The following is a 57671-nucleotide window of genomic DNA, read 5'->3' on the forward strand; positions in this document are numbered from 1 at the left end:
GATCGTCTCGCGATCGAAATGACGCGGCATATTCACACATCTTTCGTAAGATACAGCCAGACCCCGAGATACAAATCGATTTTATACATATTATCAAGTCGACATATTCCGCCGCTTTTCCGCGTCAATCAGGAAGCTGTCGATCTATTGTTCCCCTACGGGCTGTGCGATTCCGCGGCGCGAGCCCTGATATTCCTGCTCGAATCCCAGGGGATCGATGCGGACCAAATCAACATCGTAGACGACACGACGGGCCACTCCGGCGTGGTCGCAGAGATTGATGGCGGCAGGCACATTTTCTTGGATCCGTTCTTCGGAGTCGTCCCCCTGCAGGATGGGCGGATTGCAGGACCCGAACCCGCCCTGACGCGCTCCGGGAGGCCGATGCAATGGCATGCTGTTGCCGCTTCCGGTCGCGCGGATTTTTACTTGGAAATGCACTCGCCGAGATTTGCCCGCCAGGGCGACACACTCAACATCGAAGTCGAAGTACCGATTGGCGCCGACGAGCAACTGCACATCGGCACCGTTGATGGATCATCAAAAGATGTTCGACGCGATTCTTCCCATCTCAAGATGACGACATTTTGGGACTATTTGGGAAGTCGCTACGATAGATCCTGGGTAAGAACAATGCGCTTCAAGAACGATGCAGAAATTACAATATTTACCGTCAACAAAACGAACAAATCTTTCGCTAAAACAAATGTTGATCCGATTAATTGCGGAGAAAAGTATATCAATTATAGAATTCGCGGCGGTGATTCGCTGATTTTTTATGACGGACTTGCGGAGATTGATTGGATTTCATTTTCTGGATATCAAGAGATTGATGCCATCCTGATCACAGGTTTGCCCAGCGGCGACGGAAAGTGACTCGCGGTTGGGAGCGTCGCTCGCAGTCGTCGTTGAGGAACGCCCAGGCAGGTTCATGGCGACGAGCAGCCCGAACACCAACCAGAAGGATCGCTGGGCGAAGACGTCGTGAACCAGCCCGAAGATCGCGAACACGGCCAGCGCCATTGCGGCCGCGCGGGCCTGGATGCCGGTGTGGCCGTCGCGCTGCCGCCACAGCCAGAGCAGAACCCAGCCGGCACCGGCCAGCGCCAGGATCAGGCCGACCGCTCCCGCTTCGGCGAGCAGCCAGACCGGCACGCTGTGGACGACCTGGAAGCTCTCGCCGCGCAGCAACCGCTCATGAACATAGCCGCCGAGGCCTGCCCCGAACAGCGGATGCCGGCGCCACAGCGCCAGACCGTCATTGATGGTCTGCCACCTCTCGGCATCGGAGCTTTGGCGGTTCTCCGCCAATTTCGCGGCCGCTTCGGCGACCGGATTGCTTGCGGTCCAATCGCCCGCGACTTGCCGGCCGATTGCCATGGCGAAGCCGTTGAGCGGCTCCAGGGTCGGCGCCGCCGTCCCCAGCAAGGTCGCAGTGGCGAGAGCGGCGGCGAACACCGACAGGCGCTGCCACCGCAGCCCAGACGCGAAGGCGACGCCCAGCACGATCAGCACGCCCAGCGTGACAAAGGCCGCGCGCGACAGGGTGAGGTAGGTGGCGAGGAGCAGGCAGGAGGCCGAGAACCAGTGCCGCTGCCAATGTCCCCGAGCGGCATCGCGCAGAACGAACAGCCACGCCACCACGAGGCCGATGGCGAGTTGAAACCCGAAGGCGTTGCGGTTGAGCGCGAAGCCTTCGATCCAGCTGCTGTTGAACCAGTCTTCCTCGAACACCTGCAGGTGCGCGGCCGCATAGAGGCCGATCTGAATGAGCGAGACCGTGAGCAGCGCGACCAGGAACACGGCCAGGACGCGAAGTCGCCCGCGGTCGCCCGCCACCAGAACCACGCCGGCGCCGACCGAAACATAGCCCAGGCAGACGATCCAGCCGAGCCCGCGATTGAGCCAGGCCCAGTCGATCGTGCCGAAGCGGACATAGCCGATGCAGAGGGCATAACCGACCACGAGGCTCAGAACGCCGAGGCATCCCAGCACTGCGGGCGGCAGGACCGTGAGCCCGCGCTGCTCACGCCACAGCAGGTAGCCGACAAGACCGAGCGCGGTGAGCGCCGCGGCATCGCCGGGGCTGACCGTCGCGACATGGTTCTCGAACGGTACGCGAATCTGGAACAGGACCAGGATGGCGGTCGCGAACGCCAGGATCAGGACGAGCGCCGCGGCGCCCGGGACCGCGACCCGCTCGGCGGTGCCGGCCTCGGGCGGCCGGCTGTCGGGCAGCACGCGCGCCAGGATTGCGGATACCGCGGCCCCGATCAGCGGAATGACGAGCGAGATCGTCCCGATCGTCAGCGCCGCGGCGACGGCTGCCGTCGGCACCACGCCGAGGAGCCCCAGCGCCTTGGCGGCGCTGAGTTCGCGGATTCCCCAGCCGGAGAAGCTGATCGGCAGGCTGGAGGTGAACATCACGATCACCAGGGCGGCGGCGATCTGGCCGGAATCGATGCCGGCGATGTGGGGAGAGAGCAGCACCCAATAGGCGGCCCCCATCGCGATCTGGGCGATCACGGTCAAGAGCACCGTCGGCCACAGCAGCGATCCCGTCGGCACGATGCTGGTGCAGACGCGCCATTCCTGCCGGCCCCGCAGCACCAGCAGCCACGCGAAGAACGCGGCAATGCTCAGCGACACGGTGACGGCGAGCAGATAGTCGAAGCCGCCCTCGAGCGTCAGGCCGATCGTTCCGAACAGCAGGATGGCGGCGAGGACGGCGGACAGGCCCAGCACCGCCGTGGCGACCAGCCGCTCGACATAGGTTCCGACGACGCTGGCATCGACCCCGATGCCGTGGCGGGCGAGCATCGCGGCCCGTCCCAGGCTCTGTCCGACGATGTTGAAAAGGAAGATGCTGGAAATCTGGCCGACATTGTAGGCGGCGAACGCCGGCCTCCAGCCGAGCCGCTCGCCCGACAAATGCCTGATGACAAAAAGAAACCTGGCAAAGGCGATGACGTAGTTGAGGCCGAGGAATGCCAGGGCCGACAGGATCGCCCCCGGCGAGTAACCAAGCATGGCGTCAACGATGCCGCTGGCCCCATAAAGCCAGAAGGTCAGCATAATTGCTGAAATTGCAACTATAATTGTAGCAAATGTGACTAAGTTGCGCTTCATTCCCGCAAATATTCCTACGTCTTCTCGAATTCGCGCCCGCAAAATTTGCTTGTCGATTCGGGCGCTAATCTACACGTCTCCGCCACCGGCGTCCGCATGATCGACGCGGTGGCGTTGGCCCACGAACCCGGCTAGACACGGTTGCCGGTATTCAACGAGTCGACGCCATTGCCTATACCGTCTTTGCTCACGCCCTTCCGCAACGTTCGGCAACTCGTCGTGGTCATCCACGACGCGGTGATGACGTGCCTCGCCGTCCTGGCGAGCTTCTATGTCCGGTTCGATGCCGCGGGGCTCGAGGCCCGCTGGCCGGCGCTGGCGGTGTTCCTGCCGCTGTTCGCGTTCTATGCCAGCCTCGTCTATTCGTTCTTCTCGCTCTATCGCGCCAAGTGGCGGTTCGCCTCGCTGCCGGACCTCTCCAGCATCTTCCGCGCGGTGACGGTGCTGGCGCTCAGCCTGCTGGTGCTCGACTACATTCTCGCATCTTCGACATTCTATAACGAGTTCTTCTTCGGCAAGGTCACCATCGCCCTCTACTGGGTATTTCAGATCTTCCTACTGGGCGGGCCGCGCATCGCCTATCGCTATTACCGTTATGCCCGCACCCGCCACGGCGCCAATGTCGAGAATGCGACGCCGGCCCTGGTGCTCGGCCGCGCCCATGATGCCGAGGTGGTGGTCCGCGCCTTCGAATCGGGCGCGATCAAGAAGCTGATGCCGATCGCCATCCTATCACCGAACGCCTCGGACCACGACCAGTCGTTGCGGGCGGTGCCGGTGCTGGGCGGCTTCGACCTGCTGGAGGCGACGGTCGCCGAATACGAGGCGCGGGGCCTGCGCATCGGCCGGCTGATCGTCACCCCCTCGGCGCTGGCGCCGGAGGCCGCGCCCGACACCCTGCTCGCCCGCGCCCGCAAGCTCGGCCTGCCGATCTCGCGCATGCAGCCGCTGGAGGAGGGCGGAACGATCCGCCTCGCGCCGATCGAGGTCGAGGATCTGCTGCTGCGGCCGACGGTGGCGATCGACTTCAGCCGGCTGGAGGCGGCGGTCGGCGGACGGCGGGTGCTGGTCACCGGCGGCGGCGGCTCGATCGGCGCCGAGATCTGCGAGCGCGTGGTGGCCCACCGCGCCTCGCATCTGATGGTGGTCGAGAATGCCGAGCCGGCGCTGCATGCGGTGCTGGAGACGCTCGCCGCGCTCGATCCCGCGACCCAGGTCGAGGGCCGCATCGGCGACGTGCGCGAGCGGGCGCGGATGGACCGGCTGATGGCCGAGTTCAAGCCCGATCTGGTGTTCCACGCCGCCGCTCTGAAGCACGTGCCCTATCTCGAGGCCGACTGGATCGAGGGGGTGAAGACCAACATCCTGGGCTCGGTGAACGTTGCCGAAGCCGCCGTCGCCGCCGGGGCCCGGGCGATGGTGATGATCTCGACCGATAAGGCGATCGAGCCGGTCTCGGTGCTCGGCGCCACCAAGCGCTTCGCCGAGATGTACTGCCAGGCGCTCGATGCCGAGCTGGCGTCGGGTCCGACCCGGCTGATCGCCGTGCGCTTCGGCAATGTGCTGGGCTCCAACGGCTCGGTGGTGCCGAAGTTCAAGGCGCAGATCGCCGCCGGCGGCCCGGTGACGGTCACCCACCCGGACATGGTGCGCTATTTCATGACCATCCGGGAGGCGTGCAATCTGGTGGTGACAGCGGCGAGCCACGCGCTCGCCCCCCACGCCTCGCCCGACCAGGACCGCATCTCGGTCTATGTGCTGAACATGGGCCAGCCGGTGAAGATCCTCGATCTGGCCGAGCGCATGATCAGGCTGTCCGGGCTCGAGCCGGGGCGCGACATCGAGGTCGCCTTCACCGGCGTGCGGCCCGGCGAGCGGCTGAACGAGATCCTGTTCGCCCGCGAGGAGCCGACCGCCGATATCGGCATCCCCGGCGTGGTGGCGGCCCAGCCGGTGTTCCCGCCGCTGGCCGAAATGCGGCGGCTGGTGGCCGAGATCGAGGCGGCGGTGGAGACCGAGGACCGCGCCCGGCTGTTCGCGGCGGTCCGCCGGGCGGTGACGGATTTCGCGCAAGGTCCGGCCGCGAAGCCCGCGGCACCGGCGCCGGCCGGCGCCGAAACCGCATGATAAAGGCTCGAATGATTTCTTCGTGATCTTCGGCGCACGCGCACCGAACGCTGCCGCTGCAAACCGGATCTTCAGCGACCGGTGCGATGCTCCGTGCGATCGGCCGGATTTCGCCTGGGCGAAACCGGGCAGCGGATTGCGGAGAGACCAGCGATGATCGAGGAGCGCCGTCGCACCAAGCGCCGCCGGACGTTCTACCGGGGAACCATCCTGCACACCGGCCGCAGCGTCAGCCTGGACTGCACCGTGCGCGACGTGTCGGTCGGCGGGGCGCGGCTCGAGGTGCAGACCGACGTCGCCCTGCCGGAGACCTTCGAGCTGGCGGTGCCGCAGCTCGATTTCGCCTGCCGGCCGGTGCGGATCGTCTGGACCCGCAACCGCGACATCGGCGTGCATTTCGAGGCGGCCGAGCCGGAGGGGCCGGCCGCCGCCAGTCTCGCCGAGCGGGTCGCCCGGCTGGAGCACGATCTTGCGCGGCTGACCCGGCTGTTCGGCGAGCTGCGCATGGACATCAAGCGCTATCGCAACGAGGAATAGGCGGAGCGAGAGCTAAACAGAAAGTGTCCGGGCCAACCCCACCCCAACGGCTCCCGGCGGCGAGGCGTTTTCCTCGTCGGCGGGTCGGTTCTTTCGGTGGCAAGCCGGAACGGCTTCCGGCCAATTTCGGGTTTCGGGCTTCGCGCCCGCCTCGAAGAGCCCCCCACCCCCGACCCCTCCCCACCGCTCGCGAAGCTCGCGGGGGGAGGGGAGAAAAGGGGCGCCTCTTTTCCCCTCCCCCCATGAACGCAGTGAATGGCGGGGAGGGGTCGGGGGTGGGGGGTGCAATACGCCCCCGGCGCGTTGAAGGATCGGCCGGAACCGTATTGCGCACGCGCTTGCGCACCGGCGCGAACGTCCCGATATGGGCGCTGGGCGGATCTGGGCCGCCGCTGCATGGGGCGAATGAAAGCCGCCCGCGGAGACCGACGTGACCGCCATCGACGCTGTGCTCGGCCGGCTGAGCGCCCTGCACCCCAAAGCCATCGACCTGTCGCTGGAGCGCATCGGCCGCCTGCTGGCGCGGCTTGGCGATCCGCACCGCAGCCTGCCGCCGGTCATCCATGTCGCCGGCACCAACGGCAAGGGCTCGACCATCGCCTTCCTGCGGGCGATCCTCGAGGCGGCCGGCCGGCGGGTGCACGTCTACACCTCGCCCCACCTCGTGCGGTTCAACGAGCGCTTCCGGCTTGGACAGCGGGGCGGCGGCCGCCTCGTCTGCGACGACGAGCTGGTGTCCGTGCTGGGCGAGCTCGAGCGCGCCAATGCCGGCCAGCCGATCACCATTTTCGAGATCATCACCGCGGCGGGCTTCGTGCTGTTCGCCCGCCACCCGGCCGACGTGGTGCTGCTCGAGGTCGGCATGGGCGGCCGCTACGACGCCACCAATGTCATCGAGCAGCCGGCGGTCAGCGTCATCACCCCCGTCTCGCTCGACCATACCGACTATCTCGGCACCGCGATCGAGGAGATCGCCCGCGAGAAGGCCGGCATCCTCAAGCGCCGGGTGCCGGCGGTGGTCGCCCGCCAGCCGCTCGATGCGCTGGAGGTGATCGAGCGGCTGGCGGCACGCCTCGCCGCGCCGCTGTTCGTCTCGGGCGAGCAATGGCACGCCCATGAGGAGGGCGGCCGGCTGGTGTTCCAGGACGAGGACGGGCTGCTCGACCTGCCGCGGCCGCGGCTGATCGGCCGCCACCAGATCGAGAATGCCGGCACGGCCATCGCCGCGCTGCGGGCGGGGCGGTTCGCGCTGCCGATGTCGGCGTTCGAGGCCGGCATCGCCGCGGCGGACTGGCCGGCGCGGCTGCAGCGGCTGGGTTCCGGCCGGCTGATCCGGCTCCTGCCGGCGGGCGCCGAGCTGTGGCTCGACGGCGGCCACAATGCCGGCGGCGGCGAGGTGGTCGCAGCCACCCTGGCCGACCTGGAGGAGCGCGCACCCAAGCCGCTGGCGCTGGTGTGCGGCATGCTCGACACCAAGGAGCCCGAGCCGTTCCTGCGGCACTTCGCGGGCCTCGCCCGGCGCCTGATCGCGGTGCCGGTGCCGGGCCACGAGCGCGGACGCCCGCCCGGGATGCTGGCCGAGGTGGCCGGCGAGCTCGGCTTCGAGGCGGAGGTGGCCGAGAATGTCGAGGCAGCGCTGGCAAGCCTCGCCGGAACCTTCGACGCAGCGCCGCGGGTGCTGGTCACCGGCTCGCTCTATCTCGCCGGCGACGTGCTGGCGCGAGACGGCACCCTGCCCACTTGAGGTGGAACTTGGCAGATCGGGCCGCCCGTCGCCTCAATGGAAATACTGGGCGCTGCCGTCGAGGCGCCAGACGAGGCCGGAGCGGTTGAACTCCATGGTCACCGTGCCGTCCACCGCCGCGCCCGCGATGCGGGTGAGCACCATCGAGCCGAAGCCGCGCTCGATCGGCGGCGTCTCGATCGGCGGGCCGCCCTCCTCCACCCATTCCAGCCGGAACCGGCCGCCGGAGCCCGCGCCCCAATGGACGCGGATGCGACCGGCGCCGTCCGACAGCGCGCCGTACTGGACCGCATTGCGGGCGAGTTCGTGGAAGGCGAGGCCGAGATTGTGGGCCGGCTCGGGCGCCACCTCCACCTCCGGGCCGTCGAGGTCGATGCGGTCGCCGAGTGGCGCCGGAAACGCCGTCATCTGAGCGATCAGCAGATCCTTCAGCGGCACGCTCGCCCATTGCCGCTCGACCAGCAGCGTCTGAGTCAGCGCGAGGCCCTGCAGGCGCTCGGAGAAGCGGTCGAGGAAGTCGTCGATGCCGCTGGCGACGCGGCCGGTCTGGCGGGCCATGCCCTCGACCACGGCAAGCTGGTTCTTGGCGCGATGCAGCGTCTCGCGCATCAGCATCTCGACCCGCGCCTGCGAATCCTTGCGCGCGGTGACGTCGTAGAAGGCCACCACCGCGGCGACCACCTCGCCGAACCGGTCGCGCACCGGCGCGGAATTGGCGGCGATGATGCCGCGGCTGCCGTCGCCGCGCACGATGCGGATTTCCTGCTCGGGCGCGCTCTCGCCGCTGCCCAGCACGCGCGCCAGCGGCCATTCCTCGGGCGCGAGCCGCCGCCCGTCCGGATGGTAGCCGACGAGCTTGGCATAGGCCTCGATGCCGCTTGCCGGATCGGCCGGGGCGCGCAGGATGCGGCCGACCTGATCATTGGCCAGCACCAGCCGCCCCGAGGGCGCCTCGGCGACGATGACGCCGATCGGCATGGCCCGCACCACGCCTTCGAGGCGGGCGCGGCCGAGATCGAGCTCGGATCTGGCGTCCTGCAGCGCCCGCCGGCCGGCCCACATCAAGGTGATGCTGGTCATGACCGCGAGCGCCGCCAGCGCCGCCATCCGCTGCAGCCAGGGACCGTGGACGGCGCTGGCCGGCACCGAATAGGCCACAGCGAGCGGCGCCCCGTCGAGCTTGCGGACGGCGGCGATGCCGCTGGCGGCATCGGGCGCGGCGCCGCTTTCGATGCTTTCGACGGTTGCGGAGAGCCCCCCCGCCGCGCGCGCGGCGAACAGCGGACCGCCCGCTGCGTGGTACGGGATCCGGCCATCGTGCCGGGACTGGTGCACCAGCACCGTGCCGTCGCTGCGCACCAGCGCCACCGTCGCGTCGCGGCCGCCGCCCGCCGAGCGGAACAGCGCTTCGAACGGCAGGGCCGCCACCGCCACCCCGACCGTGCCGGTGAACCGGCTGCCGGGCCGGAGCGGACGGCTCAGCGTGAAGGCCGCCGCCCCACCCTCGGGCAGGGCCGCGCCGTCCCCGACGCGGAGCGCGGCGCCCGTTTCGGCAACACTTGGTTCGGCGACGCTCGGTTCAGAATGGGCCTCCTCGCCCGGCAGCACCGGGAAGACGCCGCCGCCGGCAACCCGGCGGGCATCCGGCCCCGCCACATAGATCGACTCGATCTCGGGGATCGCGGCCTGCACCGCGTCGAGATCGGCGCGAAGCTCCGCCGAGTTGCGGACCGCCTCCCACGGCTGCGTGGCGACGCGATCCTCCACCCGCGCCATGGCCAAGCGGATGCCGCGCAGCACCGCCTCGGCATGGTTGGCGAGGGCCTCGGTCCTGGCCTCGACATCGGTGCGGACCTGCTCGACCGTCTGCCGATAGTCCAGCACCCCTTCGGCCACGAAAATGGTGATCGGCAGCAGGACCGCCGCGGCTGTCAGGAACCTTGCAGGCTGGCGCCGCATGCGCCGCCGTGCATCTTCGCTCGTCTTCTGAACAGACGCCGGCATGTCCGTGAAGCGCTTGAATCCCCGACAGGGGTAGAACGCCAGCGGCGGATGCTGGTTCCGAGCGCGGCGCCGAATGCCGATCTGCGCCAAGTAGACTAAGAATAATTCCTGATGCGCGTCAGGATCATTCGCGGCGGAGAATCTTGTCCACGAAGAAGCTGGCCAGCCTGTCCTCGTGAAATGCCCGCCGGATTTCTACCGGATCGTAGTCGTTCGCCACCCAGTCGCGAAACTCGATCGGCGCCTTGGCATTGCGCTCGAGATACGTCTCGAAGAAGGCGTCGAGCACGCCGGTCCGCGACTGACGGAAATGGCCGTAGCGCGTCGACAACTGGCCGGCGGCCTCGGCCACCGGGCGCCCCTCGTGCAGAACGAGGAAGAGGGCGGCGGCGAAGCCGGCGCGATCGGCGCCCGATTTGCAGTGGATGACCGCCGGATACTCGATGGTGGCGAACAGCCGCTCGGCCGCGAAGATGTCCTCGCGCGGCGGCAGCTCGCGCGAGCGCACCGGCAGGTCGACCAGCTTGAGGCCGTGGCGGGCGCAGGCCTCGACCTCCAGCGGATAGCTGCCGAACTCGCGCCCGCCGCGCAGATTGACCACGGTGCGGATGCCCATGCGGGCGAAGGCGGCGATGTCGTGCGGCGCCGGCTGGTTCGACCGCGAGAGCTTGTCGGTCACCCGGTGGCGGTTCTTCCAGAACAGGCGGAACACGCCGTGGTCGGCCAGCAGCATGTTGGCCCAGGCCTGGGCGCGCGCCACCGGCCCGTCGATCGGGCGGGACCAACGGTCGATCCGGGCCATGCGGCGGGCATAGCGTTGATCGGGGGTGGGGAAGAAGACGCGGCGCACTGGGGGTCTATACTGGGCGGCCGGGCGGACGACAACCGGCGCGGCGGCATTATCCGGTCTCCGGATGATCCCTTCGGGACCCCGGAACCGATCCCGGCGAAAAGCCCCTGATCTGAAAAGGATTGTGCGGCGACCGGCCTGCGAGGCTTCGGCCGGATCGGCCGGATTGCACGTGACGGGCCCGGCCGCCTTAGAGCGCGATCCGATCTGACTGCATCAGATCGGACGCTCTAAGTTTCTGGTTTGTCGCATTTTCTTTCGCACAACCGGTATCCACTTGTGCGGAAAATGCTCTAGAATGGCTCCATTCTGCTCAACGGTGTCGCGCCACACTCTCTGATGCTAGAGCGTACCGCGACCCGGTGGACCCGGGCCGCAATCTTCAAGCCCTTGATGCGGCGTCCGGCTGATCCGGCCGGATAACCGTATCCCGGTCGCCGGAACGCCCGCTCGCCACGGCGGGTTTCCGGCGAGACCGTTCCCGGCACCCCGAAGGGGTCGGCCGGAAACCGTGTGAGGTGCCGCGCTTTCGGCCGCAGGGACGCACCCCCTTGCGGAAGACGCCTGAATGCGGCGAAGCCGCGAGCCCCCCTCCAATGCGGCCGAGCCGCCAGCCCCCTTGCGCATCCCCGACGCGCGCCATTGCCTCGCCCATGATCAGCCCCCGGCAGACCTCACGCCCGACCGCGTCCCGCTTCACACGCCCCCAGCTTGCCGCCCTGTTCCTGGCGCTGGCGACGCTGGCGGCAATCCCGATCCTGACCCATCCGGTGCCGCCGCTGTCGGACTATCCGAACCATCTGGCGCGCATGCATGTCATCGCCGTGCTCGACCGCGACCCGGACCTCGCGCGCTTCTACGAGCTCGACTGGCACATCATCCCCAATCTGATGATGGATCTGGTGGTGCCGTGGATCGACCGGGTGGTCGACATCTACACGGCCGGCCAGGCCTTCACGATCCTGACCTTCCTAATGATCATGTCCGGCACGACGGTGCTGAACCGCGTGCTGTTCGGCGGCTGGTCGGCGTGGCCGTTCATCGCCTTTCCGCTGCTCTACAGCGGCGCCTTCCTGCTCGGGCTGATGAACTATCTGTTCGGCATCGGCCTCGCGCTTTGGGGCCTCGCCGCCTGGGTGCACTGGCGCGAGGCATGGCTGCCGCTGCGGCTGGTGCTGGCGACGGCGGTGGTGGGCCTGCTCTACATCTGCCACCTGTTCGCGGTCGGGCTCTACGCCATCGGCCTTCTCGGCTTCGAGATCTGGCGGCTGACCACATCGGAGGCGCCGCGGCCGTGGCGCATCCTCGATTTCGTCCTGGGCGGGCTGCCGTTCCTGATCGTGCCGGTGCTGCTGGTGCGCAGCCCGACCTGGGGGCTGGCGACGCAGAACGAATGGGAGCCGACCGGCAAGATCGACGGCCTCGTCACCGTCATCCAGGTCTATTCCGACGTGGTGGCGTTCGGCCTCACCGCGGCGGTGGCGATCACCGCCGGCTGGGCGGCGCGCCACGGCCTGCTGAAGCTGCACCCCTCGGCCTGGATCGTGTTCGCGGTCGGCGCCATCGTCTATCTGGCGCTGCCGCGCGTGCTGTTCGGCTCCTATTTCGCTGACCAGCGGCTGCCGATCGCGCTGGCCTTCATGGCGGTGGCGTTCGCCGATCTCGATCTGCACCGGCGCTGGACGATGCGGGCGTTCTGCATCGTGCTGGTGGCGCTGCTGGCGGTGCGGGTGCTCGAAGTGCAGGTGACGTGGCGGCACCTGACCCGCTGGACCGACTCGTTCCGGCAGTCGGTGCAGATGATCGACCGCGGCGCCAAGGTGCTGGTGGCGTATGCCGACAACGCCCAGGCCGACGACGTGCGCGACCTCGGCCTGTCCCACGCCGCGTGCCTGGCGATGATCGAGAAGTCGGCGCTGGTCACCACCGCCTTCACGGTGCGCGGCAAGCAGATCCTGCAGATCAAGCCGGCGTGGCGCGACCATGCCGACATCGAGGACGGCACGCCGCCCTCGGAGAGCCAGCTCGTCGCCTCCTCGCTGCGCAGCGTCGATGCGGTGCAGAACTACTGGGACGATTGGCCGAGCCGGTTCGACTACGTCTATCTGCTCTATACCGAGCGCGGCGACGAGAACCCGGCGCCGGCCTGGATGACGATGGTCTATGAGGGCGCCCGCTTCCAGCTCTACCGCGTGGTGCCGACCCCGCCGGGCTGACACCAACGGCCGCGAACGCGCACCGCTGGGTCCGGTCGCGGAGACGCAGGCCGATCGGGCGCCCTGACCCACTGTCCTGGCCCACTATCCTGGCCGGCTATTTCGCCGTCTGGCCGGACGTCGGCAGGGCGATTCCCTCGACGACCAGACGGGCCAGCAGCCTGCCGATGCAGGCATGCACATCGGCGGCCATGTCGATCTTCCGGGTCTCGACCGACAGGTCGAAGGTGCCGCGCTCGTTCCAGTCCTTCATCACCGCAAGACGGTCGAACAGGTTGGCCGACCGCTGCAGGGCGACGAAGCGCATCTGGTCGGCATAGGGGCCGAGCGAGATCATCGTCTCGGTGCGCGGACTGAACTGCATATTCATCAGCACCACATCGACACCCTGCGCCTGCAGGGTCTCGACGCCGCGCTCGAGCGCGTCGCGGAACTCCTCCGGATCGATGGCGCGGATGGCATCGACCGTGCCGGTCTGCCAGACGACCAGACTTGGCTTCCGGCCGGCGAGCAGGCGGCCAATCGTCGTCTCCTGCTCGGACGCGCTCTGCTTCGATTTCGCGTGGGTGGTCACCCGGACAGCGACGCCCGGCAGCGCCGCCGCAAGGGCCGCCTCGAGCTGCGCCGGATAGGCCCTGCCGGTCCCGGCCTTGCCGGCCAGCACCGAGGACGCGCTGCCGATCACGGCGACCTCCAACCGCTTCGCGGCGACCGCCTCCGCGGCGTATGGCATCGGAAACGCGGCCTGCACCAGACCGTCCGTCACCTCGCAGGCATCCTGCTCGGCCGCGGCCGGGGCCGCGAGAAGCGACACCGCCATCAAGGCATTTGCCGCAAGCCGGCGGGCGCGCTTCATGATGACCTCCTTGCCGCATCGGCGCCGGGCGAGCCAACGGCCCGGTTGCGCCCCTCGATCTGCTTGAACCAGCTCATGAGGGCGGCGACCAGAACCATCAGCGCAATGCCCGCAGCACTCACGGCCACCTGCATCGCCACGCCGTCATTGATCTCGACGATGACGAAATGCGCGGCGAAGGCGAGGAACACGCCGAGACAGAAGATCTCCAGGGAATGCCGGCCGCACAGCATGACGGGTTGCAGCCAGGGCGCGCGCAAGGGGGGCCAGTCACGCGGCACGACCCGCACCGTGAGCACCGCAAGCGCGAAGAAATGCAGGAGCCGCAGCGCGTCGAGATTGGTCTTGTCGATCGGGTACATCCATTCGGCCAGCCCCTTCGGCACGAACGCGGTCCATGCCGGGACGTACCAGGTCAGCACGACCGCAAACGAGACCACGAGGTACGCCACCGCCGCAACGGCCACGGCGCGCGAGCGGACGAGCCTGCCGATCCGGGCAAAGCCGCCGAGCGCGCACCAGGCGCCAAGGCTGAACAGGAGCTGCCACGCGAACGGATTGAAGACCCAGTGACCGCTCGGATAGGCCGGGACGTTGAGGCCGAACACCTTGCTGGCGGCATAGACCGCGATGCTGCCGGCGAGCGCCAGCGCCGGCCGGCGCAGCATCAACCAGACGAACGGCGGAAAGAACGCCAACAGAGCAATGTACAGCGGCAGAACATCCATGTTTGCCGGCTTGAACTTCAGCAGCAGCGCCTGGACGAGCGTGACGTCGGGTTCCCTCAGGAACTCGAACACCCCCATCTCCTCCGCATAGAGGGGGTTCTCGAAGCTTCGCGCCACATAGGCGATCTGCGCCATATAGATGCAGAACAGGAAAATATGGGCAACGTAGACCTGCCACGTCCGGCGCAGGATGCGGGCGCTCGCCACCACGAAGCCCTGCTCCCGCATCGACGCGCCATACACATAGGCGGCCGTGTAGCCCGAGATGAACACGAAGATCTCGGTCGCGTCGCTGAACCCGAAGTTTCGGATGGTGATCCAGCTGACCACGTTCGAGGGAATATGGTCGAGGAAGATCAGCCACAGCGCGAGCCCCCGGAATAGATCCAGGCGCAAATCCCGTTTGCCGTTCACGCACCCTCCCCGCACCACGCATCATATCAGCGGCCGCCAATGCGGACCGTTTTCTCTGGTCGCAGACTTTTGCGAAATCATTGATTTCGCATGAGAAAACCAGCGAGACCCAACGACCCTGCGCATGAGCGTCCGGGGCCGTTGGTACCATATGGTTTCCGGTTGGTCTCTTCGGGATGCCGGAAACGGTCTCGCCGAAAAAACTCGATCGGATGAGGATTTCTCGGCGATCGGACGACGGCTCGAAGGCCTGCACGGCCGGAAGCCGCATCACGGCGCCGCATCCGGCCGCACCCACGCCCGAGCGCGCGCACGAAAACGCCGCCGCCGGCAAGACCGGCAAGGCGACCAAACCCCGGAGCGGCGCCAAGCGGTCTCAGAGATTCTCCTTTGGAATCAAATCATTAACGAGAGCAGGCAAACCGAACCAGCGGCCAGGCATCGCCGCCACCGGGATCAGGCGACGGGCGCGGTCGAGGCAGGGAGGAGACACCTCACCGGAATCCGGCACTGCCGATGGCAGGCCATTGCGCCATTTAAAATTGTTGCCGAGGCACAACACATCCAGGAAATGCAGCGCAGACCTCGCGCTCCATCTTTCAACCTTCGGTACGCCGATGTTACCCATATGCCACGTCAGATTGTTCTGCACGGAGGCTATGATGCGTCGTCTCGTTATTGCACTGCTCGCCTCGACTGCGCTGGCCGGGACCGCGTCGGCCGCGGATCTGGCGCGCAAGTCGGTGCCCTACACCCCGGTTCCGGCGGCGCCGACCTGGACCGGCTTCTATGTCGGCGGCTTCATCGGCTACGGATGGGGCAGCGACGACTGGACCAATTCCGATGAGTCCTGGTCCAACTTCAGCCCGGACTTCGACGGGTTCCTCGGCGGTCTGCAGATCGGCTACGATTACCAGTTCCCCACCAACTTCATCGTCGGCGTCCAGGCCGACATCGCCTGGGCCAGCCTCGAAGGCAGCAGCTCGTATGCCGGCACCTACGATGGCGGCGCCCGCCGCTTCAGCGGAACCGTGAAGTCGGAATCGCAGTGGATCTCCACCTTGACCGGCCGGATCGGCTTCTCCGCCGACCGCGCGCTGTTCTACATCAAGGGCGGCGCGGCGTGGGCCGACTTCTCCCATTCCAACCAGCTGACCGAAAGACGCGACTTCGGCGAAGGCATCGCGACGGACGACTATTACGGCAAGCACAGCGACACCCGATCCGGCTGGACCCTCGGCTTTGGCGTCGAATACGCTTTCGCCCCCAACTGGACGGCGTTCCTCGAGTATGACTACTACGACTTCGGCGGCAAGACCTACATTCTTGACTACGGCCCGTGGGCGCAGACCTTCAAGCTCGATACCGATATCAGTGCGGTCAAGATCGGCGTGAACTATCGCTTCAATGGCCCGACGGCCGTGTCGGCTCGCTACTGATTGCCGGACACGATCTGATTACGTCATCCCATCTCCTGAACCCCGGCTCCGGCCGGGGTTCTTTTTTGCGTCCACCGCGCTCAACCCCAAAGGACCGCCTGCCGCGCCCCGAGGCCGGCCCCGCCAACCCGACTTCCAACCGGTGAGCGAACTGCGAGCCGTGCCTGCGGACAGGACGCGCTCGCAAGCGTTTGCAGCCGGCGCGCTTGCAACCGGCGGCGGCTCCCACCGGGCGCGAAAGCCGGCGGCTGGCACCCGTCGCGGATTTTCGCGAGGCCTTTGATTCCGGGCGAGAAAATTCGCGAGAGTCAACTTCCCCAAAGTCAACATCCCCAGGCGTCAGCGGTCGGGGGCTGTTCCTGTGATGGATCTTGCGATTGATGGATCTTGCGAGCCGCCTGCGACAATCAGCCGGCCAGCATGTGCGATCTTCAGCAGACCTTCGAAATGACTGGCGCACCCGACACGATTCGAACGTGTGACCTTTGCCTTCGGAGGGCAACGCTCTATCCAGCTGAGCTACGGGTGCCGACGCGGACGCACCATACCGGATGGATCTCGCGGCATCAACGCCGGTGGCGGCCTTTCCGCTCCTGGCGTGGACAGCGCCGCCGCGGCGCGGCCTGAACGCGTCGGTCGGGTACCGCTCATGTCCCGGTCTTGGGATTGGGCTTGGTCTTCGTGGCCCGCGCGGGCGTACCGGCGGACCGCGCGGGCTTCGGCGTCTGCGCGCGCATATAGGCGCGCAGCACCGCGTTGATGCGCTTCTGATAGCCGGGTCCGGCCGCCTTGAAGAAGTCGAGCACGTCGGGGTCGAGCCGGATCGAGATCGGCACCTTGTTGGCGGGAACCACCACCTCGGCCTTCGACCAGTCGATGTCGCGGAAGTCCTGCCAATCGGGATCGTCCGCCACCAGCGCCTCGGTCTCGGCGTCGGTCATTTTGGAGACGCGATCCCAGTCGGTCTCCGACTTGCGCTTCTCCAGCCGGCCATCGGGCAGCTCGACAACGTATTCGCCATCGGGCAGCAGCGAGACCAGCCGGACGATCTGTTCACGGTGGTCCATATACTTTGTGTTCCTCGTTACGGGCAGCCCGCGCCGAAATGATTCGGGTCCGGTCGTTGCGCTGCGCATGGATCACGGCGACGAGCCGCCCATCCACCAATCCAACAGTTACCCAACGCACACTGTCGCTTCCGGAGTATGTCCTCACGGAAATTGCACGATCATCCTCAAAGACACGGATCGCATCAGTAAAATCGATACCATGCTTTTGGACATTTACGCTCCGCTTCAACTCGTCCCATTCAAATCCATGGAGCGAGAGACTGTCGCCAGTAATATTCACGAGCATTTCCGGAACCCTTCTCGGAATAGCAGATGGATCTAAGTTTCATTTTTCAGCTCCAAGCTCGTTTGTGCGTTTGCGGTTTGTGCGTTTGTGCGTTTGTGCGTTTGTGCGTTTGTGCGTTTGTGCGTTTGTGCGTTTGTGCGTTTGTGCGTTTGTGCGTTTGTGCGTTTGTGCGTTTGTGCGTTTGTGCGTTTGTGCGTTGTCAGCTTATTTTCTTGGAAGTAACTTCATCGACTTGAGTTTGTTCGGGTATCAACGCTCTCTCTTCCCTGAATAGGAGCACGAACGCGGCAACCCATCGGGGTGTATATACAAACGTAGGTATTTATGCAAGACCATTTGGCAGAGCCCCTGTGGTCAGCGGGGATAACCCCATCCGGTCCGCGCCCTATTTTGGCGCCACAGGGGTGCCATACGCGACAATGCCGGGTTGACGTGAGAGCCCCCGCAGCGCCCCCGTTCCACAAACCATGCGCTTCTCGCCCCAGATCCTCGATGAAATCCGTGCCCGCCTGCGGGTGTCCGACGTCGTCGGCCGCAAGGTGAAGCTCGTGCGCGCGGGGCGCGAGTTCAAGGGCCTGTCGCCGTTCAACGCCGAGAAGAGCCCGTCGTTTTTCGTCAACGATCAGAAGGGCTTCTATCACGACTTCTCCTCCGGCAAGCATGGCGACATCTTCACCTTCCTGATGGAGGTCGAGGGCCTCTCCTTCCCCGAGGCGGTGGAGCGGCTTGCCGCGGAAGCAGGCGTCAGCCTGCCCAAGCCCAGCGCCGACGACGCCGCCAAGGAGGTCCGCCGCCGCACCCTGCACGAGGTGATGGAACTCGCCTGCCGGTTCTTCGAGGGCGCGCTGCAGAGCCGGGCCGGCGCGCGGGCGCGCGGCTACCTTGCCGATCGCGGCCTGTCGCCATCCACCCAGCAGCGGTTCCGCCTCGGCTTCGCGCCCGACGACCGCTCAGCCCTCAAGCAGCATCTGGCCGAGGCCGGCGTGCCCATCCCCGACATGGTCGAGGCCGGGCTCCTGATTGCCGGCGACGACATCCCGGTGCCGTTCGACCGCTTCCGCGACCGGGTGATGTTCCCGATCCTCGACCTCAAGGGCCGGGTGATCGCCTTCGGCGGCCGGGCGCTGGCCAAGGATGCCCCGGCCAAGTACCTGAACTCGCCGGAGACGCCGCTCTTCCACAAGGGCGCGACACTCTATAATGGCGGCCCGGCGCGCGCGGCCGCCCATGACGGCGCGAGGGTGATCGCGGTCGAGGGCTATATCGACGTCATCGCCATGGTCACTGCCGGGTTCGAGGCCACCGTCGCCCCGCTCGGCACGGCGCTGACCGAGGACCAGCTCTCCGCGCTGTGGCGGATGAGTGCCGAGCCGATCCTGTGCTTCGACGGCGACAAGGCCGGCCTGCGCGCCGCCTTCCGTGCCGTCGATCTCGCGCTGCCGCGGCTCGAGCCCGGCCGGAGCCTCGCCTTCGCCACGCTTCCCGAAGGGCAGGATCCCGACGATCTGGTGCGTGCGGGCGGCCGGGCGGCGGTGGAGGCGATTCTCGCCCAGGCCCGCCCGCTCGCCGATATGCTGTGGGAGCGCGAAAGCCAGGACGCGCAGATCGACACCCCCGAGCGGCGGGCGGCGCTGGAGGCGCGGCTGGCCACGGTGCTCGGCACCATCGCCGACGAGCGGGTGCGCCGGCATTACCGCGACGATCTCGCCGCCCGCACCGCGCAATTGTTTCAGCGATCAAGCCCGGCTGCCGGGGGGGGGCCGGGGGCATGGCGGGGGCGCGGCGGCCTGCCGGGGCCGCGCCAGTTCCGCCGGCCGAACGGCAGCGTGGTCAGGCTGATGCCGACGGCGACCGAGCTCGCCCCGCGCGGCTCCAGCCTCAAGCTCAGCGCCCTGGTGCGGGGGGCGGCGGCCGCCATTCCGGCCCGCGAGGCGCTGGTGCTGTCGATCTTCCTCGCCCACCCCTGGCTGCTGCAGCACCACGCCGAGGAGCTGGCGGAGCTGGAGTTCGCCCACCGCGACTGCGACCGGCTGCGCCGCGCCCTGCTGGACGCCGCAGCCGAGGAGGTGCCGCCCGATGCCGACGCGCTGGCCGCGGCGCTGGCGCGGTTCGGCGCCGACGACGCGCTCGAGCGGGTGCGCCGCGCGGTGACCCACGCCGCCGACTGGCCGGCCCGGCCGGAGGCGGCGCCCGCCGACGTGGAGGCCTGCTGGACCCACGTGGTCGGCTTGCATCACAAGAAACGTACGCTATCTAGGGAGCTTCGGGAGGCGGAGGAGGCCCACGCCAAGGCCCAGGACGAGGGGTCGCTGGCGTGGCTGCGTGACGTTCAGGCACGACTTGCGGCCATCGAGGGAACCGAAGCTTTGATCGAGGGGTTCGGCGCAGCATCGGGCCGCACATCGCGCGGCTTCTGATACGGCTTCCGGCCTTGCCAACCGGAAACCGCACGATCGGCCGGTGCCCGAACGCCTCGGGTTTGCATTGTTAGCGTGGTTCGCGGGCAGGGTTAAGGCGGATTTAATCGTGTCCACCGACAAGTGGATTCGAAGCGACCGAACCGCCTCGCGAGGGCCGGAGCCCGCGCGGGGCTTCGGCTGTCGCAGGGCGCACGGAAGGCGGCCGGGCACGCCGGCAGGATTTGGACGGCAGGGACTCGGGCGGCCGGAAATCGGGCAGCCGAAAATCGGGCAATCCGGACCAAGCCGCTCGAACGCGGATGGCCCGAGATCGGACTTCAGGGCCGAACCCTGCCGCCGTACGGGACTTGATACGGCTTCCGGCGGATCGCCGCGTGATCCGGGGAGGCCGGCTCGCCAATGCCCCGCGCCCGATGGCGGGGCGGGTGGCGATCGGAAGACGGCTCGACGGCTTCATCCGCCGGCAGCCGAGTCAAGCGTTCGCAGGATGTCCGTAACCGCCGGCGGGGCGGGCGGCGGGACTCCTGCCTGGGAGACGAGACGAGATGGCGATCAAGAGCAAGGCGAAGGCTGTTCTGGCGGCAGCGCCCAAGGCGGCGAAGCCGAAGGAAGAGGGGCAGGCTCCGGAGAAGGAGACCGATACCCCGGACGGCCCGCTGCTCGACCTTTCGGATGCCGCCGTCCGCAAGATGATCAAGCTCGCCAAGAAGCGTGGCTATGTCACCTATGACGAGCTGAACGAGGTGATGCCCTCCGAGGAGGTGACCTCCGAGCAGATCGAGGACACCCTCGCAATGCTCAACGAGATGGGCATCAACGTCATCGAGGCCGAGGAGGCCGAGGTCGAGGAGCAGGCCGAGGCCGAGCAGGCGGCCGAGGAGGAGGAGCCCGAGGGCGGCGACCTCGTCGAGGCCACCTCCGCCCGCACCCCGGCGCGCGCCGAGACCAAGTCCGAGCCGTCCGAGCGCACCGACGACCCCGTGCGCATGTATCTGCGTGAGATGGGCTCGGTCGAGCTGCTGTCGCGCGAGGGCGAGATCGCCATCGCCAAGCGCATCGAGGCCGGCCGCGAGGCGATGATCGCGGGCCTGTGCGAAAGCCCGCTGACCTTCCAGGCCATCATCATCTGGCGCGAAGAGCTGATGGAGGGCAAGGTCCTCCTGCGCGACATCATCGACCTCGAAGCGACCTATGCCGGGCCGGAGGGCAAGAACCCGCCGGCGGCCGAGGGCAGCCCGCTGTCGGACGTGCCGAAGATGGCGGCCGACGTCGCCCCGCCGATCGCCGAGACCGAGCCGCCGGTGCCCGAGCCGACCGAGTTCGACGACGAGGACGATCTGGAGAATTCGCTGTCGCTGGCGGCGATGGAGGCCGAGCTCAAGCCGGCGGTGCTGAAGACCTTCGACACCATCGCCGACAACTACACCAAGCTGCGCCGGCTGCAGGATGAGAACGTCAAGAACAAGCTGAAGAACCTGACGCTCTCCCCGGCCCAGGAGCGCAAGTACAAGAAGCTGAAGGACGACATCGTCGTCGAGGTCAAGAGCCTCTCCCTCAACCAGGCCCGCATCGACGCCCTGGTCGAGCAGCTCTACGACATCAACAAGCGCCTCATCTCGCTCGAAGGCCGCCTGATGCGTCTGGCCGAGAGCTATGGCGTCGACCGCGCCGACTTTTTGCGCAACTACCAGGGCTCGGAGCTCGACCCCAAGTGGCTGCTCCGCGTCTCCAAGCTCGGCGCCCGCGGCTGGAAGAACTTCATCACCCACGAGAAGGACGGCATCAAGAACATCCGCGGCGACATCCACAATCTCGCCACCGATACGGGACTTGAGATCCAAGAGTTCCGCAAGATCGTCCAGATGGTGCAGAAGGGCGAGCGCGAAGCCCGGCAGGCCAAGAAGGAGATGGTGGAGGCCAACCTTCGCCTCGTCATCTCGATCGCCAAGAAATACACCAATCGCGGCCTGCAGTTCCTCGACCTGATCCAGGAAGGCAATATCGGCCTGATGAAGGCGGTCGACAAGTTCGAGTACCGCCGCGGCTACAAGTTCTCGACCTACGCCACGTGGTGGATCCGGCAGGCGATCACCCGCTCGATCGCCGATCAGGCCCGCACCATCCGCATTCCGGTGCACATGATCGAGACGATCAACAAGATCGTGCGCACCTCGCGCCAGATGCTGCACGAGATCGGCCGCGAGCCGACGCCCGAGGAGCTGGCCGAGAAGCTCGGCATGCCGCTGGAGAAGGTGCGCAAGGTTCTCAAGATCGCCAAGGAGCCGATCTCGCTCGAGACCCCGATCGGCGACGAGGAGGATTCGCACCTCGGCGACTTCATCGAGGACAAGAACGCGATCCTGCCGATCGACGCGGCGATCCAGTCGAACCTGCGCGAGACCACCACGCGGGTGCTGGCGTCGCTGACGCCGCGCGAGGAGCGCGTGCTGCGCATGCGCTTCGGCATCGGCATGAACACCGACCACACGCTGGAAGAGGTCGGCCAGCAGTTCAGCGTGACGCGCGAGCGCATCCGCCAGATCGAAGCCAAGGCGCTGCGGAAGCTGAAGCATCCGTCAAGGAGCCGGAAGCTCAGGAGCTTCTTGGATAATTGAGCCACGTCCTCGCCCCCGGCTTGTCCTGGGGCGAGGCGCCACTGCGAGCGAAGAATCTTTTTGAAATTAAACTCAGAACACTTGCCGCGTTCTTTATTTGTTCTATCATGTGAAATATGTATGATGCGCGCGCCATAGCCAACTTTTTTCTCGACCGCGCGGCCGAGCAGGGCATGACGTTAACAATAATGACCCTACTGAAAGTATTGTACTTTTCTCACGCATGGTACTTAGCAAAACACAATGCACCTCTTGTTGCGCAGCCGTTTGAAGCTTGGCGCCACGGCCCCGTAAATCGAGTTGTTTACGATCAATTTAAGGAATATGGGGAAAGGGAAATCGACAGACGGGCACATTCCTTTGATCCAAAACTGCTGAAATTTGTACCAACCCCTTATGACTTCGATGAATATACATCAGACTTTCTTGAAAATATTTATGACTATTACTCTAAATTTCACCCCTTCAAGCTCTCTCATCTGACACACGAGAAGGGCGGGCCTTGGGATATTGTTTGGAGTCAAGCTGAGAAGCAGGCCGTACCGGGCATGATTATCCCCAACGAACTGATCTCCACTTGGTTCAAAGGTAAGGATGCGCTATACTGGACAGATCGTGAACGGAGAATGGCAACATGAGTCATCGACTTCCGACGCCTCCTGTCCCTGATTTAGCAAGGGCGCGAGGTGAAACGGTGTCGGAATTAACCGATTGGTTCACCGATTATTTTAACAGAGAAGGTGCCCCCTTTAATTACCGACGAGCAACGAAAGCTATTCGAGCCGCGTATAAAGGATTTCACAGACTCCATCTTCTTACCGCATCCTGCTCTCTTGAAAAGACTGCAATAGGCCGGTCATCAAACGCCGACGTCGTTAATGTCGCAGCACCGTTTGCCTTTGGCCGATCCACCCAGGTATTTGACCTTTCGCCAAGGAAGTTTGCGTTTGGACGAGAGCGCCGGGCCGCATATCGAATACCCTTTCTCTTTGTCGAGAACGGGATAATTCACATATATTACTTGCAGCCCCGAAAGTCCGCTGGGCCAGATTTTGATGAAATGTGCATGATCGCAACGATCATGAAGACATTTTTGCTAGATACCGAATTCTATGGACAGCCATGCGATGTAGAGTTTGTTGATGTCGGCGCACCATTAGGCTCCAGGGATCGATTGGCAAGAAGATATTCTTTGAGAGATTTAACTCTATGGACAGAACGGCGACTCACTGATCGCCTTTCTATTATTAGCGAGGCGCTTGATGCCGTATCTTCGAGCGATCGCGTTCTGCGCCACCCACGAGCTTGGAGTCGTCCAGAGCCAGAAATGCCATTGTTTGACTAAGATTAATGTCAAGCAATGTAACCATTGATGGACGGAATACACTCCGCTATTCTGTCCTACACCACTGTGGCAGCAAGGTCGGGAGCATGCCCAAGCCCGTGATCTTCACGATATCTGCCGTGTGGGATGCGGAGGCTCTCGTGTGGAGCGGCCATTGCGACGACATCCCGGCCGCCGCCGACGCGCCGACGCTCGACGAGATGATGGACAAGATTTCGGCGATGGCGCTCGACCTCTTGCCCGACAACCATCCCGGCATCGATCCGGCCTCGGTGTTCGTGCAGCCGCGGGCGGAATAGCGTCAGCGTATTCCGCTCCCTATGCTTCTGACGGGTTCGGCGCAATACGCTGTCGCTATTGCGCGCTACACGCGAACGCTGCCGCCGGATGCGAGAGCCGCCACCATGCCCCCCAACAACCTCTTTGCCGCCCTTCCCGCCGCCGGGCCGGACGAGGTGATCGAGACGCTGCTGGCGCGCGGCGGCGTGCGGATCGAGCGCATCGTCTCGACCGGGCAGGCGAGCCCGCCGGGCTTCTGGTACGACCAGGACGAAGACGAGTTCGTCGTGCTGCTGGCCGGCGCGGCGACGCTCCGCTTCGAGGACGGCCGCGAGCTGGCGCTGCGGCCGGGCGACTTCGTCGACATCCCGGCGCATTGCCGCCATCGCGTCGAGGTCACCCAGGCCGAGCCGGCGACGATCTGGCTCGCGGTCTTTTTTCGTTGACGGGCGCGACGCGCGCGGCCGGGCACCGCCGCTCCCCCGGCTCGCGGCGCGCACTCGTGCGTTGAGCCGCCCCGAGGGTGTGGTAGCCTTGCACGCATGAACACGCACCTGCGCACGCCCGATCTCCCCCTCACCACCCAGGCCGCCGAGGGCCTGATGCGGCGGCGCTGGAGCGTGGCCGAGATCGAGGCGATGGTCGAGGCCGGAGTCCTCGCCGAGGACGAGCGGTTCGAGCTGATCGGCGGGGAGATCGTCCCGATGTCGCCCAAGGGCATCCTGCATGAGACGCTGAAGATCAGCCTCGCGCGCTTCTGGAACCGCCGGCTGCCGGACGACATCGTGCTGGCCCAGGAAACCACCTTCCGCCTGAACCAGGACACCTTCGTCGAGCCGGATTTCGTGTTCTTCCGCCGGGCCGATGGGCTGGCGGCGCTGTCGCCCGCCACCGCGCTGCTGGCCGTCGAGATTGCCGACAGCAGCCTGGCCTACGACCTCGATCGCAAGACCCGCATCTATGCCGCCGCCGGCGTGCGCGAGGTCTGGGTGATCGAGGCGAAAAGCCTGACGACCCATATCCGCCGCGGCGCCGGCATCGACGGCTATCGCGAGCAGTTCACGGTCGGGCCGGACGAGACGCTGGCGATGTCGTTCGCCCCGGCGCTCGATCTGCGGCTGGCGGCGCTGGAACTGGTGTAACCAACACAGATCGTCCAGCCTGCCGCGGACGGTCGAGGACGGACACAGGCATGCTTGCTCGCGCGCTCGCCCTTCTCTTCGGCCTCCTCGCCGTCACCCCCGCCTTTGCCGCCCAATGCGGCGGCGACTTCAACGCCTTCCTCGCCGCCATGGGGCGGGAGGCCCAGGGCCAGGGCGTGTCGCGCGGGGTGGTCGATGCCGCCTTTGCCGGCGTTACCCAGGATGGCGCGGTGCTGGCGTTCGACCGCCGCCAGCGCAGCACGTTCCAGAAGAGCTTCGAGCAGTATGCGGCGACCCGCGTCACCAAGGGCCGCATCAGCCGCGGCAAGCAGCTTCTCGTCCGCCACGCCGCCCTGCTCGGCCGCATCGAGCAGCGCTTCGGCGTGCCGCGCGAGCTCCTGGTCGCCATCTGGGGGCTGGAGAGCGATTTCGGCACCGGCGACATGGGCAACCGGCCGGTGGTGCGCACGCTGGCGACGCTGGCCCACGACTGCCGGCGCACCGACCTGTTCCAGCGCGAGCTGCTGGCGGCGCTGCAGATCGTCCAGCGCGGCGACCTGCCGCTGCGCGACATGGTCGGCGCCTATGCCGGCGAGCTGGGGCAGACCCAGTTCCTGCCGTCCTCCTACATCCGCTACGGCGTCGATTATGACGGCAATGGCCATGTCGATTTGCGCCACAGCGTGCCGGACGTGCTGGCCTCCACCGCCAATCTGCTGCGCGTCAATGGCTGGCAGGCCGGCGCGCCGTTCGGCGAGGGCACCGCGAACTTCGAGGTGATGCGCGAGTGGAACCGCGCGGTGGTCTACCGCAAGACCATGGTGCTGTTCGCCGAGCGGCTTCGGGGATCCTGATCCACCATCTCCGCAATGGCGGGAGCCTGCCTTGCGGAAACCGCATGGCCCGGCGGACACTTCGCGCGCGCCAGTGATTTCGCCCCTGCGCAACATCGCCTACGCTTGACCTTGACCTTTCGTCCGTTCCTTTCGCCGGCTGCGGCTCCTGCGACGGCGGCGGAGCGTCATTGCCGGCCGGCCCCGCGCATGGCAGGCTACATTAGATCTATTCTAAAGAGGTTGCCGATGATTCCCGTCCTGGCCAGCCGCCGCCGGTTTTCCGATCTCACCGAGGCCGAGGTGCTGGCGCTGGCGATCTCGTCCGAGGAGGACGACGCCCGCATCTACGCCTCCTATGCCGAGCGGCTGCGCGCCGACTATCCCGCCTCCGCCGAGATGTTCGACGCCATGGCGGCGGAGGAGAACCTGCACCGCCGCATGCTGATCGACGCCTATGAGGCGCGCTTCGGCAAGGTGATCCCGCTCATCCGGCGCGAGCATGTTGCCGGCTACTATTATCGCCGGCCGGTGTGGCTGGTGGAGAATCTCGGGCTCGACCGCATCCGCGAGGAGGCGGCGCGGATGGAGGACGAGGCGGCCGACTTCTACACCCGCGCCGCCGCGGCCTCCACCGACCCCGGCACCCGCAAGCTCTTGGGCGACCTCGCGGCCGCCGAGCGCAAGCACGAGGCCAAGGCGGGCGCGCTGCAGGCCACGCGGCTGACGCCGGACGCAAAGAGCGAGGAAGACGCCAAGGCCCACCGCCAGTTCATCCTGACCTACGTGCAGCCCGGTCTCGCCGGGCTGATGGACGGCTCGGTCTCGACCCTGGCGCCGATCTTCGCCACCGCCTTCGCCACCCAGGACACCTGGACCACCTTCCTGGTCGGGCTTGCCGCTTCGATCGGCGCCGGCATCTCGATGGGCTTCACCGAGGCCGCGCACGATGACGGGGTGATCTCGGGCCGCGGCTCGCCGGTCAAGCGCGGGCTCGCCTCGGGCATCATGACCGCGGTCGGCGGGCTCGGCCACGCGCTTCCCTATCTCATCCCGCATTTCTGGACGGCCACCGGCATCGCCGTGGCGGTGGTGTTCTGCGAATTGTGGGCGATCGCCTGGATCCAGAACCGCTACATGGAGACGCCGTTCCTGCGCGCCACCTTCCAGGTGGTGCTGGGCGGCGCGCTGGTGCTGGGCGCCGGCATCCTGATCGGCGGAAGCTGAGCCGCCACCGGAACGGCGGACTTGCGGCCGAAGGTTGCGCCATTGCCGCGCCCGACATCAGAGGTTACAGAATGAGCGGCGGCCAGCGCCGGCCGTGGTCAAGCCCGGTCTCTCAAGCCCGGTCTCAAGTGTGCTAGAACGCGTCGCGCCCGACGGCGGCAGATCGCCGGGGCACGAAGGAGCGAACCCATGGCGAGCTGCATGGCGCTGAGTCATCGTCAGTCGGATGTCGCCAGCGTGGAGGCGCCGGACCGGCCGGACGCCCGCCCCCGGTCCGGTGGCGCGCCCCGCCTCCCGCGCGCGCCGCTGCGCCTCGGCCTCGTCCGCCATTTCGAGGTGACGCACGGCCCGCCGGCCGGCTGGGTCTCGGTCGCCGATATCGCCCGCTGGATCGAGGACTATGACGCCGCCGACGTGCGCCACAAGCCGGTCGATCTCGGGCCGCTGCCGTGGCCGCGCTGCATCTCGTCGACCGCGCCGCGGGCGCTCACCACCGCGCGCGCGCTCTATCAGGGCGACATCGAGACCCTGCCGCAGCTGTGCGAGCCGAAGCTCAACCCGTTTCGCACCGGGGAGCTGCGCCTGCCCTTTGCCGGCTGGCGCATGCTGCTGCGGCTGGCCTGGATGACCTCCCATTCCTCGCAGCGCGACGTCAAACGCACCTTTCTCGCCGAGATCGAGCGCGTCGCCGACCGGCTGACGGAGGCGCCCGACGACACGCTGGTGGTGAGCCACGCCGGCTCGATGATGTTCCTGCGGCGGGCGCTGATCCGGCGCGGCTTCACCGGCCCGCGATTCGGCATCGCCGAATGCGGCCGCCTCTACGTGTTCACGCGCGGGGCGTAGTACCAACGGCCGCGAACGCGGACCGTCGGCCCTGGTCGCGGATTTTCGCGAAATCTCTGCTTTCCCGAACGGAAATCCGCGAGAGTCAACGGCCCCACGCGTCAGCGTTTGGGGCCGTTGGCATAAGTGCTATTGCGCGGCGGCAACGCCCGCTCCGCCCTTTCGGCTGGGGGCAGCGGTGGCTCGTGCTGACGCTTTCTCTTGAAAGGGCGGGCCGGCCATCCTAAACGAGCGATGACAGGTCGCCAGCCGATGGCGGCGCGTGACGCGGGCTCGCCCCGCGGGTCTCTCGAAGGAGAGTGCGTGCGCCGCGATCAACCGGGCCTGCCAAGACGTGGCCGAGTGGTTTAAGGCGCACAGCGCAGGGCAGAGCCCTGCGCGTTCTCGACAGGGAACGCGTGCGCCGCGATCGACTGGGTCCGTGGAGAGGTGGCCGAGTGGTTTAAGGCGCACAGCGCAGGGCAGAGCCCTGCGCGTTCTCGACAGGGAACGCGTGCGCCGCGATCAACTGGGTCCGTGGAGAGGTGGCCGAGTGGTTTAAGGCGCACGCCTGGAACGCGTGTATAGGGGAAACTCTATCGAGGGTTCGAATCCCTCCCTCTCCGCCAAAGCCCCCCGGAACTCACGAATTCTCAACACTTTTCGCGTTATCAAGGGTTTGGCCGCCCCGGCATTGGTACAAAGGGGTGGTACAAAGTGGCCCTGCCGATGGCGCGTCCGTGGAAGCACCCCAAGACCGGCGTCTACTATTTCCGCAAGGCGGTTCCCAAGCGTTTGCGCAAGCTCGTCGGCCAGCGCGAAGCGAAGTGCTCGCTCGGCACCAAGGACCCCGCCAAGGCGAAAATCCTCCATATGCAGAAGGCCGCGGAGGTCGCGGAGCGGTGGGAGAACCTCGCCGCCGGGCCGCGCCGCCTGGTCCGATCGCAGGTCGAGGCGTTGGCGGGCGAGGCCTACCGGGCGATCATCGCGTCCTCCGCCGAGGCCGCCGAGAGCCTGAGCTCCATCCAGAGGCTGGGCCTGGTCGGCCAGCTGGCCCGTGACCAGAACCTGCTCACCGGCGAATGGGACGGAGACGATGACATCTCCGGCGACGTCAGGGTCGACCGGGAGGCGCGCTACGGCGGCCTGGTGAACCGGATCCTCGCCAAGCATGGGCTGGTCATCGACGCCGAGACGCGCCGGGTGCTTCTGGAGCGGGTGGTCCATGCCGTGATCGAGGCTCGCCGGGGCGTCCTCGGCAAAATGAGCGGCGACTATCGGCCCGATCCGAGAGGCGAGCGGTTCCCGGAGTTCGAATTGAACCCCGGCGCCGCAAAGGTCTCGATGTACGATCTCTGGGAGAGGTATATCAAGGAAGCCAAGCCGTCTCCCTCGACGATCAAGCGTTGGAAGCCGTGCATCGAGAGCTTCCTGGAGCATGTCGGCACGACGGATGTTTCGATCATCAAGCCTGAGCAGATCATTTCCTGGAAGGAATCGCTGATTGATCGCAAACTGCATCCACTGACCATCAGGGATGCCTATTTCGCGTCGGTGAAGGCCACGCAGGACGGGGCGACCCGTCCCGAATCCGCGGACGGATGAAGAAAAGCTACTGAAAACAATGACATAACCGGCGTCTGCCGCCGTCGGAACCGCCGGACGGAGTCGGGCGGTCGCGGCGCGGCGGACGCCGCCAAACGCCGCAAAACATCCTGAAACCAGCCCCTGGCCGCCCGGCGCGCATGCGCCGATGAAATCGCCCCCCGAGGCTGGCGCGCGCAATAAAAAACGCCGCCGGCCGAACGGCCGGCGGCGTCGGAAAATGGCCAGGAGCGGGCTCAGCCGCGCGTCGCGTCTTGATCGGCGACGTAGCCCACGATGCCCTCGCGCATCACGGCGTCCATCGCCGCATGGGCCAGGGGCTGCGTCACCCGCGCGTCGGAGACGTTGTAATGACGCCTCAGGACGGGAACGGTGATGCCGACGACGTCGGCGATGACCGCCGCCGGCACGCCGCGTCTCGACATCGCCGTGATCGCCGTCCGCCGCAAATCATGCGGCCGCAACCCGCGAATTCCCACCGCCGCGCAGGCCGCCGCCATGAGGTCCGCGATCCCCTTGGCGGGCCGCTCGCCGGTGCACGTCCGGATCACCCATTTCTCGCCGGGGGCGCCCTCGGCGCGCCACCGCCGGACCTCCGCCAGCAGCTCCGGCGACAGCAGGACCGGCGGCGCCGCCTTGATCTCGCTGGCCGAAGCCCCGACCGGCGTGCGGTGCAGCACGCCCCGCTCGACGTCGATGTGGCCGCCCGCCCGGTGCGGCGCCCAGGCGAGATTGGCGAGCCGCCCGGGCCGGGAGCCGGTCGCCAGGCCGAGCCTGACCGCCCGCCCGGCCATCCGGCGGGCGTGCCGCTCCCACGACGAGATCCGCTGCCCCGCCCGGGTCGGCGACCACGTGCCCGTCGCGACATCGTAGACCTCGTCGCCGTCGCAGTGGCGCAGCAGCCGCGCCTGCTCGTCCGCGCCCATCACGCGCTCCCGGGGCGCTCCGCGCGCCGGGATCGGGAACGGCACGATGGGCGGCAGCCCCTTGGACGTGTACCAGCGCCGGACCGCCTGGGCCAACGTCCGGAAGCTGTCGCAGACCGAGTTCTGCGACAGGCCGGCCTGCAACAGCGCCGCCTCGGCGTCGGGTCCCCAGCACCCGCCGAGGTCGCACAGCCGGCGCCCGGCCACGTGCTCCGCCAGCCACTTCATTTGGGTGACCACGAGCCGGCGCCGCGGCCCGCCCGTCGACTGGACGAACGCGATGACCACGTCCACCACCGGCGCGCGCTCCGGGGCGCAGATGCCCAGGCGCTTGGCCTCCTCCTGCCGGCGAAACAGGTCCAGGATCTGCTCCGCCTCGGCCCGGTCCCGGGTGTGGCACGACGCGACGTACTCGGAGCCGGAGTAGATGCACCAGGTCGCGCCGCGCCGCACCAACTGGTGGGGCTTCTCCACGAGGAGGTGCGCCTCGCCCAGCGCGATGCTGGGCAAGGCGGCGGCGTTCATGAGGTCGGAAATGCGTCTGGTTTCAGCCCAGGGGTTCATGATAGTCTGTTCCTGACGGGCGCGCGGGAATCTGCCAGGATGTGCCGCGCGCCGGTTGAAGGGCGGCCCTGCCGAAAGGCGGGGCCGTTTTCGTTGGGGTGTCGCCCCCGGCGCCGGCGCGTGCGCCGGAGCCTCAGCTCTTGGGGTCCGCGGCCAGGGCCGCGAGCAGCCGCTCGAGATCGGCGGCCCGCCGGTCGACGGGCCGGACCCCGGGGCGTCGCGTTCGCGGCGCCGGTCCGTGCCGCCAGGCCGCCACCCCGGACGGGGTGACGAGGAGATGCCCGGCGATCCGGGCCGAAGGCAGCAGCCCGCGGCGGATCGCCGTCCTGACGGACGTCTCGCCGACCCCGGCCAGCGCCGCCGCCTCCGTCACCGTGATCGGCGCGTCGGACGGCCAGGCCGCCGGGTCGGGCCGGCGGCGGACCCGGATGAGCGGGTCGTGCCGTCGGCGCATCAGCTCTGGCGCAGGAGGGGCATGACCGCAACCTTCCGCTGGGGGAGGCTCATCCGCCGTCGGGCCCTGGACGAATTCTTGCGTTTTACTTTCCATCGACGGCCTCCCCGGACCGCGCCGGAGCCGGCCGGGTGGCCTGCGCGGTCATCCGCGCGAGCGCCGCCGGCGTGACGAAAACCTTCCGGGCGATCATCACCACGTCGACGAGTCCCTGGCGGTAGGCCGTGCGCAGCGACGTCGCCGTCAGCGGCCCGTACGGCCAGAACAGCGCCGCCGCCTCCGCGAAGGTCAGAAGCTCGTCGGCGCCCCACTGCGCCGGGTCGGGGCGCGCGGCGATGCGCGGCGGCAACGGGACGGGGGTGGCACGGACGGGCATCGGAGGTCTCCCGTGTCAACGAATCCTTGAGATCGCGCGGCTGCGTCGGAACGACGGTCGCCCTTCGGCTCGCAGGCGGCGGGCTCGCCGTCGCGACCGGGGGCGCGGGCCGTCCGGGCCGCCCGACGCTGATGAGAACATAAAATGAACGGGGCGCGCCGTCAATAGTGTGCTAGCATGCAATTAATGGGCGGCGGAGCGATCTCGTCGATGGTCCGGATCACCCGGGTGTGGCGAAAGGATTCGTCCTGCTGTGGCGGCGTTGGATGGCCGAGCGGACATTCGCTCGGCTTGGGCATCTCAGGCAGATGTGGTTGGCCTGCGAGATCCGCGTCAGATATGTTGCTGCGATGTATCGCAAAGGCCACAAGATGAGGCCCCCCCCAAGCTCCAGCGGCTGCCTCGGCTTCTTTCTTTCATATAGATTAAAATGATTGTCTAGAATAGCACGAATATAACACATAAACGTGTAATCTTCTTTCAAATTAAATACGTTTTTTGCAATACTTACACAACAAAACTATTTGGCTATCACTGGCGGCGCATCGGCCCTCATCGAATTAGCCCAAAAATTTCTGCATCGCATCGTTAATTTCATAAAGCTCGCCCATTAGCGACATTGGCAATTGAACGCTCGAAGAAAGTTTTACGATAACACAAATCTTAAGAGGCATAAAAGTATTTAATCCAGTTTCCGGGTGCTTGGCAACGACAGGAATAAACGCTAAACACAGCACAGCGCCGACCGCTTTCTTTTTTATAAAAATATTGTCAATTGCTGATTGGCCATTCTCGCAAACAACCTGAGTCACCATCGCTCTTACTGCGCCGGCTACATACGCAACGCCGCATTCCCAACGATCAAATAAATAGCCTTCCGGAAACAACGAACTAATTTGAAATCTTGGAGTGAGATGCAAGGCGACAATACCAGTTCCGGCGCTGGAGGCCTCTATCTGCTCTACACCTCGCTGGATATGATCCAAAATACTTTGTGTGTATTTTGAACGAATTGTCTTAAATGCGTACGCATGAACAGCGTCGCCCTTCGAGTCTAATGTGATTACATCTGGATTCACGCCAGTTGAATGAACAGGGTGGTCCAGGCTAACATTGATGCCCTTACCAAGGCAGAGGCTCGCCCAATAAACCTCAATTAGTTTATTATAAACGTCCGATGAAGCTGGGGGGTCACTTGTCAGGTAGACAGCTCCACTAGATAACATTCTCAGATGTGGAAGTATATTACTAAATTCTGGCATGTCCTTAATTGTCAATATCTTTGAAGCAAAATCGTGAACCGCAACCGCGGCAGAAAATAAATTATAATTGTCAGTCTGACGCAAACCTTCTCCGTCTTTGGTTTGCTTTAAAATTTGCCAAAGCGGCAGCATGTCGGCATTTGATTGTTTGTGCCGAGGAATGCTTATTCCATTCTCAGTCAAAAACTCCTCAAAGCGGTCTACTATATCTGCAGCAAATTCGATGGCAACATCCATCTTGCACCCCTCATGAATCCCCTCATTTTTGACTCATGAAAACCACATGAACTTCTAAAACTACCCGCGGAGGAATTGAATCGTGACTCGCCCCTTTGTCCCACCATACCGCCGCGCCGAAAAATGGCTGTGTGCGGAGGTGACGGCCAACGGCAATCGAGCAGCAATTCAAGTCTGGTAATGTCAAGTCATTGAAATATCATCATAAAAAATGAGGGGATTGCTGAGCTTGCACCCAATTGATTTAATTGCGGTCAGCGTCGCTCAGTTTGTTAAAAATAGCATGGGGGTCGATAAACTCAAAATTTGTTTTTCCATTGGAAATAGGCGTCTTGTCAACAAAACCTCACTACTCGGCGTTCGTTGCAGCTGCGCCCATCTTCGTTTTTATGCATTGGCAATGTCTCTCTTCCGATAGAAGCTTGCTCCGATGGCCTGCGGGTCGCATTCCGGTTTTAACAAGGCCCCGGATGACTCTGGTGGTGCTGCCGAAGATGCCTTCAGTAGCCTGAAGCGTCTCCCCGCCCGTGTCGGAAAAACTCACGTGGCGGCGAACCTCGGCGAGGTCTCTATCAGGGTCGCCGAATGGCCCAGTGTACCGTTTGACACGTTCCAGGTTTCCTTCGAGCAAGGCATCCTTCGGGCCGTCGGCCCGAGCGGGCGGCGCCGTCTGACCCGGACGGCGCCGCCCTTCCGATGAAGCGGTCATCATCTTAACGCCCTCGAATCCTACGGGCGCTTTCCCCGCCTGATCCGCCTGCCGCCTCCGTGGACGAGCCTCGCGATCTCGTCCGCGCCCAGCACCCGATGCCGGACCAGCGCGTCGGCCAGCGCCTCGATCGTCGCGCGGTGGGCCCGCACCAGCGCCTCGGCAGCCTCCTGGAGCCGCTGGAGGTCCGCCTCGACGGCGCGGAGCAGCGCCGGGTCCAGGACGGCGGCGCCGGCGGCCTCGATGTCGGACCGATAGGCAAGTGTGTCGCCCAGCCCGAACGTGCCGTGCAACCGGACGAGCGCGTCCGTCGCCCGGCCCAGGTCGGACTCCGCGGCGCCGCCGGCGCCGGCCGACGGGCAGCCGAGCAGCACGATCTCGGCGGCGCGCCCGGCGAGCAGCCCGACGACGTCCGCCTCGATGTCGGCGCGCCGCAGCACCGACATCGGCCGCCGCTCGATGGCGACGCTGCCGACGGCGAAGCCGAAGCTGACGAGCGAGATCGACCGGACCGTCCCCAGGCCAAGGCGAACGGCGGCGACGGCATGGCCCGCCTCGTGGATCGCCGCCCGCCGGATGTCCGCCGGCGACCGGGGATCAGAAGGACTCACCTCGGATTCGATATCGGCGAAGGTGGGCGCGCGCCCTTCGCGCCGGGCTCGGCGGCGGGCCGCCCGGACCCAGCCCATGGCGTCGGCCGGCGTGGCGCCGCGGGCGGCCTGGGCGAGGCGCAGCACCGCATCGTCGGGCGCCGCGATGTCGGCGCCCATGTGGTGGCGCAGCACCCAGGCCAAGCCCTCGGGCTCGGGCGCCGGGATTTCGATGGCGCGCTCCAGACGTCCGGGGCGCATCAACGCGGGCTCGATATCCTGGATGCGGTTCGTGGCGGCGACGACGACGAGTCCTTCGCGGCCGCCCACCGCGCCGTCGATCTGGGTGAGGAAGTCGGTGATCACCGGCGTCCACCAATCCCGTCCGCGGTCGGACATCCTGTCCCTGCTCGGCAGGGCATCCAGCTCGTCCAGGAACAGGATGCACGGGGCGGCCGCGTGCGCCCGGTCGAACACCGCGCGGGCGGCCCGGATCACCGCGCCCAGGTCGCCGGACGACACGGCGAACAGTTCGCCGACCGAACTGGCGACCAACGGGACTCCGCAGGTCCGGGCAAGGATTCGCGCGAACATGGTCTTGCCGGTGCCGGGCGGGCCGTAAAGCACGGCTCCCCGGTCGACCGCGGAGAACGGGATCCGTCCGGCGCGCCAGTCGGCCAGATCCCGGGCGAGATCGAGCCCCCACGCGCGCGCGGGGCCGTAGACGACGGCGTCCGCCAGCGCCGGCAGGGACTGGGACTCGGCCAGGGGCTCGCCCAGGCGGCGGAGCCGCGCCATCGCCCGCAGGGGCGTCTCGCCCATGCGCAGGCAGGACAGGATGTCGTGGAAGCTCAGCCCGGCGATGAGGTCGTCCGGCACGGCCCGCGGCAGGCGGCCGCGCAGGCAGCGGCGCATGGCGTCGCGCACCACGCGCCCATCGACCCGCAGCCGGATGCGGATGTCCACCACGGCGGCCAGGATCGGCGGCACGTCCTGGGCCGACACCGCCACGACGAACGCCGGCCCCAGCGTGAGCGCCTCGGCGATCTCCTCCGTCTGGTCGGACGGCACCTTCCGTCCGCTTCGGTTGCGGCTGGCGTCGTGGGCGAGCGCCGGCAACAACGCGCCGACCGCCTCGCGCACTGGCGGCACCCAGTCGCCGCCGGGCACCTCGACGATGATGGCGAGCGGGCCGCCCCGCCGGAGGCGGCGGCGAAGTCGTCCGTCGGCCGCGGCGTGAAGGGCGGCCGTGGCGAGCGCGACCTTCGGGTGCACGAGATGCCTGGACCGCGCCGGCTTGGCGGCTGGGGCTCCCGCCGCGCCCCGGGACGCCTGCTCAGCGGCGCCGGATGTCTCGTCATCGCCGATGAGCGCATCCAGGCCCAGTCCGGCGGCGTCCCCGGCGGCGTGCCGCAATCTGTGCAACGAGGTCTTGCTCATCGTGCGTCCTCCCGCGACGGGATTCGGCGGACCCGGGTCTCGGGGCCGAGCGGCCCGTCGTCGAGGTCGATCGCCAGCAGATCGGCGCAGGCCAGCGCCAGCACCGCCGACACCGGGCCGCGAACGAGGCCCGTCGCCTGCGCCGCCTCGTGCAGCGTCAAGGTTCCGGCTTCGGCGAGCGCGGCCAGAACCTGGACGCGGGCGTCCACCGGCACGCGGACGGCGCGGGCGTCCCACACCAGGACGGCGTTGCTCCACCGCGGCTGGCGCCGGATGTCCGGGGCGGGGAAGGACAGCGTCGGCAGATTCAAGGATTCGATCGCCAACAGCGCGAGGCCAGCGGCATCCAGGTCGCGCGGATGCGCTTCGGGCACATCCAGCACGAACCGGCCGTCGGTGCGGCCCAGGACGATGACGTCCACCGGCGCCGGGGTTCCGGCGATCTCGACCGGCGCGGCCTCGATGGCGCGAACATCGGGGTCGAGCGCGGCCAGGATCAGGGCGTCATGGACCAGGCGGTGGCGGACCCGCAGCGGCTCCGCGGACTTGGGACTCATCAGGAAACGGGACACGATACACTCCATCGATCATGGCGCCGCGCGGGCCGATGCCCGCGGGCGCGAACCGGCGGTCGCGGCGCAAGGAGGCGCGCCACGACGAGGCTCGAAGGTTCTGGGCTCGAAGGAGCCGGACCCGAACGACGGGCCGAAGGGTCAGCGATCAGGCGGCGCCTCGACCTCGACGAAGGCGTCGGTGTTGCGGTCGTAGCGGACCCAGCGCGGGGGACCGTCCAGACGCCAGACCTGCAGGAGGCCTTCGTAGCCGGGGCGTATCGGCACCTTCCGGCCCTTGCCGTGGCGGTCGCAGGCGGTGCGGTACCAGCCGTCGTCATTCCACAGCCCGCCGGGGGCGCCGCAGGCCTCGCAGGTGACCGCCGAGCGGGCCTCGGCCAGATCGACGGCCTCGCCGATGGCGTCCCGGACGGCGTCTGGCACTTCGCCGGACCAATAGAGGCGCAGGGTGCCGAACTTCTCCTTGATCTGGTCGATCTTGATGGCCGAAGCCGATCCTCCTGCGGCCGCCGCAATGCGGGCGACCGCGCGCTCGACCAGGTCGCGCCAGCCGTCGCCGACCGCCGGCAGACCCGGACGGTGGACCCGTCCGTCGAACACGATCTCGAACAGGTCCGGATGCCGCTCGACGAGTTGGTCTCTCCAGTCAGGCATGGCCGGCCTCCATCGGCAGCGCAGGATCGCCCAGGCGATAGAACCGCGAAAAGGTGCGGGCCCACGTGCCGTCCCGCGACAGGATGTGGACGGCCGATGTCCGGATGAAGGAGCGCGAGCCCAGGCGCGGATGACCGAACACCGCGCCGGACAGGCAGGCCGTCAGCGACGGCTCGATCGTCCAGCCGCTCAGGAGCGGCGCGGTCTCGAGTTCGGCGGCGGTCGGGGCCTCGCCGCGCTGGATGCGCTCGATGTCGTCGGCGAGGCGGCGGAGGGTGGCGATCTCCAAGGCGCTGTCGAGGGGGCTCATGACGGTCTCCCGTCGCGGCCGGCAGAGGGGCGGCCGCGCGTCCCGGCGCCTCCCGTGAGGCGCGGTGAGAACATAAACGGAACGTCCGCCGGGAGTCAATGGCATAATAGCATGCACTTTTTGGATTGATGCATCACAGTTTGTATGCCATCATGCGGGCGTTTAACCCGATGACCTGATCGTCCGGACGCGCATCCAGCGCGCCGGCGGGAGATGCGGATGACCGAAAAGGCAAAGAGCGGCGCGCCGAAGAAGGACGAAAAGGCCCCGACGCGGGCGGAGCCGCGGGTACCGGGCAAGCGCCAGTTCCTGGCCTACCTCGACCCGGCCACCGTCAAGGCGGTGAAGATCGCCGCCATAGAGCGGGAGACCTCGGCCTCGGCGATCGCCGAGATCGCGCTCAGAGAGTGGCTGGAGCGGAATGTGAAATAGGAGGGCGCGACTTCGGGCGGGGCGGACCTTCGAGGGCAACGAAACGGATCAGCCAATCGCCGCGGACTTATCCACAGTTGCGATGACCTTACCGGAGCTGGAATGGGACGTCCCGGGGTAGCATCCGCAGTGTCGAGACTGGGGGTTGTCGGAATTGAAGCCCCCTCACAACGCGAGGTCGATGAGGGCAATCTCTAATTTAACAATCTGATAGTTCTGCAGCTCTTAGAATTTCACGCCAAGATGACGTGTACGTTAACGCCGCAGTCGGAGCGGGGGCGATCAGGTCCGATTGTCTTCAGCCGGAATTCGCCACGGAATCAGAAGGATGATGCAATGACCGCCGCTGCGCAGTTCATCGATTCGCCTGTGCTGCCGGCGCCCATCTACCTTGATCACAACGCGACAACCCGGCCCCTGCCGGAGGTTATGGATGTCGTCGCGCGAACCATGGCCGAGACCTGGGCGAATCCATCCAGCGCCCACTGGCTTGGCGGGAAGGCGCGGGCAGTCCTGGAGAGGGCGCGCGACGATATCTGTGATCTTGTCAGCGGCGCGATGTCAGAGGGCGTCGTCTTCACATCGGGCGGCACCGAGGCGAACAACATCATCCTCGGCGGAGGCGACCCCACCCCTGCATGGCGATGCGTGATCACATCCCGAGTCGAACACGCTTCCGTCTTGCGACCCGCTGAGGCGCTGGCGCGTCGTGGCTGCAAGCTCATGGTCGTCGATGTTTCTGGCGACGGAATTATTGACCCAGAGGCGCTCCGGCGTGCTGCAGCGGCTGCCCCCCTGGGGCCATTAGTGGTTAGCGTGCAATGGGCGAACAGCGAGACCGGTGTAGTGCAGCCGGTGGCGGACTTGGTGGCCGCCGTCCGAACGGCCCGTCCCGACGCTCTGTTCCACAGCGACACCGCTCAGGCGGTCGGTCGCCTCCGGATGGATCTTTCCGCGGTTGGGTTGGACGCGGTCTCTTTCTCCGGCCACAAGTTGCACGCTCCGCACGGCACCGGAGCGCTCATCCTAGTCAGTCCCGATGAAAACCGTGTCGGTCCGCTCATGCACGGCGGCGGCCAGGAACGCGGGTTGCGTTCCGGCACGCATAATGTTCCTGGGATTGCCGGTCTTGGTCTCGCCGCTGCGACCAGGGCACGTTCACTCGATAAGGCCATCGCGTGCATGAGCGCGACGCGAGATGCCTTCGAGAACGAACTGGCGGCAATGTACAATGGTATCATTGTTAACGGCGTTACTGCGCACCGCCTTCCGAATACATCAAACATCCAATTCCCTGGATGTGATGGAATGGAGATCGTGGCCCGCCTCGACGCGCTAGGCGTCGCCTGCTCATTGGGTTCCGCCTGTTCAAGCGGCAAGCCAGAACCGTCCCACGTACTTCGCGCAATGGGATTGTCGGCGGCGGATGCTTTCTCCAGTGTCAGGTTTTCCTTTTCCGCTTACGACACCATTGACGAGGCGCGGCGCGCGGCGCGCGCCGTGGCCTGCTCGTTGAGGGGGCGCGCATGACGGCAACAACTGCGGCGAACGAGCGCCGACGCTTCGAGTACGGGCGTCATGAGACTTTCACAATTCGGCACGGCTGGTTGGGAAAGGGGATTTCCTACATTCAGGACGACGCATCGGCCTTCGCGGATGACGAGGCGGCTATCCTCGACCTCGGTCTTGGCAGTCGTATGGTGAAGTCGTTGCGCTATTGGATGGAGGCCAGCGGTCTCGCGATGCAGGACGCTTGCGATACCGGGCGGCGCAGATCGCGGCGTCTGCGCCCCAGCCGGCTGGCGGACATCATTCGGCTGCACGATCCGCATCTCGAGTATCCGGCAACTTGGTGGTTCGTGCATCTACACCTTGCCCGGCGGCCGCGCAGTGTGTGGGGTTGGTTTTTTTCGGACTATCGGGAACGCAATTTTGACCGCGCGGCCTGCGTCGATGCCTACCGGCGCCATCTTCGCCTGCACGCCGTGAACGAGCCGTCCCTGTCGGTGGCGCAGCGTGACATAGCGTGTCTATTGGCAGCCTACGCGACGCCCGCCGCTGCCGAGCCGCAGGATCCCGAGGACGGCACTTCGTCGCCACTTCAGGATCTTGGGCTTGTGGTCAGGCATGCCGACACCGGCCGTTTCGAGAAAATTCGTCCCTTGGACGACGTGCCGGTCGAGGCCTTTCTCGCCTGCGTAGGGGCTGCCGCCGCCGATGCCGGTCAGGAATCCATGTCGGTGACCGAGATGATCGGCCGTGGAGGCGGCCCGGGCACGGTGTACGGACTGGACGCCGAATCCATCGAAGACTTGGCGATGTGTGCCGCCCGAGACTTCGGCAACCGAGGCGTAGCCCTGGACTTGCTGGGGGCAGAGCGGAGGCTTCGCGTGCCAACGGGTGACATGGCCGATTGGCTTGAACAGCACTTCATCCGAATTGGAGACGTGGCATGAGCGCCGTCTCCCGGTTCCGTTCGATCAATCTCCGTGATGACCTGCTCGATCCGCGCAGGCTGGCGCACTATCAACCCACGCGGCGCTCGATTCCTGTCGTCCGCGCGGTTCTGGAAAGCGGCGCCCGGATGGTGATCGCCGCCTATGGCAGCGGAAAGTCCCTGGCCGCAGGAGTCGGCTGCCTGCTCGTTTCAAACCGCGACAAGGCTATCCTTGCCGATGTCGTCAATAGGATCGGCCCGGTGGATCCGGACCTCGCCATTGCGGCCAAACGCCGGATGACGCGGAGAGACAGAGGCCGGGTCATCGTTCTCAGCGGTCATGTACGAGACCTTCCGGCGGCGCTATGCGAGGCCGTCGGGGCAAGGAAGGTCCGCGATATTGGGGCTGCACTCGATGCGCTGGAATCAATCGAAGGTGTCGACCGGCTGGCCATCGTATGGGACGAGTTCGGGCGACACCTTGAGGGTCTCGTCAACGAGGGGCGGTCGCGCGAACTCGACGCCGTACAGCGGCTTGCAGAATGGGCTGTCCGGTCGCACGGGCCATCGGCGAGTTTGACGCTCCTGCTGCACCAAAACCTGCTCGCCTATGCGACGGTTCTGAACCAGACCTCCCGCAACGAGTGGCGGAAGATTGAGGGCCGCTTCGAGCAAATCCGGTTCGTCGAGGATAGCCAGGAGCTTTATGAACTCGCGGCCGCAGTCATCTCCGAGCGACGGCCCGGCATGATCGTTCCGCCGAAAGAAGCCGCTTTCCGACGTATTGCTCGCGGCGCCATCGCTGCAGGTTGGTTCGACGGCATGACTGACGAGGGCAGAGTGGTGGGGCTGCTGAGACGGGCTCACCCGTTTTCGGCAGCCGCCTTGCACGTCCTTCCTCGCCTTGTGGCCCGCATCGGTCAAAACGAGCGCAGCCTATTCAGCTTCATCGACTCCGCCGATCTGAGCCGCCCCGTCGGCATGGAGGAGGTTTATCAGGGATTCGCCGAGGCAATGCGTTCCGACGTCGGCATCGGCGGTTCGCACCGTCGATGGGTGGAGACTGAAACGGCACGAAGCCGCGCATCCGATGACGTGGAGCGCGAGACGTTGGCAGCGGCTTGCTTGCTGCAGATGGGCGTGGACGGCGAGCGGCGGAAGCTATCCCGGGCCGCGCTTGAGACTGCCGTTGCCAGTCGAGAGGGCTTCGTGGCTGAGCGCGCTGCAGCAGCGGTGGAGGCGCTCGTCACGCGAAAGCTCCTGCTGCATCGCAGGCTGAACGACGACGTGTCGATATGGCACGGCGCCGACGTGGACTTGGCGAACCGCGTTCGCGAGGAGCGAGCTAGGCGGATGGAGGCGTTCGACCTCATCCGGTTTCTGGAGGGGCATCACCCTGCGCCGTTTGTCCGCCCGATCGGCCATAATCTTCGGTTGGGAACGGCTCGATATCTCACGGGCCGATACGTTCGAGCCGGCGATGTGGCGACGGGTGCCCCACCGCCTCCGGCAATTCCCAACGAGTCACCGTGGGGGCAAGTTTTCTACGTACTCGCCGAGTCCGGCGAGGAGCTTGAGAAGGCGCGTCGGCGCGTAAAAGCCGGCTGGCCAAACTCTGACCTAGCACTGGTAGTTCTGCCATCCGAGCCGGTTTCCGTGTTCGAGGCCGCGATCGAGATCGATGCTCTCATGGCGCTCCAAGCCGACAGTTCCTTGGAGGCCGAGGATCCGCTGGTTCGGCAGGAACTTACAGAACTCCTTGCGGTCGCGCGGCGCCAACTTGCCATCCTATTGCACCGCCTGACCACGGACAGACCGACGGCCGCCGAATGGTGGCGCGACGGAGAGCGTCTGCGGGTGGACCGCGATCATCCTGCGGGCGTAGCGGCGAGCATCCTTCTGGATGACCTATACCCGAAGACCCCCCGCATCTTGAACGATCAGCTGATGCGAAACCGTTTGTCGCGGCAGATGGAGACGGCCCGCATCCGCATCCTTACGCGTATCCTGGAAAGTGCTGACCACGCCCATCTCGGATATCGAAAAGAGGAACTCACCTCCGCTGAGGGGTCGATTTTTCGCACAATCCTGGAGGCCACCGGATTACATGTGTCCGAGGGCGAGGCGGGGCGGTTCGCCCGCCCTGAGGAACTGCGCGATCCTGGACTGCGGGTCGCCTGGGAACGGGTCCGCGACTTCTTCAGCATTGTCGGGAAGAAGTCTTTGGGCGAGCTTGTGAATGGCCTTGCCATGCCGCCCATTGGCTTACCCACCGGCGTTCTGCCCGTGATTGTGGTCGCCGGTTTCAAGGCGTTCGCTCGGGCGGTGACGTTGCGCGTAGGCGGCGTCTATCCCGGCGACTTATTGGGCTTTGACGCGAGCCGAATGTTCCTCGATCCGCAGTCGGTGGAGGTTGAGGTGCATCCCTCCGACGAGGCGACCATGAACTATCTCTCCGAACTGGCCTATATCTTCGCGCATCGTAGACCGGGGCCACTCGACGAGGCGGTCCGGTTCGCAGTGGACGCATTGACCTCCTGGCGGCATACGGTTTCCGAAGGCATTCGCCGCTCCCGCCGTCACACGGACGACGGACGCAAGTTGCTCAATCTGCTCGCAGATGGCGACGACCCGGCAAGATTGCTGTTCGACACGCTGCCGGAAACCTTCGGCGCGCGGACTCCCCGGCTTAGTCTTTACGGGTCGACGCTGCGCATTCTGGAAACAGCACGTAATGACGTGGATCGACTCATAGAGGGCTACGTCCGCGAGGCCGTGGAGGTCGTCGCAGAGATTCTGAGTTTACGCCGGGGGGAAGACGCGGTGGCCGATGTCCAGGGCTGGATAGGATGCCTGGATGTCCCGTCGCTCCTCAGCCGGGAGGATTTGACGATGACCGACAAGGCGGTGCTCCGTACCGCCTTGGATACAACGAACGGCCGCTACTCAGCCGAGAGTCTGGCTCGGGCGATCAGCTCCGTCTTGCTGCGGCAGGGCATTGAAAGATGGGAGGATGGCACGTCTGCCCATCTCCGGAGGGCGCTGCGGGAATGTCGAGCCCGTATCGAGGAGGCGGCCCTGTCCGATCCGAAGGCCGGTCGGGGGCTGGAGCCCCTCATCACGGCGCGCATCGAGGCGCTGCAGGCCAGACTTAAGTGCGTCAGGGAAAGCGCAGCGCCGTTGAAGCTGGCATCAAGGGGTACGAGATGACCACGGTCGCAAAGATGGAGGATGCCCTCCGTGATGCCGAGGCGCGCCACATTGTGCCGTTGTCGGGAGGAAAAGACAGCACGGCTCTTGCCATCTATTTGGCGCAGCGCCATCCGGACGTACCTTTCGAATACCTCTTCTCGGACACAGGCGCCGAACTCCCGGAAACCTATGAATATTTCGAACGGCTGGAGCATGTCCTCGGACGAAAGGTGACCCGCATCACCGCGCTGGAAATGCTCGGCATTGCGGAAAAGCCGGGTCGGAACCCGTTCGACGTTGTCCTTTACGACCACTTTTCCGGCTTTCTTCCAAGTCCCCGGTCGAGGTGGTGTACGCGCATGCTGAAGATCCACCCGTTCGAGCGCCACATCGGCTCGGACCGCGCGTACTCGTATATCGCCATCCGGGCCGATGAGAAACGATCCGGCTACCTCGGCAATGGGAAGCCGGTGTTGCTTTCGGAGCAGCCCAACATCACACCGGTCTACCCCTTCAAGGATAACGGAATAACTTTCGATGACGTGAAGCGCATCCTTGAAGAGAGCGGACTCGGGGTGCCGGAATACTATGAATGGCGATCCAGATCAGGTTGCTACTTCTGCTTCTATCAGCAGATCGGTGAGTGGCAGGGGCTGCGGGAGCGCCATCCGGATCTTTTCGAGAAAGCCAAAACCTATGAGAGCGGGCGAAACGGTCGTCGGTACACCTGGGTGGACGGCCGTTCCTTGTCCGATATCGAGAATATGTCCAGGCGCGCCATGAAGCCGAAGTCGGACGATGACGGCTGCGCGATCTGCCACCTATGAGCGCGGGCATGACGGAAAACCCACTTGTCGCCTTTCTGGCCAGCTACGGCCCATCCCCATCTTCCGATGCCCTGGCCGACGAGCACGTGCAGGCTGCTGTCGCGAGGCACGGCGTGCCGCCTATCGAGGCGCCAGCGCCCAAACTAGCGGCGATGAAGAACGCGCTCTTGGGTGACAACCCAACCAGCGTAATCCTCACCGGCACCGCCGGTGACGGAAAGACCTATCACATCCGAAAGTTCTTCCTCGACTTGGCGGGTGGAGATCCCTCCGAGTGGCCCGGCAACGGCGGAATCCTCAGCATGCGCCTTGGCGGACGGCCACTGCGCATCATCCGCGACCTCAGTCAGCTTACCGACGCCGCCAAGGCGCAGGAAATAGAGGGCGTCACCCGATGCCTTCTCGGCGAGGACCAGGACACGCTCTACCTGGTGGCCGCAAACGACGGGCAACTCCTCAAGTTTTGGCGCGACGCCCGTGACAACGCCGGCGGGGGCTCGGAGCGCATGGCCCGCTATGAGGCGGTGTTGACGGCGTTGACGGATATGCTGCATCGGGACCTGGAAACCTCCGAGGAGGGTTCTCTGCGCGTTCGGCTGTTGAACCTCAGCCGCGCGGTAACGGGCGAAACCATCGATGCCGTCCTCGACGGAATTCTCGCACATAAGATGTGGGAGTCCGGATGCGAAGGGTGCCCCCAGATGACTGAGGGCGCGAATCCTTGTCCCATCCAAATGAACCGAAAGCTGCTGCAGGGCAAGAAACCAGATGGTGCCGACACATTCCGTCGACGTCTGAAGGCAGCCATCCGGATCGCCGCCTTGAACGACCAACACGTACCGATCAGGCAAATCCTCATCCTTGCGGTGAACATCCTGCTTGGAGACACCAAACGGAAGGACCGTCCGCTTCTGAATTGTTCGGAAGCCCGACGCAGGGCGAAGGAAGGGGACTACAGCCACGTCAACCCATTCAACAACGCCGTCGGGCTCAATGTAAGGCCCGAGAAGCGGCGTGCGCTGACAGTCTTTTCGGCGTTTGAGTCCTTCGGCATCGGGTATGAGACGAACACGCCGATGGACAACCTGTTGCTGGATGGCGCGCCGGCGGACCTCGCAGCAGCCCTGGAGGCGCGGGATAAGATCTACGGGGCGCGACTTTTCGATAAGCGGCTGCGCGCATACAAGGCCGGGACGGAGGCGTCGGCGGACGGCGAGCGCTTCATGGCCGCGCTGGAGGCGCAACGCCGCCGCTTATTCTTCCTTATGGACGGGTCGGACGACGGCGGACGGCTTTCTCCATGGCATCTGACGATCTTCCATCACGCCGGGGATTACTTGGCCTTTGCGGACGCGCTGTCTAATGCCGGGGAGCCCGATGCCTCGGCCGCGGAGACGATCACGAAGCGTTTAGTCAAGGGCATCAACCGAACCCTGACGGGGATGATGGTTGATGAGACAGAGAGGGTCTGGCTTGCCCGCTCCATCGGTCGTGCCGAGGGCGCGAGCGGGCGATTCACGACGCTTCCTCCCGTTGATCGGCGCGGTGCCAGCTCTCAAAGATTATCGGCCTCCATCGACCGCGCGACAGGACGCCCGAGGCTCCAGGTGGCTCTGCGCATGACAGAGAAGCCTCTCGTCTGCGCCTCCTTGGAACTGCGGCCGCTGCTCTTCGAATACCTGATGCGCGTCGCGGACGGGAGCCTGCCGTCCAGCTTCTCCCGTCAGTGCCAGCAGGAGGTGAGGCACTTCGCGCTGACCGCATCCTCGTTCATTCAGCAGTATCAGCAGCGCTTCTCGCCGGAAGACGGTGACGCGCAGCAGATCCGTATCCTGTCAGTGATGCGCGACGGCAGCATCGCCGGGCGTGACATCGGAGCCTAGGCGATGTCGAACACCCAACCCAACTCCGAACTCTGGCTTTCGCCCGGCGCGCTGCCGGTTCCTGAAGTACAGCGCATCCACGCCATCACCGTCTGGTGCGACCCCGCCATCTGGGGCCTCGCACTTTATGACGATCAGACGCCCTGGTTCACCCTCATTGAGTGCCTGCACCTCCTGACGTACCGCCACCGTGAGAAACACCCGCTATTCCCAGGGATTGGCGGCACGACCGAGGCGCCACAACATGAGCGTCAGTCCTATAGGATGAAGCTCAACACGAACCTCCGGCACCTGCTCTTCCGCGACAAGGAGGCGATTAAGATCGCCGCCCGCGAGAATGCCAATGACGACGTCCTCTGGAAACAGTGGCTGGACGACACAAGGCTTGCCTTCCCGGAACTGGATTTCTCCTACCTCCCACGCGCCTTCTCAAACGACTTTCTTCAGTTTGCGGAGTCGCTAGAGCTGCTCCGGAGCGCCGCAGTCGAGCAGTTCGGCGAAAAGCGGTGGACGTCGCGGCACCTCCAGCCCGTCGGCGAGGCCATGCTGTTCCCCGACGTGAAGCCGGCGAACGGCAGCTATCATCTTGATCGGCGCTTCTTCCAGCGCACCGGCGAACTACTCTACCTCATGCTGAACCGCTCGCGGGACCGCAACAGGCTCAGCGAGGTTGTTGCGCGCCGCCTGCTAGGGGTCGACGGGCCTTGGAATCGCATCGCACGGCGCCTTCAGGGATCGGACGCGGAGGCAACGCCCGATGAGCCGAAGTGGGTCGACGCCCAGACCATCGGCTACCTGCCCGTCCCACATCTGGAGAGGTACGACGAACTCGCGCAGGACTGGGTGTCCATCCTCAGTCAGTCCGCCATACCCATTGAGGACGCGCTTGAGTTCCTCATGCGGCTCAGCGGACTGCACCAAGTCATCTACATCGTCGAGCGTGGCACCTCCGTGGCCGAGCGTCCGAATGTGTTGCCGTTCGTCATGGAGATGTCCGGGTCGGCGCGGAACAATTCGATCCAGGTGCTCTCTTCGGACCGGTACAGGGCACACAAGGCGGTTCCGTCTTCTGCCATAGACGCCTTCGTGTCGTCTTACGCCGAGACCAAGGAGTGGTGTTCACTGGGCAAGGGCCCACTGGATTGCTCGGCGGCCGCACAGCTTCTGGCGAAGCGGTTCGCATGGTCGGCCAAGAGGACGTCCAGCGTGGCTTCGCTTCCCGAACCGGCTGAGCAAATCCAGGCAATGCTTCTCGCCGCCAAGACCAGAAACCACGACATCGCCTCGACGTTCACTAGCCACGCGAAGAAGGTCGGACTGCTGACGGCGCGGCGCCGCGCCGGGACATGGTACTCGCCGTCGGACGGACTACTTGAGGCTTTGGTCCTGGCGAACGTCCCATCAGCCATGGAACTCGGCCAGTTCCTCGCCCTCTTGCACCGACGCTATCATTTCGTCATCGGCCCCGAAGAGGCGCGGACCGCGAGCGGCGAGCTGCCGGTGCCCATTGAGGCGCTCCGCGAGAACGAGCGGCGGCTGGAGGAACGCCTCCGGGTGCTCGGCTTCATCATCAGGAAATCCGACGACTGCGCCTTCGTGGTGAACCCGTTCACCACCGGCCGCGTCGGCGCCGGGAGTCTCCAACATGAAATCGCATGACCTTATCGGGAAGGTTGTCGCTGCACGTCTTTCCGGATTGCTCGACCCGCCGCCGTCCAGTCGCATACTCTTCGGCGTCCTCGGGCTTGCACCGGAGGTGACGTGCGCCATCGCCCGCGAGGTCGCCTCGTTGACGGTTTCCGGCGGCCGGGTCGATGTCTGCGTACATCCCGACCTCGCGTGCGCCACCATCGGGGGCGCACGCGTGCTGGACCAGACCGCCACTTGGCATCGGAACCATGCCGACCCGGACGTCCTACTGACCCTCTTCTCGGTGCCCGCCAAGGATGTGAAGTCGGTCGAACAGAGCCTTTCTCACACTGATCGCATCGATGACGAGTGGCTTCTTGAAGACTTGGAGCCGTGGGCGGCAAAGGCCATGCCTGGCGCCGACGAGGAGCAGCGCGCCCATCTGACCGCCATAGTCCGAGGACTAATCCGATCAGGGGTCGGCTTCGATGCACATCGCGTCGCCGGCTTCGTGGTGCGGTTGGTATCACATCATGAGAACGATGGGCTCACCCTGGCCAACGCCGCGCGGCGCGCCCTGCCGGCGCTCAGGCTGCCGTGCGATGCGGGAGACCCCCGTGCGAAACTCACTGAGTCCGCCGAAGCAGAACTGTTCTTCAGGCGCTTGCAGGAGGAGGCGAAGCCTGCACTCCATCTCCAAGACAAGGACGGCGATCCGCTGCCGAGGCCTGAGATCCGCAAGCGCCTCCAGAGCTTGAAGGAGGGGGGGCAGATTTCCGATGAGGCTCTGGAAGCGCTTGCGGATCTCATCTCGGACCCGTGCGTTGGCGACGGGGGCTGGACCAAGAGCCAGGAAAAGGCAGCCGAGATTCCATGGGAGGTCACCTCGCGTCTGTTCGCCGATGATCGGAGGAGGGAGAAACTGACCTTCGGCGAGGAGACGCGCCGCCTATTCGACAAAAAATTCCCTACGTGTCTTGGTCAGGATGACATTGACCTGCTTGACGATCTAAAGTCAGACGCGTCCAGGCCGAAAGAAACGTACGACAAGTTCTTCAGCGAACACCGCGAGCGACTGCGTGTAGACCCAAAACTCTACAGGCGTTGGGAGAAGCTTGTATTTAGAAAACCCATCGAAACCGATAATCTTGCCGAGGGACTGCTTCGACTCGTCGAACGTGCTCGACCGGATTCGGAGGAAGACAAAGACAGCGTCTTGCTTGTGCGACTGGAGGACAGCGCCGACCTCGATTTCTGGACCAAGGAAAAGAACACCAAGCTCTGCCGGGTACTTCGTGACCGCTGGCGGGGACTGGGTGAACTCGTTGGGCCTGATGTCCGGCTCGAGTTCGGTCGCTGCTGGTCGGAGAATTGGGAGGCGCAGATTTCTGCGCGCGGCGGGGAAGTTGATTCAACGGGCAAGGACGCGGTCCAGTTCCACTTCAAGGCGTTTGCCGTGCCGCGTGCGACGACGGCCCTCGGCGCGACAGGGGCCGCGACCGCGAAGGCGCTCCGCGCGCAGATGATCTGGACCCCTCCGCCTGAGGCCATGATCACGGCGTTTCCGCTCGACCTGGAGGTGCTCGCCCACGGGAAGGAACTTGTGCCGCTGCTGACCGCCCACGTGTCAGCCAACCGCTACGACCGTCACGGATCAATTCAAGCAGTGGATCTTGCGAAGGTCGCCACCATCATCGACGTAGAGGGTGCGAGCGACGGACGCCTTGCCGACCCTCGAAAGCAGCAGAACCGTGTCGACGAAAACTGGTGTCGCTGCCTGAACCAAGCGGTTGCTGACAAGATCGTCGAGGAGTCCGATGCGACGGCGCTCAAAGCCGCTTTCGACTCCTTCCAGGCGGAATACACCAGGGCCATCCGCGCAATGAAGGGGGGCAAGGGTCTCGCCGACGACGCCCTGCTTCTGCAAGCCCAGCGCTACGGCGAGTTGCTTAGGGCATTGGCGTCCAAGGCGCGCGCAAGCGTGTGCGTTCGGGATCTCTGGGCGCCGCTGCTGACCATCGGCGCAGCTTCCCTCGATGGGCTCCGGCCTGGGGTCATCGTGACCCCCTGGCATCCGCTGCGGCTAGCGGAGATTGCCGTGAAAGCGAGGCATCTCGCCGACGGCATCCGGCGCGTTGTCAACAGCCCGGCGAACTTGGCGGCGGAGGTTCCCGAATACGTGGATAACCTCTGCCAAGTGCTCTCTCGCACCTACTATGCGGACGTCGGCGCGGCCCCCGGCCCGTCCAACGTGTTCATTGCGGAAACTCGACAGGTCGCCGACGTCAGCCTTCTCGAGCCGCCGGTCTATGGCTCCGAAGAGGGGCTCGCCGATGAGCCGGCTGAAGAAACCGTCGCGGCGTTTGAGCGCGTGGTGAAGGAGTATCTCGACCTTCGTCCGCATGAGAAGGCCAGTTTCTCGACTGTGGTGATGGACGCGGAATCGGAGGATCTTCCCGTCCTCATGGCCGAAAGCATGGCCCGTCGCATCGATGGCGACCCGACGCTCAGATGCGACTTGGTTCTCACTCATGAAAGCGTTGGCAGCCTGCGCCGCATCTATGAGCGGCAGAACCGACGTATCGGCTACGAGGTGGACGCCTCGTTGACGAGCGAAGCCGCCCGGAACTTCCTTTCCCGCCTCCGCGTGGCCATCGTAAACCAAGCCCTCCTCGACCAAGTGGGGCCGAAGGGACACGACATTGTCGTCCTGCAGGACGTGATCGCGCGTCGCGCCGAGGTGAAGTGGACCCGGGCAACAGGTGTCGGCGCGGCGGACATACTGACTCACATGCCGACAGCCCATTCGCGGCGGAAACCTTTTCATAAGGGCGACACGACGTCCGGGAGCTATTTGACGAACCCGGGTGGTCCTGAGCCCGTTCATGCCTACATCGACGCGCTCCATGATGTCTTAGAGGGACGCGCGTCGGAGGAGGGCGATCCGTGGCTGCCGATGCAAGAGGTCCAGTTCCAGTCCGGGCGCGTGCAGCAGGTATTGTCCAAGGCGCACCGCCTCGCCAACTGGGTGATGACTTTTGATCGGCTGGCCGACCGCCGCTTGGTAGGCTCCTCGGACCGACGGATCATCCGATACTTCAGCGATCCGCGCTCTGACCATAATGTCATTGTCTCAGCGGAAATCGGCGAGGAAGCCCTGGAAGATCGGCTGATGGGCGACCTGCGGGCCGCCCTTCCGTCCGAAAATCGCGAAGTCCTGCTGGACATCCTGCGCAGGATTCATCGCGCCTCCGCAACTTTGTCGGGGGCAATCGTCATGCGCGCGGCGCAGAGCGGGAACCACGCCCAGGAACTTCTCGGACTTGTACTGGCTCAGCGCGAGGTTGAATTACTCGTCGCTTCGGCGGCCGACGACTACAGAATGGCATGGTTCTTCCTCGACGATTTCGCCTCATGGCTGTCTCTGGACGGCACCAGGGCAGACCTGCTCGGAGTATGCTTCTCCACGACAGCGCGTGGCCCGAGCATCCGGCTGGTGGTGGCGGAGGCGAAGTTCGTCGGGCAAGCCAACGTGTCGGAGCAGTGCCACAGGTCGCTCGAACAGCTTGCCGCAACCTACGCAACACTGCACCGGCGTCTCGTGGCGCCGGACGGAACCGTGGACCCGGCGACGTGGCGCAATCGACTGGCGGACCTCGTACTGGAACACATCGAGCCGTTCGACCAGATCGGCGGACGACATTTCTCCCGTTGGCTCGCCGATCTTCGATGCCCGGGAACGCGGCTGGAGATGACCGGGCACTCACTGGTCTTCGTACACGACACAAGTGATGTCGAGGGTGACAACCCGAGAATTCCTGACGCCGAAGAACCTCGTTCGCAGAGGCGTCCGATCGCTCAGTGGATGCTCGGACGGACCAGTATCGCGACCGCGCTCCGCGGCTTGCTGGCGCCTGACGTCAAGTCACAGATTTGGACACCTAAGGATTGGCCCGACGACTCCGAACAGACTACGGAAGTCCAGATCCAAGAGACTCCGTCGGTCATGGCCGAGCCTTCACCTTCAGCCGGTCCCGATGGTCTCGCCGGAATGGAACACGGTTCGGTTAGGTCCGGCGACGGGGGCGATACGCCTGCTGAACGTGAGTTCTGGACGGAAAATGGGGCGGAACCGTCCGACGGGTTTCCGCCGCTCGCCGCCGGTTGGTTGCCGGAAGTGCATTGGGCCCTGGCGGGAATGGGACGAGCGTTGGCTGGCGATGAAGGCGATGCATGGCTTCCGGCCCAGGTCAAACAGTTGCAGTCCGCGCTTCAGAAGGAGGGCATGGATGCCCCGGTATTGGCGTCGCGCCTGACGCCCAATTCCGGCTTGGTCGACTTGGACGGGCGGTCGGTGACCGTGTCGTGGTTGGAACGGAAGCAGATCGAACTGCTCACCAAGTACAGTCTCGACATCATCAGAATCAGCCCAAAGGCGGGCCGTGTCGTTGTCGGACTGCGCCGTCCGAAGCGCACGATTCTCCACCTCGCAGATGCTTGGCGGCGACGCCAATTCGAAGAATCGGCGCCTGTGTCGAACATGGCACTCATCCTTGGCGAGAAGGAGGACGACGGCTCTCTTTTCTACCTGCCGTTGGGCGCCCCGTTTGGTGACCAGGAACGTGCGGCGCCGCACACGATCATATCGGGCACAACCGGAAGCGGAAAAGGCATTTTGGCGACCAGCCTCTTGCTGGATGTCTGCGCCTTCAACTCCCCGCGGCTGGTCGAGATCCACTTGATCGACCCCAAGAAAGGGGTGGACTATGGCTGGGCGCGTCAACTGCCGCACCTGAAAGGCGATATCGTTGCCGAGAAGGCTGATGCCGTTGAACTGTTAAAGCGTCTCGTACAGGAAATGGAAGGTCGTTACGAAGTTTTGCGCCAAGCCGGTGTGGCAAATATAGATCAGTTCAACCGTCGTCAGGGGGTGTCCGCGACCGGACTTATGCCACGCATTCTCGTCTTCTTTGATGAGGTTGCAAACTGGATGCAGGACGAAGACTTCAAAGATGCGGTCGAGCCGCTCATTAACGAGATTGCCACGAAGTCACGTGCGGCGGGCATTCATTTGTTCATGATCTACCAGCGTGCCGATAATCAGGTCATGACCATGCAACTCCGGACGAACTTGGGAAACAAACTGGTTCTCCGGCTTGGCGATGAAGGGTCGTCGCGCGTCGCGCTTGGCGAAAAGGGTGCGGAGCGACTTCTCGGCAAGGGTCACCTCATTGCCAAGTTGGACAGCGACGAAAAAATCTATTGCCAGGTTCCTTTCATTGGCGAGGATGAAGTCCCTCGGCTCGCCGAGGCGATCGGACGCGGATGGAGGAACGCATCCCTCGGCGGGCAGAGCGGAACGAAGGCGGCCTAAACATGGCGTCCCAACGCCTTCTCCGCACCCCAAGCGGGAAGCGTGTTGGAGGGGCCGTCTATCTACATTCCAGCGCGATTGACGCTGATTCGCGCACCATCGTGGACCAAGCCGTCACCTTGGCGGGCGGCTTTCAATGGAACGTGGCGAAGATCTCGCGTGGGGCGGTTTCGCTGCTTCTCTATGAGGACTTTGACGTCGTAGCGTTCCCAGCCCTGCTGGCTTCGTTTAAAGTCGACCTGAGAAGCGGCAAGACCTCCGAGACGGACTATAGCAGGCGCCCAAACCCGCCCATTCTGCACCGGAAGGAACTACTGCTACCCGAAGATGACCCGAGACGTCCAAGGTTCGCGGCGCTGACACGGACCGCGGAGGAGCACGGCTTGTTTGCAGAGCCGTCGCGAATCGGCACCCGCCGGCAGTGGTTGGACCTTCTCTCTTTGAAGGGGCTTCGGATCGAGGGGCAAGCGCTGGTCCCTCAAGGCGCCGAAAGCGTCGCGGTGGCCAGACACAAGACTGCCATCACGCGGCGCGACTTATCGCAGCCGATGCAACTGGCTATCGCCCACGGTGTACTGCCGTCGGGAAACTCCGTGTTCGACTATGGATGCGGCCTTGGCGACGACGTGGCGGCGCTTTCGGCGGCGGGTTTCGAAGCGTTTGGCTGGGATCCGCACCACATGCCCGAAGGGCCCCGCCGACCAGCTGACCTAGTGAATCTCGGCTTTGTCCTGAATGTCGTCGAGGACCGGCATGAGCGCACGGAGACGCTGCGGGCGGCTTGGTCTTTCGCACGGCGCGCCATGGTCGTCGCCGTCATGGTCATGGGAAAGGGCGACCTTGCCAATCTACGTCCCTACCGGGATGGACATCTGACTTCACGCGGAACCTTCCAGAAGTACTTTGGACAACAGGAACTCCGGGATTTCATCCAGGATGAGTTGGGCGAAGCGCCGCTCGCCCTGGGCTCTGGAGTGTTCGCCGTGTTTCGGGACAAGGATCTGGAACAGGAGGTTCTGTTCCGGCGTCGGTCCCGAGTGATCAGTCGTCCGATCGGGATGCGCCCGCCTGAGCGGGAACGTCCCAGAACAAGGGCGCCTCAGATCGACCTGCCCGAACGAATCCGTCCAGAGTTGGAGATCCTTTGGGCAGCAATGCTGCGGCAGGGACGCCCCCTCGACGCCGAAGAATTCCCAGGAACACTGCGCGAGCGCCTGAAGGCGGTGAGAATTTCCTCGGGGCGCGCCACCGATTTGTGCCTATCGGACCTATTCGATCAGGAGGAACTCGCGGTCTCGGCCGCTGGGCGCCGCGAGGACTTGCTGGTGCGTTTCGCCATGTTGATGTTCCCCGGCGCACCGCGCTACGCGACGCTTGCCCGATCTCTCCAGCGTGACGTCAAGACATTCTTCGGCAGTCATGCCGCCGCCCTTGAAGAGGCTCGGCGTCTCATGTTTTCGGCCGGGAAGCCGGATAGCATGCGTGAAGGAGTCGATGCCGCTATTTCAGCGGGTTTGGGGGCGATGCGGGACGAGGAGACCTTCCGTTTCGCGGTGCCGGTGCTTGACCGATTGCCGCCAGTCGTCCGGCTTCGGGTTCTTTGCGGCGGACTTCTCCGGGGCGGTGTCGAGGGCGCCGACTTCGTCGACATGAAAGTCGCGGCGCCACGCCTCACTTTCATCCAATGCCTCGACGCTTCCTCGCGATTGCCGGTCATCCTGGAGAAGACGCGGATCGACCTTGGGCGAACCAGCACCAATGTCGATCGCCCTGATGGCATCGCGCTTTATTTGAAGGGCCGCTATTTGCCCGTGGATGCTCCGGACCGGGAGGAGCAGATGAAGTTCGACAGCAAGCTGCTAGCTGCGGGAATCGTGACGCCTGACGGCAAGGGGCCGCGCATTGCGGAACTCCATGAGTTTTTAAGGAAGCGTCGCGACGCACAGCCTAGGGCCGTAGGGGAAACTCCCTGCATTGAAGATTTTACGTGTGCGCCGGGTTCAGCAACGAATAATCACGAGTAAGGGTGCGGAATCGAGGGCACTCAAATTGATTTTTCAGGGATTCGATGATTACAACATTCCCCATCACCATGACTGTCAGCGGCTTGAGCGACGAACAGAGGTCTGCTGATAATATGATTATTTTACATACTGAAATTGAATAACAATGAATATTTTGCCGCCATTTTGGACGCCTAAATTCACCAGAAATGGTTATGTTTAGAAAAAGCAGGAAATATATACATATTTTATTCTTTTAATACGCGCATCCTCCAATCGTCCGCCGTGCTCGGCGACGCCTGTTCTCGCACCAAAAATCCTGATCAAATCCGAGTTATCCACAGCCCGCGTCGGCAATCGAGCGATTTCAGGCTGCGGAGGTGCCCCTTTGGACGTCTCCGCCGACGCTCCCCGGGCCTTGCCAGGTGGAACAGAGAGGTGGTACAGATGGCCATCCGCCGGAGCCGAAAAACCTTGAGTTTTCAATGGTTACCGGGGACCGCGCGGGAGTCCCTCCCTCTCCGCCATTGGCCCGACTGTCCTCCCGGGCGAGACATGGCCGTCGAATATCGCCTCGTCAGCAAGCCGCACTGCAAATCGCCGGTTCCACGCTGTCGTTCGATCGATTCCGGCCCAGCGATGGGCTGATGCAGTGTAGCAAGTATCCCTCCGGCGTGGGCCGCAGGTGGGGCGCTTACGGCTCTGAAGGTCCGAGGAGCGCCGGGTTTGCTTTGTGGATTTTGATGAGTTCGACCAGGGTCTCGATTCCGAAGTCGGTGAACGCCCTGACGGCGGCGTCGCCGACGCCGTAGACCCAGATGATGCCGTCCTCGACGTCCATTTCGTTGGCGACCTGGTGCAGCCAATCTTCGTCTTCGCCGAGGTCCTCGGCGACGCGAGCGATCGTGGTGACGCGGGAGACCTTGTTGACGTGCATGCTCACGCCGCCCGAGCGGAGAGTGCCGAGGGCCGTGGCGCCCAATTCCAGGGCAGGAGGTCATCGAGCCTATGCGCCGGGTGGCTTGGCAGGCGCGCCAGGACGTCGGCCAGCCAGGCCTGCGGATCGATGCCGTTCATCTTGGCCGTGACAATCAGGCTGTACATGGCGGCGGCGCGGTGCCCGCCCCGATCGGACCCGCAGAACAGCCACGACTTGCGACCAAGAGCGATGCCGCGAAGCCCGCGTTCGGCGGCGTTGTTCGACAGGCAAACCCGCCCATCCTCGAGGAACAGCGTGAAGCTCGCCCAGCGCTTCAGGATGTAATTGAACGCCTTGGCGAGGTCGTGCCCGCGCGCGAGCTTGGCAAGCTCCTCGCGCATGTGGCGATGAAGATCCTCGACCAGGGGGCGGCTTCGCTCCTGGCGAACGGCGAGGCGCTGCTGCGCGCTGGTGCCGGTGATCGACCGCTCGATCTCGAACAGCTCGTCGATCCGGCGCACCATCTCGATGGCGATCGGCGAGAGCACGGCGTCCGTCCTGCCGGCGGCCCGGCGCCGCGCCGTCCCCTCGATGTCGGCCATGGCGAAGAACGGCCGCCGCGCGTGGGCCCAACAGGCCGCCTCCCGGATCGGCCCAGGGGCGCGTCCGACCAGGTAGAGCGGGGCGTAGCCGTCATAGGCGTCGGCCTGCAGGATGCCCGCGTAGCCGGCGAGATGCCCCTGGGGGTGCTCGCCCCGGCGGTCGCGCGAATAGTAGAACATCGCCGCCGGAGGATCGGTGCCGCCGAAGGGCCGGTCGTCGCGGACATAGACCCAGCAGCGCCCGGTGTCGGTCTTGCCCTTGGCCAGCACCGGCACGGTCGTGTCATCCGCGTGCAGCCGCTCTGCCGCCATCACATGAGCCTCCAGGCGGCGGAGCAGCGGAGCGAGCTCGCTGCAGACCGCCCCCACGGCGTCCGCCATCGTCGACAGCGCGATCGGCACGCCCTCCAGCGCGTAACGCTCGGCCTGCCGGTTCAGCGGCTGATGCTGGCCGAACTTGTCGACCATGATCATGGCCAGCAGGCTGGGACCGGCCCAGCCCCGCGGGATGCTATGGAACGGCGCCGGCGCCTGGGAGACCGTCTCGCAGTCGCGGCAGCTGAACCTCTCCCGCACCGTCTCGATCAC

Annotated in this window: 44 protein-coding genes and 2 tRNA genes (2 of these 46 running past the window's edge); 27 read left to right on the forward strand and 19 right to left on the reverse strand. The window is 65.3% G+C overall.

The window, feature by feature from the left end; all coding sequences use genetic code 11:
• Positions 1-876, forward strand: the 3' portion of a protein-coding gene (locus BLTE_RS14875; RefSeq protein ID WP_126401431.1) for a hypothetical protein. Its footprint begins 147 nt before the window's first position; the window shows 876 of its 1023 coding nt (coding positions 148-1023); the start codon falls outside the window, past its left edge; the stop codon is at positions 874-876.
• On the opposite strand, the gene BLTE_RS14880 is transcribed toward BLTE_RS14875, so the two are convergent.
• Positions 808-3075, reverse strand: coding sequence for an O-antigen ligase family protein (locus BLTE_RS14880; RefSeq protein WP_160140635.1), 2268 nt, complete (start codon positions 3073-3075; stop codon positions 808-810). The genes BLTE_RS14875 and BLTE_RS14880 overlap by 69 nt on opposite strands.
• Before the next feature lie 294 nt (positions 3076-3369).
• Between BLTE_RS14880 and BLTE_RS14885 the strand changes: the two genes are divergently transcribed.
• The 3 genes from BLTE_RS14885 to BLTE_RS14895 all read left to right on the forward strand — a co-directional run bounded on the left by BLTE_RS14885 (position 3370) and on the right by BLTE_RS14895 (position 7537).
• Positions 3370-5256 (forward strand): nucleoside-diphosphate sugar epimerase/dehydratase, encoded by a 1887-nt coding sequence (locus tag BLTE_RS14885; RefSeq protein WP_126402235.1) that lies wholly within the window; start codon positions 3370-3372, stop codon positions 5254-5256.
• Between the two features lie 153 nt (positions 5257-5409).
• Positions 5410-5793, forward strand: coding sequence for a PilZ domain-containing protein (locus BLTE_RS14890; protein ID WP_126401433.1), 384 nt, complete (start codon positions 5410-5412; stop codon positions 5791-5793).
• Between the two features lie 430 nt (positions 5794-6223).
• On the forward strand, positions 6224-7537 hold the full coding sequence (locus tag BLTE_RS14895; protein WP_126401434.1) for a bifunctional folylpolyglutamate synthase/dihydrofolate synthase: 1314 nt from the start codon (positions 6224-6226) through the stop codon (positions 7535-7537).
• A gap of 33 nt (positions 7538-7570) precedes the next feature.
• Here BLTE_RS14895 and BLTE_RS14900 read toward each other — a convergent pair whose 3' ends face one another.
• Both BLTE_RS14900 and BLTE_RS14905 read right to left on the reverse strand, forming a co-directional pair.
• Entirely contained in the window at positions 7571-9496 is a 1926-nt protein-coding gene (locus BLTE_RS14900) for an HWE histidine kinase domain-containing protein (protein ID WP_160140636.1), read from the reverse strand.
• Positions 9497-9665: 169 nt separating this feature from the next.
• A complete protein-coding gene (locus BLTE_RS14905) occupies positions 9666-10343 on the reverse strand; it encodes a phosphatase domain-containing protein (protein ID WP_126402236.1) in 678 nt (225 codons plus the stop codon).
• A gap of 701 nt (positions 10344-11044) precedes the next feature.
• Here BLTE_RS14905 and BLTE_RS14910 point away from each other — a divergent pair.
• Positions 11045-12607: a hypothetical protein gene (locus tag BLTE_RS14910; protein ID WP_126401436.1), complete on the forward strand. Its 1563-nt coding sequence runs from the start codon at positions 11045-11047 to the stop codon at positions 12605-12607.
• Positions 12608-12704: 97 nt separating this feature from the next.
• Here the strand turns inward: BLTE_RS14910 and BLTE_RS14915 are convergent, their stop codons facing one another.
• From BLTE_RS14915 to BLTE_RS18175, 3 genes are all read right to left on the reverse strand, one after another.
• The gene (locus BLTE_RS14915; protein WP_126401437.1) at positions 12705-13463 is read right to left on the reverse strand and encodes an SGNH/GDSL hydrolase family protein; all 759 of its coding nucleotides are present in this window, start codon (positions 13461-13463) and stop codon (positions 12705-12707) included.
• Entirely contained in the window at positions 13460-14605 is a 1146-nt protein-coding gene (locus BLTE_RS14920) for an OpgC domain-containing protein (protein ID WP_126402237.1), read from the reverse strand. The genes BLTE_RS14915 and BLTE_RS14920 overlap by 4 nt, the downstream gene beginning before the upstream one ends.
• A gap of 376 nt (positions 14606-14981) precedes the next feature.
• Complete coding sequence (locus BLTE_RS18175; protein ID WP_160140637.1) at positions 14982-15233, reverse strand: hypothetical protein; 252 nt, start codon at positions 15231-15233, stop codon at positions 14982-14984.
• Positions 15234-15267: 34 nt separating this feature from the next.
• Between BLTE_RS18175 and BLTE_RS18180 the strand changes: the two genes are divergently transcribed.
• Complete coding sequence (locus BLTE_RS18180; protein WP_160140638.1) at positions 15268-16044, forward strand: outer membrane protein; 777 nt, start codon at positions 15268-15270, stop codon at positions 16042-16044.
• 452 nt (positions 16045-16496) lie between these two features.
• On the opposite strand, the gene BLTE_RS14930 is transcribed toward BLTE_RS18180, so the two are convergent.
• The 3 genes from BLTE_RS14930 to BLTE_RS14940 form a co-directional block, all read right to left on the reverse strand.
• Positions 16497-16573: transfer RNA gene (locus BLTE_RS14930), tRNA-Arg, on the reverse strand.
• 118 nt (positions 16574-16691) lie between these two features.
• On the reverse strand, positions 16692-17111 hold the full coding sequence (locus BLTE_RS14935; protein ID WP_244600010.1) for a BrnA antitoxin family protein: 420 nt from the start codon (positions 17109-17111) through the stop codon (positions 16692-16694).
• Positions 17098-17400: a BrnT family toxin gene (locus tag BLTE_RS14940; RefSeq protein WP_126401439.1), complete on the reverse strand. Its 303-nt coding sequence runs from the start codon at positions 17398-17400 to the stop codon at positions 17098-17100. Before BLTE_RS14940 ends, BLTE_RS14935 begins: the two co-directional genes overlap by 14 nt.
• Positions 17401-17867: 467 nt before the next feature.
• On the opposite strand from BLTE_RS14940, the gene dnaG reads away from it, so the two are divergent.
• The 12 genes from dnaG to BLTE_RS15005 all read left to right on the forward strand — a co-directional run bounded on the left by dnaG (position 17868) and on the right by BLTE_RS15005 (position 29691).
• The gene (gene dnaG, locus BLTE_RS14950; RefSeq protein ID WP_126401440.1) at positions 17868-19817 is read left to right on the forward strand and encodes a DNA primase; all 1950 of its coding nucleotides are present in this window, start codon (positions 17868-17870) and stop codon (positions 19815-19817) included.
• Between the two features lie 548 nt (positions 19818-20365).
• Positions 20366-22435 (forward strand): RNA polymerase sigma factor RpoD, encoded by a 2070-nt coding sequence (rpoD, locus tag BLTE_RS14955; protein WP_126401441.1) that lies wholly within the window; start codon positions 20366-20368, stop codon positions 22433-22435.
• A gap of 116 nt (positions 22436-22551) precedes the next feature.
• Entirely contained in the window at positions 22552-23073 is a 522-nt protein-coding gene (locus BLTE_RS14960; protein WP_126401442.1) for a Panacea domain-containing protein, read from the forward strand.
• A 428-nt stretch (positions 23074-23501) separates the two neighbouring features.
• On the forward strand, positions 23502-23780 hold the full coding sequence (locus tag BLTE_RS18185) for a hypothetical protein (RefSeq protein WP_126401443.1): 279 nt from the start codon (positions 23502-23504) through the stop codon (positions 23778-23780).
• A gap of 86 nt (positions 23781-23866) precedes the next feature.
• Complete coding sequence (locus BLTE_RS14970; RefSeq protein WP_126401444.1) at positions 23867-24079, forward strand: DUF1902 domain-containing protein; 213 nt, start codon at positions 23867-23869, stop codon at positions 24077-24079.
• Between the two features lie 105 nt (positions 24080-24184).
• The gene (locus BLTE_RS14975; protein ID WP_126401445.1) at positions 24185-24505 is read left to right on the forward strand and encodes a cupin domain-containing protein; all 321 of its coding nucleotides are present in this window, start codon (positions 24185-24187) and stop codon (positions 24503-24505) included.
• A 96-nt stretch (positions 24506-24601) separates the two neighbouring features.
• Complete coding sequence (locus tag BLTE_RS14980) at positions 24602-25201, forward strand: Uma2 family endonuclease (RefSeq protein ID WP_165439201.1); 600 nt, start codon at positions 24602-24604, stop codon at positions 25199-25201.
• Between the two features lie 50 nt (positions 25202-25251).
• A complete protein-coding gene (locus tag BLTE_RS14985) occupies positions 25252-26055 on the forward strand; it encodes a lytic murein transglycosylase (protein WP_126401446.1) in 804 nt (267 codons plus the stop codon).
• Between the two features lie 228 nt (positions 26056-26283).
• Positions 26284-27261, forward strand: a complete 978-nt coding sequence (gene mbfA / locus BLTE_RS14990; protein ID WP_126401447.1) for an iron exporter MbfA — start codon at positions 26284-26286, stop codon at positions 27259-27261.
• A gap of 189 nt (positions 27262-27450) precedes the next feature.
• Positions 27451-28107: a histidine phosphatase family protein gene (locus tag BLTE_RS14995; protein ID WP_126401448.1), complete on the forward strand. Its 657-nt coding sequence runs from the start codon at positions 27451-27453 to the stop codon at positions 28105-28107.
• A 518-nt stretch (positions 28108-28625) separates the two neighbouring features.
• Positions 28626-28715 (forward strand) — tRNA-Ser (locus BLTE_RS15000).
• An 88-nt stretch (positions 28716-28803) separates the two neighbouring features.
• On the forward strand, positions 28804-29691 hold the full coding sequence (locus BLTE_RS15005; protein WP_126401449.1) for a DUF6538 domain-containing protein: 888 nt from the start codon (positions 28804-28806) through the stop codon (positions 29689-29691).
• Between the two features lie 236 nt (positions 29692-29927).
• Here BLTE_RS15005 and BLTE_RS15010 read toward each other — a convergent pair whose 3' ends face one another.
• The 8 genes from BLTE_RS15010 to BLTE_RS15045 form a co-directional block, all read right to left on the reverse strand.
• Complete coding sequence (locus BLTE_RS15010) at positions 29928-31181, reverse strand: site-specific integrase (protein WP_126401450.1); 1254 nt, start codon at positions 31179-31181, stop codon at positions 29928-29930.
• 133 nt (positions 31182-31314) lie between these two features.
• Positions 31315-31635 (reverse strand): helix-turn-helix domain-containing protein, encoded by a 321-nt coding sequence (locus BLTE_RS15015; protein ID WP_160140639.1) that lies wholly within the window; start codon positions 31633-31635, stop codon positions 31315-31317.
• An 85-nt stretch (positions 31636-31720) separates the two neighbouring features.
• Positions 31721-32011: a hypothetical protein gene (locus BLTE_RS15020; RefSeq protein ID WP_126401452.1), complete on the reverse strand. Its 291-nt coding sequence runs from the start codon at positions 32009-32011 to the stop codon at positions 31721-31723.
• A gap of 560 nt (positions 32012-32571) precedes the next feature.
• Positions 32572-33510 carry a hypothetical protein gene (locus BLTE_RS15025; RefSeq protein WP_126401453.1) on the reverse strand — a complete coding sequence of 313 codons (939 nt, stop codon included), beginning with the start codon at positions 33508-33510 and terminating at the stop codon, positions 32572-32574.
• A 729-nt stretch (positions 33511-34239) separates the two neighbouring features.
• Entirely contained in the window at positions 34240-36225 is a 1986-nt protein-coding gene (locus BLTE_RS15030) for an AAA family ATPase (protein ID WP_126401454.1), read from the reverse strand.
• A gap of 20 nt (positions 36226-36245) precedes the next feature.
• Positions 36246-36821 carry a hypothetical protein gene (locus tag BLTE_RS15035; RefSeq protein ID WP_126401455.1) on the reverse strand — a complete coding sequence of 192 codons (576 nt, stop codon included), beginning with the start codon at positions 36819-36821 and terminating at the stop codon, positions 36246-36248.
• 141 nt (positions 36822-36962) lie between these two features.
• Entirely contained in the window at positions 36963-37475 is a 513-nt protein-coding gene (locus tag BLTE_RS15040) for a hypothetical protein (protein WP_126401456.1), read from the reverse strand.
• Positions 37468-37785 carry a DUF6634 family protein gene (locus BLTE_RS15045; protein ID WP_126401457.1) on the reverse strand — a complete coding sequence of 106 codons (318 nt, stop codon included), beginning with the start codon at positions 37783-37785 and terminating at the stop codon, positions 37468-37470. Before BLTE_RS15045 ends, BLTE_RS15040 begins: the two co-directional genes overlap by 8 nt.
• 219 nt (positions 37786-38004) lie before the next feature.
• On the opposite strand from BLTE_RS15045, the gene BLTE_RS18305 reads away from it, so the two are divergent.
• From BLTE_RS18305 to BLTE_RS15090, 9 genes are all read left to right on the forward strand, one after another.
• Positions 38005-38217 (forward strand): hypothetical protein, encoded by a 213-nt coding sequence (locus BLTE_RS18305; RefSeq protein ID WP_174769550.1) that lies wholly within the window; start codon positions 38005-38007, stop codon positions 38215-38217.
• A 336-nt stretch (positions 38218-38553) separates the two neighbouring features.
• On the forward strand, positions 38554-39747 hold the full coding sequence (locus BLTE_RS15055) for a cysteine desulfurase family protein (RefSeq protein WP_160140640.1): 1194 nt from the start codon (positions 38554-38556) through the stop codon (positions 39745-39747).
• Entirely contained in the window at positions 39744-40673 is a 930-nt protein-coding gene (locus tag BLTE_RS15060; protein WP_126401459.1) for a DUF4007 family protein, read from the forward strand. Before BLTE_RS15055 ends, BLTE_RS15060 begins: the two co-directional genes overlap by 4 nt.
• Positions 40670-43864: a hypothetical protein gene (locus BLTE_RS15065; RefSeq protein ID WP_126401460.1), complete on the forward strand. Its 3195-nt coding sequence runs from the start codon at positions 40670-40672 to the stop codon at positions 43862-43864. Before BLTE_RS15060 ends, BLTE_RS15065 begins: the two co-directional genes overlap by 4 nt.
• On the forward strand, positions 43861-44673 hold the full coding sequence (locus BLTE_RS15070; RefSeq protein WP_126401461.1) for a phosphoadenosine phosphosulfate reductase family protein: 813 nt from the start codon (positions 43861-43863) through the stop codon (positions 44671-44673). Before BLTE_RS15065 ends, BLTE_RS15070 begins: the two co-directional genes overlap by 4 nt.
• Positions 44670-46556 (forward strand): hypothetical protein, encoded by a 1887-nt coding sequence (locus BLTE_RS15075; RefSeq protein WP_126401462.1) that lies wholly within the window; start codon positions 44670-44672, stop codon positions 46554-46556. Before BLTE_RS15070 ends, BLTE_RS15075 begins: the two co-directional genes overlap by 4 nt.
• Before the next feature lie 3 nt (positions 46557-46559).
• Positions 46560-48215 (forward strand): hypothetical protein, encoded by a 1656-nt coding sequence (locus tag BLTE_RS15080; RefSeq protein ID WP_126401463.1) that lies wholly within the window; start codon positions 46560-46562, stop codon positions 48213-48215.
• The gene (locus BLTE_RS15085; RefSeq protein WP_126401464.1) at positions 48202-53559 is read left to right on the forward strand and encodes an FtsK/SpoIIIE domain-containing protein; all 5358 of its coding nucleotides are present in this window, start codon (positions 48202-48204) and stop codon (positions 53557-53559) included. The genes BLTE_RS15080 and BLTE_RS15085 overlap by 14 nt, the downstream gene beginning before the upstream one ends.
• A 101-nt stretch (positions 53560-53660) precedes the next feature.
• Positions 53661-55583 (forward strand): DNA phosphorothioation-associated putative methyltransferase, encoded by a 1923-nt coding sequence (locus tag BLTE_RS15090; RefSeq protein ID WP_160140641.1) that lies wholly within the window; start codon positions 53661-53663, stop codon positions 55581-55583.
• 673 nt (positions 55584-56256) lie between these two features.
• Here the strand turns inward: BLTE_RS15090 and BLTE_RS15095 are convergent.
• Both BLTE_RS15095 and tnpC read right to left on the reverse strand, forming a co-directional pair.
• On the reverse strand, positions 56257-56499 hold the full coding sequence (locus BLTE_RS15095; protein WP_126397733.1) for a hypothetical protein: 243 nt from the start codon (positions 56497-56499) through the stop codon (positions 56257-56259).
• A gap of 2 nt (positions 56500-56501) precedes the next feature.
• On the reverse strand, positions 56502-57671 hold the 3' portion of the coding sequence (tnpC, locus tag BLTE_RS15100) for an IS66 family transposase (protein WP_126398497.1). It continues 480 nt past the right edge of the window; 1170 of the gene's 1650 nt are visible here — the last part of the coding sequence; its start codon lies off the right edge, out of view; the stop codon is at positions 56502-56504.

The organism is Blastochloris tepida, assembly GCF_003966715.1.
Taxonomy (GTDB): domain Bacteria; phylum Pseudomonadota; class Alphaproteobacteria; order Rhizobiales; family Xanthobacteraceae; genus Blastochloris; species Blastochloris tepida.

Excerpts from the sequence above, each read along its gene's own strand:
- BLTE_RS14880 (WP_160140635.1), bottom strand. The coding sequence starts at position 3,075 with ATGCTGACCTTCTGGCTTTATGGGGCCAGCGGCATCGTTGACGCCATG.
- BLTE_RS14885 (WP_126402235.1), top strand. The coding sequence starts at position 3,370 with ATGACGTGCCTCGCCGTCCTGGCGAGCTTCTATGTCCGGTTCGATGCC.
- BLTE_RS14890 (WP_126401433.1), top strand. The coding sequence starts at position 5,410 with ATGATCGAGGAGCGCCGTCGCACCAAGCGCCGCCGGACGTTCTACCGG.
- BLTE_RS14900 (WP_160140636.1), bottom strand. The coding sequence starts at position 9,496 with ATGCGGCGCCAGCCTGCAAGGTTCCTGACAGCCGCGGCGGTCCTGCTG.
- BLTE_RS14905 (WP_126402236.1), bottom strand. The coding sequence starts at position 10,343 with ATGGCCCGGATCGACCGTTGGTCCCGCCCGATCGACGGGCCGGTGGCG.
- BLTE_RS14910 (WP_126401436.1), top strand. The coding sequence starts at position 11,045 with ATGATCAGCCCCCGGCAGACCTCACGCCCGACCGCGTCCCGCTTCACA.
- BLTE_RS14915 (WP_126401437.1), bottom strand. The coding sequence starts at position 13,463 with ATGAAGCGCGCCCGCCGGCTTGCGGCAAATGCCTTGATGGCGGTGTCG.
- BLTE_RS18175 (WP_160140637.1), bottom strand. The coding sequence starts at position 15,233 with ATGGGTAACATCGGCGTACCGAAGGTTGAAAGATGGAGCGCGAGGTCT.
- BLTE_RS18180 (WP_160140638.1), top strand. The coding sequence starts at position 15,268 with ATGCGTCGTCTCGTTATTGCACTGCTCGCCTCGACTGCGCTGGCCGGG.
- BLTE_RS14935 (WP_244600010.1), bottom strand. The coding sequence starts at position 17,111 with ATGGACCACCGTGAACAGATCGTCCGGCTGGTCTCGCTGCTGCCCGAT.
- BLTE_RS14940 (WP_126401439.1), bottom strand. The coding sequence starts at position 17,400 with ATGCTCGTGAATATTACTGGCGACAGTCTCTCGCTCCATGGATTTGAA.
- dnaG (WP_126401440.1), top strand. The coding sequence starts at position 17,868 with ATGCGCTTCTCGCCCCAGATCCTCGATGAAATCCGTGCCCGCCTGCGG.
- rpoD (WP_126401441.1), top strand. The coding sequence starts at position 20,366 with ATGGCGATCAAGAGCAAGGCGAAGGCTGTTCTGGCGGCAGCGCCCAAG.
- BLTE_RS14960 (WP_126401442.1), top strand. The coding sequence starts at position 22,552 with ATGTATGATGCGCGCGCCATAGCCAACTTTTTTCTCGACCGCGCGGCC.
- BLTE_RS18185 (WP_126401443.1), top strand. The coding sequence starts at position 23,502 with ATGATCGCAACGATCATGAAGACATTTTTGCTAGATACCGAATTCTAT.
- BLTE_RS14970 (WP_126401444.1), top strand. The coding sequence starts at position 23,867 with ATGCCCAAGCCCGTGATCTTCACGATATCTGCCGTGTGGGATGCGGAG.
- BLTE_RS14975 (WP_126401445.1), top strand. The coding sequence starts at position 24,185 with ATGCCCCCCAACAACCTCTTTGCCGCCCTTCCCGCCGCCGGGCCGGAC.
- BLTE_RS14980 (WP_165439201.1), top strand. The coding sequence starts at position 24,602 with ATGAACACGCACCTGCGCACGCCCGATCTCCCCCTCACCACCCAGGCC.
- BLTE_RS14985 (WP_126401446.1), top strand. The coding sequence starts at position 25,252 with ATGCTTGCTCGCGCGCTCGCCCTTCTCTTCGGCCTCCTCGCCGTCACC.
- mbfA (WP_126401447.1), top strand. The coding sequence starts at position 26,284 with ATGATTCCCGTCCTGGCCAGCCGCCGCCGGTTTTCCGATCTCACCGAG.
- BLTE_RS14995 (WP_126401448.1), top strand. The coding sequence starts at position 27,451 with ATGGCGAGCTGCATGGCGCTGAGTCATCGTCAGTCGGATGTCGCCAGC.
- BLTE_RS15010 (WP_126401450.1), bottom strand. The coding sequence starts at position 31,181 with ATGAACCCCTGGGCTGAAACCAGACGCATTTCCGACCTCATGAACGCC.
- BLTE_RS15015 (WP_160140639.1), bottom strand. The coding sequence starts at position 31,635 with ATGCGCCGACGGCACGACCCGCTCATCCGGGTCCGCCGCCGGCCCGAC.
- BLTE_RS15020 (WP_126401452.1), bottom strand. The coding sequence starts at position 32,011 with ATGCCCGTCCGTGCCACCCCCGTCCCGTTGCCGCCGCGCATCGCCGCG.
- BLTE_RS15025 (WP_126401453.1), bottom strand. The coding sequence starts at position 33,510 with ATGGATGTTGCCATCGAATTTGCTGCAGATATAGTAGACCGCTTTGAG.
- BLTE_RS15040 (WP_126401456.1), bottom strand. The coding sequence starts at position 37,475 with ATGCCTGACTGGAGAGACCAACTCGTCGAGCGGCATCCGGACCTGTTC.
- BLTE_RS15045 (WP_126401457.1), bottom strand. The coding sequence starts at position 37,785 with ATGAGCCCCCTCGACAGCGCCTTGGAGATCGCCACCCTCCGCCGCCTC.
- BLTE_RS18305 (WP_174769550.1), top strand. The coding sequence starts at position 38,005 with ATGACCGAAAAGGCAAAGAGCGGCGCGCCGAAGAAGGACGAAAAGGCC.
- BLTE_RS15055 (WP_160140640.1), top strand. The coding sequence starts at position 38,554 with ATGACCGCCGCTGCGCAGTTCATCGATTCGCCTGTGCTGCCGGCGCCC.
- BLTE_RS15060 (WP_126401459.1), top strand. The coding sequence starts at position 39,744 with ATGACGGCAACAACTGCGGCGAACGAGCGCCGACGCTTCGAGTACGGG.
- BLTE_RS15065 (WP_126401460.1), top strand. The coding sequence starts at position 40,670 with ATGAGCGCCGTCTCCCGGTTCCGTTCGATCAATCTCCGTGATGACCTG.
- BLTE_RS15070 (WP_126401461.1), top strand. The coding sequence starts at position 43,861 with ATGACCACGGTCGCAAAGATGGAGGATGCCCTCCGTGATGCCGAGGCG.
- BLTE_RS15075 (WP_126401462.1), top strand. The coding sequence starts at position 44,670 with ATGAGCGCGGGCATGACGGAAAACCCACTTGTCGCCTTTCTGGCCAGC.
- BLTE_RS15080 (WP_126401463.1), top strand. The coding sequence starts at position 46,560 with ATGTCGAACACCCAACCCAACTCCGAACTCTGGCTTTCGCCCGGCGCG.
- BLTE_RS15085 (WP_126401464.1), top strand. The coding sequence starts at position 48,202 with ATGAAATCGCATGACCTTATCGGGAAGGTTGTCGCTGCACGTCTTTCC.
- BLTE_RS15095 (WP_126397733.1), bottom strand. The coding sequence starts at position 56,499 with ATGCACGTCAACAAGGTCTCCCGCGTCACCACGATCGCTCGCGTCGCC.